General features: G+C 72.1%; 55 protein-coding genes and 1 riboswitch (1 of these 56 running past the window's edge). Of the genes, 45 read left to right on the forward strand and 10 right to left on the reverse strand.

Annotation, left to right across the window (positions count from 1 at the left end; all coding sequences use genetic code 11):
- Nucleotides 1-238 precede the first annotated feature (238 nt).
- From AB0I38_RS33880 to AB0I38_RS33945, 14 genes are all read left to right on the forward strand, one after another.
- Nucleotides 239-2539 (forward strand): primosomal protein N', encoded by a 2301-nt coding sequence (locus tag AB0I38_RS33880; protein WP_358490106.1) that lies wholly within the window; start codon nt 239-241, stop codon nt 2537-2539.
- Between the two features lie 49 nt (nt 2540-2588).
- Nucleotides 2589-4097 carry a hypothetical protein gene (locus AB0I38_RS33885; protein WP_358490108.1) on the forward strand — a complete coding sequence of 503 codons (1509 nt, stop codon included), beginning with the start codon at nt 2589-2591 and terminating at the stop codon, nt 4095-4097.
- A 37-nt stretch (nt 4098-4134) separates the two neighbouring features.
- Complete coding sequence (locus AB0I38_RS33890) at nt 4135-5469, forward strand: hypothetical protein (RefSeq protein WP_358490110.1); 1335 nt, start codon at nt 4135-4137, stop codon at nt 5467-5469.
- A 27-nt stretch (nt 5470-5496) separates the two neighbouring features.
- Nucleotides 5497-6045 carry a peptide deformylase gene (gene def, locus AB0I38_RS33895; RefSeq protein WP_358490113.1) on the forward strand — a complete coding sequence of 183 codons (549 nt, stop codon included), beginning with the start codon at nt 5497-5499 and terminating at the stop codon, nt 6043-6045.
- 2 nt (nt 6046-6047) lie between these two features.
- Entirely contained in the window at nt 6048-6977 is a 930-nt protein-coding gene (gene fmt / locus AB0I38_RS33900) for a methionyl-tRNA formyltransferase (RefSeq protein ID WP_358490115.1), read from the forward strand.
- The gene (locus tag AB0I38_RS33905; protein WP_358490117.1) at nt 6974-8413 is read left to right on the forward strand and encodes an RsmB/NOP family class I SAM-dependent RNA methyltransferase; all 1440 of its coding nucleotides are present in this window, start codon (nt 6974-6976) and stop codon (nt 8411-8413) included. Before fmt ends, AB0I38_RS33905 begins: the two co-directional genes overlap by 4 nt.
- Nucleotides 8414-8501: 88 nt before the next feature.
- Nucleotides 8502-9158 (forward strand): ribulose-phosphate 3-epimerase, encoded by a 657-nt coding sequence (gene rpe, locus AB0I38_RS33910; RefSeq protein WP_358490120.1) that lies wholly within the window; start codon nt 8502-8504, stop codon nt 9156-9158.
- 188 nt (nt 9159-9346) lie between these two features.
- Nucleotides 9347-10108 (forward strand): oxygenase MpaB family protein, encoded by a 762-nt coding sequence (locus tag AB0I38_RS33915; protein WP_358490123.1) that lies wholly within the window; start codon nt 9347-9349, stop codon nt 10106-10108.
- An 84-nt stretch (nt 10109-10192) separates the two neighbouring features.
- Nucleotides 10193-10323, forward strand: a riboswitch (FMN riboswitch).
- Between the two features lie 101 nt (nt 10324-10424).
- The gene (gene ribD, locus AB0I38_RS33920; protein ID WP_358490126.1) at nt 10425-11519 is read left to right on the forward strand and encodes a bifunctional diaminohydroxyphosphoribosylaminopyrimidine deaminase/5-amino-6-(5-phosphoribosylamino)uracil reductase RibD; all 1095 of its coding nucleotides are present in this window, start codon (nt 10425-10427) and stop codon (nt 11517-11519) included.
- The gene (locus tag AB0I38_RS33925) at nt 11519-12109 is read left to right on the forward strand and encodes a riboflavin synthase (RefSeq protein WP_358490129.1); all 591 of its coding nucleotides are present in this window, start codon (nt 11519-11521) and stop codon (nt 12107-12109) included. Before ribD ends, AB0I38_RS33925 begins: the two co-directional genes overlap by 1 nt.
- Nucleotides 12106-12774: a nicotinamide mononucleotide transporter family protein gene (locus AB0I38_RS33930; RefSeq protein WP_358490134.1), complete on the forward strand. Its 669-nt coding sequence runs from the start codon at nt 12106-12108 to the stop codon at nt 12772-12774. The genes AB0I38_RS33925 and AB0I38_RS33930 overlap by 4 nt, the downstream gene beginning before the upstream one ends.
- A complete protein-coding gene (locus AB0I38_RS33935) occupies nt 12771-13988 on the forward strand; it encodes a bifunctional 3,4-dihydroxy-2-butanone-4-phosphate synthase/GTP cyclohydrolase II (protein ID WP_358490137.1) in 1218 nt (405 codons plus the stop codon). Before AB0I38_RS33930 ends, AB0I38_RS33935 begins: the two co-directional genes overlap by 4 nt.
- On the forward strand, nt 13985-14455 hold the full coding sequence (ribH, locus tag AB0I38_RS33940; RefSeq protein WP_358490139.1) for a 6,7-dimethyl-8-ribityllumazine synthase: 471 nt from the start codon (nt 13985-13987) through the stop codon (nt 14453-14455). The genes AB0I38_RS33935 and ribH overlap by 4 nt, the downstream gene beginning before the upstream one ends.
- Before the next feature lie 19 nt (nt 14456-14474).
- Nucleotides 14475-14927 (forward strand): PH domain-containing protein, encoded by a 453-nt coding sequence (locus AB0I38_RS33945; protein ID WP_358490143.1) that lies wholly within the window; start codon nt 14475-14477, stop codon nt 14925-14927.
- On the opposite strand, the gene AB0I38_RS33950 is transcribed toward AB0I38_RS33945, so the two are convergent.
- A complete protein-coding gene (locus AB0I38_RS33950) occupies nt 14924-15829 on the reverse strand; it encodes a hypothetical protein (RefSeq protein ID WP_358490146.1) in 906 nt (301 codons plus the stop codon). The genes AB0I38_RS33945 and AB0I38_RS33950 overlap by 4 nt on opposite strands.
- A gap of 93 nt (nt 15830-15922) precedes the next feature.
- Here AB0I38_RS33950 and AB0I38_RS33955 point away from each other — a divergent pair, with 93 nt between their 5' ends.
- The 4 genes from AB0I38_RS33955 to AB0I38_RS33970 are packed head-to-tail and all read left to right on the forward strand — an operon-like array spanning nt 15923 to nt 19554.
- The gene (locus AB0I38_RS33955; RefSeq protein WP_358490149.1) at nt 15923-16837 is read left to right on the forward strand and encodes an AAA family ATPase; all 915 of its coding nucleotides are present in this window, start codon (nt 15923-15925) and stop codon (nt 16835-16837) included.
- On the forward strand, nt 16830-17897 hold the full coding sequence (locus AB0I38_RS33960; RefSeq protein ID WP_358490150.1) for a vWA domain-containing protein: 1068 nt from the start codon (nt 16830-16832) through the stop codon (nt 17895-17897). The genes AB0I38_RS33955 and AB0I38_RS33960 overlap by 8 nt, the downstream gene beginning before the upstream one ends.
- Nucleotides 17890-18978 carry an XdhC/CoxI family protein gene (locus tag AB0I38_RS33965; RefSeq protein ID WP_358490154.1) on the forward strand — a complete coding sequence of 363 codons (1089 nt, stop codon included), beginning with the start codon at nt 17890-17892 and terminating at the stop codon, nt 18976-18978. Before AB0I38_RS33960 ends, AB0I38_RS33965 begins: the two co-directional genes overlap by 8 nt.
- Nucleotides 18979-18987: 9 nt before the next feature.
- Nucleotides 18988-19554, forward strand: coding sequence for a nucleotidyltransferase family protein (locus AB0I38_RS33970; protein WP_358490157.1), 567 nt, complete (start codon nt 18988-18990; stop codon nt 19552-19554).
- On the opposite strand, the gene AB0I38_RS33975 is transcribed toward AB0I38_RS33970, so the two are convergent.
- Nucleotides 19540-20427: an endonuclease/exonuclease/phosphatase family protein gene (locus AB0I38_RS33975; protein ID WP_358490159.1), complete on the reverse strand. Its 888-nt coding sequence runs from the start codon at nt 20425-20427 to the stop codon at nt 19540-19542. The two genes, AB0I38_RS33970 and AB0I38_RS33975, sit on opposite strands and share 15 nt — an antisense overlap.
- Nucleotides 20428-20519: 92 nt before the next feature.
- Between AB0I38_RS33975 and AB0I38_RS33980 the strand changes: the two genes are divergently transcribed.
- Entirely contained in the window at nt 20520-21560 is a 1041-nt protein-coding gene (locus tag AB0I38_RS33980) for an LLM class F420-dependent oxidoreductase (protein ID WP_189126670.1), read from the forward strand.
- Nucleotides 21561-21647: 87 nt separating this feature from the next.
- On the opposite strand, the gene AB0I38_RS33985 is transcribed toward AB0I38_RS33980, so the two are convergent.
- Nucleotides 21648-22028 carry a putative quinol monooxygenase gene (locus tag AB0I38_RS33985; protein ID WP_358490164.1) on the reverse strand — a complete coding sequence of 127 codons (381 nt, stop codon included), beginning with the start codon at nt 22026-22028 and terminating at the stop codon, nt 21648-21650.
- Nucleotides 22029-22062: 34 nt separating this feature from the next.
- Nucleotides 22063-22524: a hypothetical protein gene (locus tag AB0I38_RS33990; RefSeq protein WP_358490165.1), complete on the reverse strand. Its 462-nt coding sequence runs from the start codon at nt 22522-22524 to the stop codon at nt 22063-22065.
- Nucleotides 22525-22641: 117 nt separating this feature from the next.
- Here AB0I38_RS33990 and AB0I38_RS33995 point away from each other — a divergent pair, with 117 nt between their 5' ends.
- Genes AB0I38_RS33995 through nusB form a run of 5 tightly spaced genes read left to right on the forward strand, consistent with a single transcriptional unit; the run spans nt 22642 to nt 26939 of the window.
- The gene (locus AB0I38_RS33995) at nt 22642-23241 is read left to right on the forward strand and encodes a TetR/AcrR family transcriptional regulator (RefSeq protein ID WP_358490167.1); all 600 of its coding nucleotides are present in this window, start codon (nt 22642-22644) and stop codon (nt 23239-23241) included.
- A 58-nt stretch (nt 23242-23299) separates the two neighbouring features.
- A complete protein-coding gene (locus AB0I38_RS34000) occupies nt 23300-24862 on the forward strand; it encodes a serine/threonine-protein kinase (protein ID WP_358490171.1) in 1563 nt (520 codons plus the stop codon).
- A 44-nt stretch (nt 24863-24906) separates the two neighbouring features.
- Nucleotides 24907-25941 carry a M24 family metallopeptidase gene (locus AB0I38_RS34005; protein WP_358490173.1) on the forward strand — a complete coding sequence of 345 codons (1035 nt, stop codon included), beginning with the start codon at nt 24907-24909 and terminating at the stop codon, nt 25939-25941.
- 25 nt (nt 25942-25966) lie between these two features.
- The gene (efp, locus tag AB0I38_RS34010) at nt 25967-26527 is read left to right on the forward strand and encodes an elongation factor P (RefSeq protein WP_358490176.1); all 561 of its coding nucleotides are present in this window, start codon (nt 25967-25969) and stop codon (nt 26525-26527) included.
- A 1-nt stretch (nt 26528) separates the two neighbouring features.
- On the forward strand, nt 26529-26939 hold the full coding sequence (gene nusB / locus AB0I38_RS34015; protein WP_358490179.1) for a transcription antitermination factor NusB: 411 nt from the start codon (nt 26529-26531) through the stop codon (nt 26937-26939).
- 9 nt (nt 26940-26948) lie between these two features.
- On the opposite strand, the gene AB0I38_RS34020 is transcribed toward nusB, so the two are convergent.
- A complete protein-coding gene (locus AB0I38_RS34020) occupies nt 26949-27806 on the reverse strand; it encodes an LLM class F420-dependent oxidoreductase (protein WP_358490183.1) in 858 nt (285 codons plus the stop codon).
- Nucleotides 27807-28074: 268 nt separating this feature from the next.
- Between AB0I38_RS34020 and AB0I38_RS34025 the strand changes: the two genes are divergently transcribed.
- From AB0I38_RS34025 to AB0I38_RS34035, 3 genes are all read left to right on the forward strand, one after another.
- A complete protein-coding gene (locus AB0I38_RS34025) occupies nt 28075-28794 on the forward strand; it encodes a methyltransferase domain-containing protein (RefSeq protein ID WP_358490185.1) in 720 nt (239 codons plus the stop codon).
- Between the two features lie 77 nt (nt 28795-28871).
- Nucleotides 28872-30113 carry a DNA polymerase IV gene (gene dinB, locus AB0I38_RS34030; protein WP_358490190.1) on the forward strand — a complete coding sequence of 414 codons (1242 nt, stop codon included), beginning with the start codon at nt 28872-28874 and terminating at the stop codon, nt 30111-30113.
- A 232-nt stretch (nt 30114-30345) separates the two neighbouring features.
- On the forward strand, nt 30346-30744 hold the full coding sequence (locus AB0I38_RS34035) for a DUF3040 domain-containing protein (RefSeq protein WP_358490193.1): 399 nt from the start codon (nt 30346-30348) through the stop codon (nt 30742-30744).
- Between the two features lie 65 nt (nt 30745-30809).
- Here AB0I38_RS34035 and AB0I38_RS34040 read toward each other — a convergent pair whose 3' ends face one another.
- The 3 genes from AB0I38_RS34040 to AB0I38_RS34050 are packed head-to-tail and all read right to left on the reverse strand — an operon-like array spanning nt 30810 to nt 35478.
- Nucleotides 30810-33227 carry a DUF3488 and transglutaminase-like domain-containing protein gene (locus AB0I38_RS34040; protein WP_358490196.1) on the reverse strand — a complete coding sequence of 806 codons (2418 nt, stop codon included), beginning with the start codon at nt 33225-33227 and terminating at the stop codon, nt 30810-30812.
- The gene (locus AB0I38_RS34045; protein WP_358490198.1) at nt 33224-34486 is read right to left on the reverse strand and encodes a DUF58 domain-containing protein; all 1263 of its coding nucleotides are present in this window, start codon (nt 34484-34486) and stop codon (nt 33224-33226) included. Before AB0I38_RS34045 ends, AB0I38_RS34040 begins: the two co-directional genes overlap by 4 nt.
- Nucleotides 34483-35478, reverse strand: a complete 996-nt coding sequence (locus tag AB0I38_RS34050; protein ID WP_436838801.1) for an AAA family ATPase — start codon at nt 35476-35478, stop codon at nt 34483-34485. The genes AB0I38_RS34045 and AB0I38_RS34050 overlap by 4 nt, the downstream gene beginning before the upstream one ends.
- 454 nt (nt 35479-35932) lie before the next feature.
- On the opposite strand from AB0I38_RS34050, the gene mraZ reads away from it, so the two are divergent.
- From mraZ to AB0I38_RS34135, 17 genes are all read left to right on the forward strand, one after another.
- Nucleotides 35933-36364 carry a division/cell wall cluster transcriptional repressor MraZ gene (mraZ, locus tag AB0I38_RS34055; protein ID WP_358490203.1) on the forward strand — a complete coding sequence of 144 codons (432 nt, stop codon included), beginning with the start codon at nt 35933-35935 and terminating at the stop codon, nt 36362-36364.
- Between the two features lie 256 nt (nt 36365-36620).
- The gene (gene rsmH, locus AB0I38_RS34060; RefSeq protein WP_436838802.1) at nt 36621-37553 is read left to right on the forward strand and encodes a 16S rRNA (cytosine(1402)-N(4))-methyltransferase RsmH; all 933 of its coding nucleotides are present in this window, start codon (nt 36621-36623) and stop codon (nt 37551-37553) included.
- The gene (locus tag AB0I38_RS34065) at nt 37537-38034 is read left to right on the forward strand and encodes a hypothetical protein (RefSeq protein WP_358490209.1); all 498 of its coding nucleotides are present in this window, start codon (nt 37537-37539) and stop codon (nt 38032-38034) included. Before rsmH ends, AB0I38_RS34065 begins: the two co-directional genes overlap by 17 nt.
- Nucleotides 38031-40358 (forward strand): penicillin-binding transpeptidase domain-containing protein, encoded by a 2328-nt coding sequence (locus AB0I38_RS34070; RefSeq protein WP_358490212.1) that lies wholly within the window; start codon nt 38031-38033, stop codon nt 40356-40358. The genes AB0I38_RS34065 and AB0I38_RS34070 overlap by 4 nt, the downstream gene beginning before the upstream one ends.
- A gap of 40 nt (nt 40359-40398) precedes the next feature.
- On the forward strand, nt 40399-41931 hold the full coding sequence (locus tag AB0I38_RS34075; protein WP_358490215.1) for a UDP-N-acetylmuramoyl-L-alanyl-D-glutamate--2,6-diaminopimelate ligase: 1533 nt from the start codon (nt 40399-40401) through the stop codon (nt 41929-41931).
- Nucleotides 41928-43349 (forward strand): UDP-N-acetylmuramoyl-tripeptide--D-alanyl-D-alanine ligase, encoded by a 1422-nt coding sequence (locus tag AB0I38_RS34080; protein ID WP_358490219.1) that lies wholly within the window; start codon nt 41928-41930, stop codon nt 43347-43349. Before AB0I38_RS34075 ends, AB0I38_RS34080 begins: the two co-directional genes overlap by 4 nt.
- A complete protein-coding gene (gene mraY, locus AB0I38_RS34085) occupies nt 43346-44404 on the forward strand; it encodes a phospho-N-acetylmuramoyl-pentapeptide-transferase (RefSeq protein ID WP_358490222.1) in 1059 nt (352 codons plus the stop codon). Before AB0I38_RS34080 ends, mraY begins: the two co-directional genes overlap by 4 nt.
- Nucleotides 44401-45765, forward strand: coding sequence for a UDP-N-acetylmuramoyl-L-alanine--D-glutamate ligase (gene murD, locus AB0I38_RS34090; protein ID WP_358490226.1), 1365 nt, complete (start codon nt 44401-44403; stop codon nt 45763-45765). The genes mraY and murD overlap by 4 nt, the downstream gene beginning before the upstream one ends.
- Nucleotides 45762-47048: a putative lipid II flippase FtsW gene (ftsW, locus tag AB0I38_RS34095; RefSeq protein ID WP_436838803.1), complete on the forward strand. Its 1287-nt coding sequence runs from the start codon at nt 45762-45764 to the stop codon at nt 47046-47048. The genes murD and ftsW overlap by 4 nt, the downstream gene beginning before the upstream one ends.
- Before the next feature lie 11 nt (nt 47049-47059).
- A complete protein-coding gene (gene murG / locus AB0I38_RS34100) occupies nt 47060-48136 on the forward strand; it encodes an undecaprenyldiphospho-muramoylpentapeptide beta-N-acetylglucosaminyltransferase (RefSeq protein WP_358490229.1) in 1077 nt (358 codons plus the stop codon).
- Nucleotides 48133-49533 (forward strand): UDP-N-acetylmuramate--L-alanine ligase, encoded by a 1401-nt coding sequence (gene murC / locus AB0I38_RS34105; protein ID WP_358490231.1) that lies wholly within the window; start codon nt 48133-48135, stop codon nt 49531-49533. The genes murG and murC overlap by 4 nt, the downstream gene beginning before the upstream one ends.
- A gap of 103 nt (nt 49534-49636) precedes the next feature.
- Nucleotides 49637-50299 (forward strand): cell division protein FtsQ/DivIB, encoded by a 663-nt coding sequence (locus AB0I38_RS34110; protein ID WP_358490234.1) that lies wholly within the window; start codon nt 49637-49639, stop codon nt 50297-50299.
- A 416-nt stretch (nt 50300-50715) separates the two neighbouring features.
- A complete protein-coding gene (ftsZ, locus tag AB0I38_RS34115; RefSeq protein ID WP_358490238.1) occupies nt 50716-52059 on the forward strand; it encodes a cell division protein FtsZ in 1344 nt (447 codons plus the stop codon).
- A gap of 193 nt (nt 52060-52252) precedes the next feature.
- The gene (locus tag AB0I38_RS34120) at nt 52253-52945 is read left to right on the forward strand and encodes a YggS family pyridoxal phosphate-dependent enzyme (RefSeq protein ID WP_358490241.1); all 693 of its coding nucleotides are present in this window, start codon (nt 52253-52255) and stop codon (nt 52943-52945) included.
- 139 nt (nt 52946-53084) lie between these two features.
- On the forward strand, nt 53085-53585 hold the full coding sequence (locus AB0I38_RS34125) for a cell division protein SepF (RefSeq protein ID WP_358490244.1): 501 nt from the start codon (nt 53085-53087) through the stop codon (nt 53583-53585).
- A gap of 80 nt (nt 53586-53665) precedes the next feature.
- On the forward strand, nt 53666-53956 hold the full coding sequence (locus AB0I38_RS34130) for a YggT family protein (protein ID WP_358490246.1): 291 nt from the start codon (nt 53666-53668) through the stop codon (nt 53954-53956).
- 108 nt (nt 53957-54064) lie between these two features.
- Nucleotides 54065-54934 carry a DivIVA domain-containing protein gene (locus tag AB0I38_RS34135; protein WP_358490250.1) on the forward strand — a complete coding sequence of 290 codons (870 nt, stop codon included), beginning with the start codon at nt 54065-54067 and terminating at the stop codon, nt 54932-54934.
- Between the two features lie 190 nt (nt 54935-55124).
- On the opposite strand, the gene AB0I38_RS34140 is transcribed toward AB0I38_RS34135, so the two are convergent.
- Both AB0I38_RS34140 and AB0I38_RS34145 read right to left on the reverse strand, forming a co-directional pair.
- A complete protein-coding gene (locus tag AB0I38_RS34140) occupies nt 55125-55352 on the reverse strand; it encodes a hypothetical protein (RefSeq protein WP_358490253.1) in 228 nt (75 codons plus the stop codon).
- A 972-nt stretch (nt 55353-56324) separates the two neighbouring features.
- Nucleotides 56325-56708: a hypothetical protein gene (locus tag AB0I38_RS34145; protein ID WP_358490256.1), complete on the reverse strand. Its 384-nt coding sequence runs from the start codon at nt 56706-56708 to the stop codon at nt 56325-56327.
- 13 nt (nt 56709-56721) lie between these two features.
- Between AB0I38_RS34145 and AB0I38_RS34150 the strand changes: the two genes are divergently transcribed.
- Nucleotides 56722-56933, forward strand: the 5' portion of a protein-coding gene (locus AB0I38_RS34150; protein WP_358490259.1) for a hypothetical protein. Its footprint extends 277 nt past the window's final position; only the first 212 of its 489 coding nucleotides appear in the window; it begins with the start codon at nt 56722-56724; its stop codon lies beyond the right edge, outside the window.

The following is a 56933-nucleotide window of genomic DNA, read 5'->3' on the forward strand; positions in this document are numbered from 1 at the left end:
CGAGACCGCCGCCTACGGCCACTTCGGCCGCGAGGGCTTCTCCTGGGAGTCCACCGACCGCGCCGAGTCCCTCCGGACCGCCGCCGGCCTCTGACCTCGTTCCACCGACTGCCGCGTCCCGCCGGGGCGCGGCAGTCGTCGCGTTCACGGGGCACCGGGTCCGTGGGGATCCGGTACGGCCCGGGCCGGGGTTCGCACCGTGGACGTCCGAGGTCCCGGGGTCTGGTAGACGTAGGGCGTGACCCACTCCGACGACGCCCTCCTGCCGCTCGACGCCGTGCGGCCCGCGGCGGCGGCGCCGTCGAAGGGAGCCCCCGTTCCGGCGCCCTCCCTGCCGGTGGCCAGGGTCGCGGTGGACAACCCGCTGTCCCACCTCGACCGGCCGTTCGACTACCTGGTGCCCGCCTCGCTGCACGAGACGGCACAGCCTGGGGTGCGGGTCCGGGTGCGGTTCGCCGGGAAGCTGGTCGACGGGTTCCTGCTGGAGCGGGCCGAGGAGAGCGAGCACACCGGGAAACTGGCCTCCCTGGAGCGGGTGGTATCTCCCGAGCGGGTGCTGACCCCCGAGATCGCGGGCCTCGCCCGCGCGGTCGCCGACCGCTACGCGGGCACCCTGGCCGACGTGCTGCGCCTCGCCGTGCCGCCCCGCCACGCCAAGGCGGAGGCGGGGACGTCCGAGGCACGGCCTCGCCCTGCCGTGACCGAGGCGGAGACGGCGGGGGCACGTTCTCGCCCTGCCGTGACCGGGGTGGGGACGTCCGAGGCACGGCCTCGCGCTGCCGTGACCGAGGCGGAGACTCCCGCGGCCGAGGCGGCGGCCCCCGGGCCGACCTCATCCGCCCTCCCTCCCGAGGACCCCCGGCCGGCCGTCGATCCCCATGGCCCCGTGGCCGGTGCCCGGTCGTCCGATGAGACGGCCGGCGAAGAGTCCGGCGAGTGGGCGGCGTACTCGATGGGGGGTTCGTTCCTGGAGGCGTTGCGGGAGGGAAGGTCGCCGCGGGCGGTCTGGCAGGCGCTGCCCGGCGCGACGGGATGGGCCGGCGCGGTGGCCCGCGCTGTGCGGGCCACGCTGGACGGCGGACGAGGGGCGCTCGTCGTCGTCCCCGACGGCAAGGACGTGGCGCTGGCCGAGGCCGCGTTCGCCGGCCTGCTGGAGCCGCGGACCTACGTCGCGCTCACCGCGGACCTCGGTCCCGCCGAGCGCTACCGCCGGTGGCTGCGGGTGCTCAGGGGGCAGGTGCGCGGGGTCGTGGGCACGCGGGCCGCGATGTTCGCCCCCGTGCCCGAGCTCGGGCTGGTCGCCATCTGGGACGACGGAGACGACCTGCACGCCGAGCGGCTGGCCCCCTACCCTCATGCCCGCGAGGTGCTCGCGCTCCGGGCCCACCGCACCGGGGCGGCCATGCTGATCGGCGGCTACTCCCGCACCGCGGAGGCCACCCAGCTCGTCGCCACCGGCTGGGCCAGGCCGATCGTCGCCGCCCGGCAGACGATCAGGAGTCTGGCCCCCCGCGTGAAGCCGGCGGGAGAGGACGCCGAGCTGGCCAAGGACCAGGCGGCCAGGGCGGCGCGGCTGCCCAGCGTGGCCTGGCGGGCGCTGCGCCAGGGGCTGGAGAGCGGGCCCGTGCTGGTGCACGTGCCCCGGCGCGGCTACCTGCCGGCCGTGGCCTGCCAACGTTGCCGCACCCCCGCGCGGTGCGCTCTGCCGCCCACGCGCGCCGGCGGGCGGCCGGGAGAGAACGGCACGCTCGACGTGTCCGGGACCGAGCCGCACTGCCACGGCCCGCTGGCCCTCAGGAGCGGCCACGCGGCCCCCTACTGCCGCTGGTGCGGCCGGGTGGACGCCGGCTGGCGGTGCTCCCACTGCGGCGGCCCGAGGCTGCGGGCCATGGTGATCGGCGCCCGGCGCACGGCCGAGGAGCTCGGCCGCGCCTTCCCGTCGGTGCCGGTGCGGACCTCCGGGCGCGACGGCGTGCTGGCCACCGTCTCCGCCGCCCGCGCGCTGGTGGTCGCCACGCCCGGCGCCGAGCCGGTGGCCGAGGGCGGCTACGCGGCGGCCGTGCTGCTCGACGCGTGGGCGCTGCTCGGCCGGGCCGACCTGAGGGCCGGCGAGGAGGCGCTGCGCCGCTGGATGAACGCCGCCGCCCTGCTGCGGCCCGGGGCCGAGCTGGTGGTGCTCGGCGACGCCGCGCTGCCCGCCGTACAGGCGCTGCTGCGGTGGGATCCGATCACGCACGCCGAGCGCGAGCTGGCCGACCGCGCCGAGCTGGGCTTCCCGCCCGCGGTGCGGATGGCGACGCTCACCGGCGCGGCCGCCGCCGTCAGGCAGATGCTCGACGAGGTACGCCTGCCCGCCGAGGCGCAGGTGCTCGGCCCGGTGCCGATCGACGAGGCCGGCAGGGAGCGTGCCATGATCCGCGTCCCCCGGGGCGGGGGAGCCGGTCTGGCCACGGCGTTGAAGGGTGCCAGTGGTGTGCGTGCGGCGCGTAAGGCGCCGGATGTCGTGAGGGTGAGTGTCGACCCTCTCGACCTGATTTAGGCCGTATCCCCGATTCGCTCATCTGTAAGTCAGCCGTTAGCGTGCCCCTGTGTCGATCGAATGGGTGAACCGAGCCATCGACCACCTGCGTGCCTGGGGCCGCACGCGGGGCGTCGACGTGGACGCGGACGAGGTCCGCCTGCTCTGCGACTACGCCAGCGACTATCTCGACGTCGACAAACTCGGCGACTTCACCCCTGACACCTTCGACGAGCTGCTGCTGTCCATCTACCCCCGCAAGGTCATCGCACCGCCCGAGAGCGCCTCCGAGACCGTGGCGGCCGCCCGCACACTGGTCGACTACCTGCGCGACGCCGGCGAGGTGAGCGAGGAGACGGCGGCCGCGATGCGCGACCGGATCGCCGACATCGCGCCCAGGATGCCCGAGGCGCTCGCCGACCCGGCCAACTTCGGCATGGCCAAGAGCCTGTTCAGCGCGATCGGGCCCGAGTCGCTGGAGCAGTCGATCGCCGTTCCCTCGGGGGAGCCGCCCGATCTCGGGGAGGCGCCCTGCGACTGCCCGGGGTGCTCCCCGCTCCCCGCCGTACGACTGCCGCCGCCCGGCGACCTGCTGGCCGGCCTGGCGGACATCCCGCTGTGGGCGGAGATCCACGGTCCGGGCCCGCACCAGGGCCTGGCCGAAGACCTGCGCCGGAGCACCGGCGGCGAGCCGCTGCGGAGGTGGGCGGAGATCGTCGCCCACCTCGTCGAGCGGGACACCGGCGGCGCCGTCACCGGCCGCGCCGAGCTCGACGCCGAGCTCTACGACCTGTTCGACATGCTCTACCGGCTGCAGGCGCCGGTGCCCGTCACCGTGATCGGCGACTACCTCGAAGAGCTCACCGAGGACGGTCCGGTCGACGTGCCGGGCATGCTCGGCCGGCTGGCCTGGTGCGGCCTGGTCGAGCAGGAGGGCGGCTCGGCCGGGCTGACCCCGCTCGCCGCCTGGGCCCTGCGCGAGCACTACCTGATGCTCGGCCTCGACGCGCCGCAGGCCGGCGACCTGGCCGACGCCGACGCGACCGGCCTGATCGAAGGGCTGCTCGAGGGGGTGCCGACCGAGCTGGCCGAGAGCGACATCACCCGCTGGCTCGACCGCAGGGCGTCCGGCGCGGCGGCGGCCGAGCTGCTCGCCGCGGCCGTGGGCGCCCCGGCCGTGGCCCGTGGCATCGCGGTCACCATCGTCGACCGGCTGGGCGCCGAGGCCGAGGCCGAGGTGCGCGCCTGCCTCGACGACCACGAGCTGCGGCCGCACGCCATCCACTGGCTCGCCAGCCGCGGCCTGCCGGCCCCCGCGCTCACCCAGGAGGAGCTGCTCTGGGTCAGCATCGACATGCTCGCGCTGGCGATGCCGTCGGCAGAGGAGGACCCCGACGTGTTCGGCGAGAACATGGCCGCCTCCGGTCCGCCCGCCCACCTCATCGAGGAGATGTGGCGCGTCGACCACCCCGACGTCGTCGACGTCCTGGAGCTCCTGGGGCGTTCGCTGTCCGACGGCACGGTGGCCAAGGCCGCGCGCAAGGCCGCCTTCAAAGCCCGCTCGCGGGGCATCCGATGAGTACACCCCTGTGACTCCTGTGCAGTAAGTTTCGTGGGTGGCAAACAACGTCTTCAACCTCGCCGAGCTGCGCAAGCTGATCGATGAGCAGGCCGCCGTGCCGACACGGCCGCCGCAGGAGACAGCCGTGGAACGCGAGGCGCTCACCTTCCCGCCGGTCATGCTCGCCCCCGACGAGGAGCTGGCCCGGCTGGTCCCCGCCGTTCCGCTGGTCGCCGACGCCATCCGGCTGGCCACCTGGACCGGCAGCCGCCCGGTGACTCCCGAGGGGCTGCTGTCCGTGCCCGACGCCGCGGCCGCCGCCGAGGCGCTCGGCGTGCCGGCCGCCCGGATCCGGCTCATCTGGATCGTGGCCGTCAACACCGGCCTGCTGCGGATCACGCGGGGCCAGGCCATGCGCGGCCCGCTGCCCACGCGGATGACGGCCGAGGCCACGCTGGAGTTCTGGGACGGCGTCGTCATGGACGTGCTCGACCGCGCCGACGAGGGGCTGACCGGTTCGGCCGTGGTCGACGACCACCTCGCTGAGATGCTGGCCACCATCTACTCCGTGCGCTCCGGTGTCGCGGTCGCCAACCTGGCCAGGGGCATTCTGCAGTCCCACGAGGTGGCCTGCGAGCCCGGGGCGGTCCCGATGCGCAGGCTGGCCGCGTCGCTGCCCGCCGAGCTGCTGGAGGCGCTGTCCCTGCTGGCCTACTGCGGGCTGGTCGAGCAGACCGCCGCCGGGCGCACCGCGCTCACATCGCTCGGCGTCTGGGCCATCCGCCGCGACCTGCTGCGTGAGGGGCACGACGCGCCCACCGCGGCCGAGGTCGAGGTGTTCGCCGACCTGTCGGCCGCCGAGCTGGTCGAAGCCCTGGTGAAGGGCACCGCCACGCAGAGCGCCGTCGCCGGGTGGCTGGAGCGCCGCGCGCCCGAGGAGGCCGCCCGCGACCTGATCGAGATCGCGGCCACCGGCGGCGCCGGCCGGCGCGGCGCGGTCGGCGCCATTCTGGAGGAGCTGGGCCCCGAGGCCGAGGCGCCCGTCCGCCGGGCGCTGGAGCTGCCGCTGACGCGCCGCTACGCCGCCTCCTGGCTGCACATCCGCGACCTCGACGCCCCGGCGCTCAGCCCCGACGACCACACCTGGATCGCCGTCGACGCGCTGGCCGCCCTCATGCACCTGTCGGGCCACGCCGCGGGCAGGCTGGACACGCCTGAGCCCCGCGAGGACCTGATCCGGCTCGTCGGCGAGATGCCCGCCGCGGGCCACCCCGACACGCTCGCCGTGCTCGACATGCTCGCCACCGCCCACGACGACCCCGCCGTGGTCAAGGCCGCCCGGAAAGCGGCGATGAAGGCCCGATCCCTGGCGCACACTAAACTGGGCTGATCCCGCCGACGAAACGGAGTGACCCCTTTGGCGATCCAGTCGATCCGGCTGTTCGGAGACCCGGTGCTGCGCACCCCGGCGGCCCCGGTCGTCGACTTCGACAAGGAGCTCCGGAAGCTGGTCAAAGACCTGACCGACACGATGATGGACGCTCCGGGCGCCGGCCTCGCCGCGCCGCAGATCGGTGTCGGCCTGCGGGTGTTCACCTACTACATCGACGAGCGGCTCGGTCACCTGATCAACCCCGACCTCGACCTGTCCGCCGACCTCGACGAGGAGGGCGAGGAGGGCTGCCTGTCCTTCCCCGGCCTGTCGTTCCCGACGCCGCGCGCCATCCGGGCCGTGGCCAAGGGGCTCGACATGCACGGCGAGCCCGTCACGATCGAGGGCAGCGACCTGATGGCGCGCTGCCTCCAGCACGAGACCGACCATCTCGACGGCATCCTGTTCATCGACCGGATGGATCCCAAGCAGCGCAAGCTCGCGATGAAGGCCGTCCGCGAGGCGGAGTGGAGCGGCCTGGCCGCGCCCACGGTCAAGTTCTCCCCGCACGCCACCGGCGGAAGGGCGCTCTGACCATGCGTCTCGTCTTCGCGGGCACACCCGAGACGGCTCTGCCGTCGCTGCGCGCCCTGATCGACTCGCCGCGCCACGAGGTGGTCGCGGTGGTCACCCGTCCCGACGCCCAGTCCGGCCGGGGCCGCAAGGTTCATCCGTCACCCGTCGCCGAGCTGGCCGAGGAGGCGGGCATCGAGGTGCTGCGCCCGGCGAAGGCCGGCGATCCCGGGTTCCTGGAGCGGCTGGCGGAGCTGCGCCCCGACTGCTGTCCCGTCGTCGCCTACGGCGCGCTGCTGCCGCAGCCGGCGCTCGACGTGCCCCGCTTCGGCTGGATCAACCTGCACTTCTCGATCCTGCCCGCGTGGCGGGGCGCCGCCCCCGTCCAGCACGCGATCCTGCACGGCGACGAGATCACCGGCGCCTCGACGTTCCAGATCGTCAAGGAGCTCGACGCCGGGCCCGTCTACGGCGTGGTCACCGAGGCGATCAGGCCCGGCGACACCAGCGGTGAGCTGCTCGACCGGCTGTCCGTGTCCGGAGCCGAGCTGCTCGCCGCCACCCTCGACGGGGTCGAGGACGGCAAGCTGGAGGCCCGGCCGCAGCCGCTCGACGGGGTCAGCCTCGCGCCCAAGATCAACGTGGCCGACGCCCAGGTCGACTGGTCCGGGCCGGCCATGCGCGTCGACCGGCTCGTCCGCGCCTGCACGCCCGGCCCCGGAGCGTGGAGCGTGTTCCGCGGGCATCGGGTCAAGCTCGGTCCCGTCCGGCTCGTGCCCGACGCCGAGCGGCTCGGGCCGGGCGAGGTGGCCGCCACCAAGCACTCCGTACTGGTCGGCACGGCCACGCACCCCGTCGAGCTGGGCGAGGTCCAGCCGGAGGGCAAGCGGCTGATGAGCGCGGGCGAATGGGCTCGCGGAGCGCGGGTCGACAATGGCGAAAGGTTCGCATGACGCACCGCACGGACCGTAAGCCGGCCGGTGGCCGGGGCGGTCGGAGTCCGCGCAGGCCGGCTCGTGACCAGGCGCGCAACGCGGCGTTCGACGTCCTGCGGGCCGTCGACGAGCGAGACGCCTACGCCAACCTGCTGATGCCCCGCCTGCTGCGCGAGCGGGGGCTGAAGGGGCGCGACGCGGCGCTGGCGACCGAGCTCGCCTACGGCACCCTGCGCGGCCTGGGCGGCTACGACGCGATCATCAAGGTGTGCGGCGACCGGGAGCCCGATCCCGCCGTGCGCGACGCCCTGCGCCTCGGAGCCCATCAGCTGCTCAAGATGCGCGTCCCGCCGCACGCCGCCGTCGGCACCACCGTCGATCTCGTACGGCTGCGCATCGGCGCGGGCGCCGCCAAGTTCGTCAACGCGGTGCTCCGCAAGATCGCGTCCCGCTCGCTCGACGAGTGGATGGCGATCGTCGCCCCCGATCCGGCCGACGACCTGTCGGGTCATCTCGCGATCGTCCACAGTCATCCCCGCTGGATCGTCAGCGCCTTCCGCGACGCCCTGGGCGCCGCCGCCGACGAGACCGCCGCGCTGCTCGAGGCCGACAACGCGCGCCCCCTGGTCACGCTGGTGGCCCGGCCGGGCCGCAGCTCGGTGTCCGAGCTCGGGAGCGCCGAGCCCGGCCGCCTGTCCCCCTACGCCGCCTACCTGCCGGAGGGCGACCCCGGCAGGATCACCGCGGTCGCCGAGACCCGGGCCGCCGTGCAGGACGAAGCCAGTCAGCTGGTGGCCCTCGCGCTGACCCGGGTGCCGCTCGACCGGCGCGACGAGGTGTGGCTCGACATGTGCGCCGGTCCCGGTGGCAAGGCCGGCCTGCTCGACGCCATCGCCACCCACGGCGACCTCGCCGGGCTCGACGACGGCGTGCCGGGCGCGGGCGAGGCGTTCGCGGGCGGGGCGCGGCTGCTCGCCGCCGACGTGCAACACCACCGGTCCCGGCTGGTGTGGCAGACCACCAGGGACGCCGTCGTGGTCACCGCCGACGCCACCGCGCCCGCGTGGCGGCCCGGCTCCTTCGACCGGGTCATGCTCGACGCCCCCTGCACCGGGCTGGGCGCGCTGCGCCGGCGGCCCGAGGCGCGCTGGCGGCGTGATCCCTCGGGGGTCGCCGAGCTCGGCAGGCTGCAGCGGCGGCTGCTCGACTCCGCGCTCGACGCCACCCGCCCCGGCGGGGTGGTCGCCTACGTCACGTGTTCGCCGCACCTGGCCGAGACCAGGGTCGTGGTGGGAGACGTGATCGGCCGCCGAGACGACGTGCGCCAGCTCGACGCGCGCGACTACCTGCCCGGGATCGAGGGCCTCGGCGACGGGCCGCACGTTCAGTTCTGGCCCCACCGGCACGGCACCGACGGGATGTTCCTCGCGCTGCTGCGCAGGCTTCCCGCCTGACGACGCCCCAGCCGGGGCTCGATCGTGACCTCCTCGGACCGGATCCGGGCCGAGGAGGCGGCGAACCGTTCAATAGACTCCGTACATCATGGCCGTACAGATCTCACCCAGCATCCTGTCCGCCGACTTCGCCCGGCTCGCCGACGAAGCCGCAGCGGTGTCCAACGCCGACTGGCTGCACGTCGACGTCATGGACAACCACTTCGTGCCCAACCTCACGCTCGGGCTCCCCGTCGTCGAGGCGTTGCTCAAGGCGACGTCGATCCCGCTCGACTGCCACCTGATGATCGAGGACCCCGACCGATGGGCGCCGTCCTACGCCGAGGCGGGGGCGGGCAGCGTGACCATCCACGCCGAGGCGTCCAAGGCTCCGGTGCGCACCCTGCGCCAGATCCGCTCGCTCGGCGCCCGGGCGGCCCTCGCCCTCAACCCGGGCACCGCCGTCGAGCCGTACGAAGGGCTGCTGGGCGAGATCGACATGCTCCTGCTGATGACGGTCGAGCCAGGGTTCGGCGGCCAGAAGTTCCTCGACATGGTGCTGCCCAAGATCCGCACCGCCCGCGCGCTCGTCGAGCGGCACGGCGGCGAGATCTGGATCCAGGTGGACGGCGGTGTCACCAGTGACACCATCGAGCGTTGCGCCGAGGCGGGCGCCGACGTCTTCGTGGCCGGCAGCGCTGTCTACGGCAGCGCCGACCGTGCCGCCGCCGTCGAGACGCTCCGCGCCAAGGCCGCGAAGGCCTAGCGGTTCACCCCGGGAGCGCGCACGCCCCGGGGGGCGCGGCAGTGGCTCATCCAGGGTTGAAACGTCCGAGATCCCGAAAATAGGCATAACCAGGACAGGCTGTGACATGAACCAGCCATGTAAAGGGTAATTGCTTACTTATGACGGACCATGGGCTGTTCGGACCCGGATCGGTGACGTGGCGGGTCATGGGGGAGCCGATCCTGCTGGTCGGTGGCTTCCGGGCGCTGCTGATGCAGGGCCTGCACCCGCGCGCGATGCGCGGCGTGCTGCAGAACTCCGCGCTGATGGACCCGGGCGAGTCCTGGTCGCGCTTCGCGCGGACCACCGAGTTCGTCCGCGTGCGGACGTACGGCACGTGCGAGGAGGTGGAGCGGGCGGGCAGGCGCGTGCGCAAGATCCACGCCACACTGACCGCCCACGACCCCGACACCGGCCTGGATTTCCGCCTCGACGACCCCGAGGCGCTGCGCTGGGTCCACGTGGGCGAGGTCGATTCCTATCTGTCGGTGGCCCGCAGGGGCGGAGTGCGGCTGACCGACGCCGAGGCGGACCGGTTCGTCGCGGAGTGGCGGCGGGCGGCCGAGGTGGTCGGCCTGTCCCCGGACGACGTTCCCGGCTCGGTGGGGGAGATGCGCGACTACATCCGGGCCGAACGGCCCGGCCTGCGGTTCGTTCCCGAGGCGGCCCATCCGCTGCGGCAGTCCTTCAACGCGCCGCTCCCGCTGATGCTCACCCCGCTCAAGCCCGCGGTGCCCGCCCTCACCCTGCTCGCCTTCGCCACCCTGCCCCGCTGGGCCAGAAGGCTGTACGGCCTGCCGGCCACTCCCATCGGCGACCTGTGGGCGACGGCCACGCTGCGCACCCTGCACATGGGGCTCGGCCTCGTTCCGTCTCAGGTGCGCTACTCGCCGGTGGCGCGACGGGCCCGCCGCATGACGGCCGCCTAGCGACCGTGGCCAAGCGTTCGCTCATCCCGAGGGTGGGGGCGGTCGCACGTGCCGTGCGCGGCATGGCAGACTGATGGGCAGAGCTAGCGTGCTCCGGGGTCGGTGAAATTCCGAACCGGCGGTTACAGTCCGCGACCCGGCCGATGCCATCGGCCGGTTGACCTGGTGAAATTCCAGGACCGACGGTCAAAGTCCGGATGGGAGGAAGCACGCGGGTGTCCGGTGTCAGGCCGGGCGCCCACTGGTGCGTACACGCATCGCCATATCCCCCGGGGCCCGCCGTAGCTAGGAGCTACTGGCGAGTAGGAGGCCCGGGGTGGAGACACCCGCTCAGGACGCCGCGCACATGGCGCGTGCCGTCGAGCTGGCCGCGCGCGGGCGCGGCGGCACCAGCCCCAACCCCGTCGTCGGCTGCGTGATCCTCGACGCCGGCCACGACGTCGCCGGCGAGGGCTTCCACGCCAGGGCCGGTGGCCCGCACGCCGAGGTCGTGGCGCTGCGGCAGGCGGGCGAGCGGGCGCGGGGCGGCACCGCCTACGTGACGCTCGAACCCTGCGACCACACCGGCCGCACCGGCCCGTGCAGCCTGGCGCTGCTCACCGCCGGCGTCGCCCGCGTGGTGATCGCCGTCGCCGATCCCAACCCCGAGGCCGCCGGAGGCGCCGCCCGCCTGCGGGCCCACGGCGTGGCCGTCGAGACGGGGGTGCTCGCCGAGGAGGCCGAACGGGTCAACGCCGAGTGGCTGACCTTCGCCCGGCTGCGCCGCCCGCACGTGACGTGGAAGTACGCCGCCACCCTCGACGGCAGGTCGGCCGCCGCCGACGGCACCAGCCAGTGGATCACCTCGCCCGAGGCCCGCGCCGACGTCCACCGGCTGCGCGCACGGTGCGACGCCATCGTGGCCGGCATCGGCACCGTGCTCGCCGACGACCCCCGTCTCACGGCTCGCGCCCCCGACCTTCCCGAGCGGCCGATCCTGCGCGTCGTGGTCGACTCGGCCGCCCGCACGCCGCCCGCCGCCCGGGTGCTGGACGGGGCCGCCCCGACGCTGGTCGCGATCGCCGACGGCACTCGTACGGACCTCAAGGCCGACCTGCTGCGCCTGCCCCGCCACGACGACGGACTGGACCTGCGCCGGCTGCTGGCCGAGCTGGCCGCGCGCGACGTCGTCAGCGTGTTCCTCGAAGGCGGGCCGACCCTGGCCGGCTCCTTCCTCCGGCAGGGCCTGGTCGACCGCGTCGTCGCCTACGTCGCCCCGGCGCTCCTCGGCTCCGGCGCCGCGGCCCTCGGCGACGCCGGCGTGCACACCATCGCAGGCGCCCACCGCTTCGCCTTTGACGACATCTCCGCGATCGGACCCGACCTCCGGCTGATCGCCCGGCCCGTACCAGCACCCCGCAGGGAGAAGTGATGTTCACCGGAATCATCGAAGAAAAGGGCCAGGTCGTGGCCGTCGAGCCGACCGGCGACTCGGCCCGGTTGTCCGTCCGTGGCCCGATCGTCACCTCCGACGCCGCCCACGGAGACTCGATCGCGGTCAACGGCGTCTGCCTCACCGTCGTGGCCGTCGACGACGGCGTGTTCACCGTCGACGTGATCAAGGAGTCGCTCGACCGCAGCTCCCTCGGCGGGCTGAAGGAGGGCTCGGCCGTCAACCTGGAGCGGGCCGTGCGGGCCGACCAGCGGCTCGGCGGCCACATCGTGCAGGGCCACGTCGACGGCACCGCCGTGCTGCGGTCGCGTGAGCCCGGCGAGAGCTGGGACAACCTGAGGTTCTCGCTGTCCGGCGAGCTCAGCAGGTACGTGGCGGAGAAGGGCTCGATCGCCATCGACGGAATCAGCCTGACGGTCACGACCGTTGACGACGAGAGTTTCGGCGTGAGTCTCATCCCGACCACGCTGAAGCTGACCACCATGGGCGAGCTCCAGGTGGGCGATCTGGTGAACATCGAGGTCGACGTGATCGCGAAGTACGTGGAGAGGCTGGTGGTCAGGCAGTGAACTGGGCCGACGCCGGATTCGAGCTGTTCGGCGCCCGCGTGCTCTGGACCGACCTGGTCGGCAACGTCGCCGCCCTGGCGACCGTCCTGCTGGCCATGCGCAAGTCCATCTGGACCTGGCCGGTGCAGTTCACCGGCGCGGTGCTGCTGTTCATCGCCTCGATCAACGCGCACATCACCGGCAACGCGCTCAAGCAGGCACTGTTCGGGGTGCTGGCCGTCTACGGCTGGTGGGCCTGGCGGCGCGGCACCCAGGGCGGCGGGCAGCTCTCGGTGCGGCCCGCGTCGCCGCGTGAGCGCGCCGTGCTGGTCGCCGTCATGCTGGCCGGCACGGCGGTCGTCGGCGTGCTGTTCTTCTACACCGGCCTGTCGTGGGGCGCGCACGTGCCGCTGCCGGAGGGCGCGTTCCTGGTGGCCGCCGACGCCTACATCTTCGTCGGCAGTGCCGTCGCCACCTGGGCGCAGGGCAGGGCGCTGGTCGACTTCTGGATCGTCTGGGTCGCCGTCGACCTGGTCGGGGTGCCGCTGGCGTTCAGCTCGGGGCTGGTCGTCTCCGGCACCGTCTACGGAGTGTTCTTCGTTCTCGTGATCGTGGGGTTTGTGAAATGGCTGAGGGAATACCGGTCGGAACAAGACAGCCCGGGACAACTGGCGGTGGCGTCGTGACCGACATCACCTTCGACCCCGTCGAGCGGGCTGTCAGCGACATCCGCGAGGGCAAGCCCGTCGTGGTGGTCGACGACGAGAACCGCGAGAACGAGGGCGACATCATCTTCGCCGCCGGCAAGGCCACGCCGGAGCTGCTGACGTTCACGATCAGGCACACCAGCGGCGTCATCTGCGTGCCCATGGAGGGCAAGGAGCTCGACCGGCTGGGCCTGCCCCTCATGGTCTTCCAGAACAGGGAGCGCATGCGGACCGCCTACACGATCAGCGTCGACGCGCGCGACGGCGTGACCACCGGCATCTCCGCGGCCGACCGCGCCAAGACGATCCGGGCGCTGGCCGACTCCGCCACCGAGCCCTACGAGCTGGTACGACCCGGCCACATCTTCCCGCTGCGCTACCACGAGGGCGGCGTGCTGGCCCGGCGCGGCCACACCGAGGCGGCCGTCGACCTGGCCAGACTGGCCGGGCTGTCGCCCGCGGGCGTGCTGGCCGAGGTCGTCAACGACGACGGCACCATGGCCCGGCTGCCCGAGCTGCGGGCGTTCGCCGACGAGCACGGCCTGGCGCTCATCTCCATCGAGCAGCTCGTCGACCACCGGCGCCGGACCGAGAGCATGGTCACCCGGGTCGCCGAGACCAGCCTGCCCAACGCGTACGGGATGTGGAAGACGTACGGCTACGCCAGCGCGCTCGACGGCGGCGAGCACGTGGCGCTGGTCTTCGGCGACCTCGGCGACGGCGAGAACGTCCTCGTCCGCGCCCACTCCGAGTGCCTGACCGGCGACGTGTTCGGCTCGCTGCGCTGCGACTGCGGCGTGCAGCTCGGCCACGCGATGTCCGCGATCGCCGAGGAGGGCCGCGGCGTGGTGGTCTACCTGCGCGGCCATGAGGGCAGGGGCATCGGCCTGCTGGCCAAGCTCCGGGCCTACAACCTGCAGGACAACGGCAGCGACACCGTCGACGCCAACCTTGAGCTGGGGCTGCCGATCGACGCCCGCGAGTTCTCCAACGCCGCGCAGATCCTGGCCGACCTCGGCGTCAAGTCGGTGCGCCTGCTCACCAACAACCCGGCCAAGCTCAAGGGCATGGACGGCTACGGCATCAAGGTGCTGGGGCGCGAGCCCATGCCGGTCGCGATGAACCCGCACAACGAGCGCTACCTCAAGGCCAAGCGCGACCGCCTCGGCCACGACATCTCGGAGGCTTCATGAGCGGCGAGGGACGCCCGGAGACGCGCGCGGTGCCCGGGGCCGCCGGACTGGTGGTCGGCGTGGTGGCCGCGGGCTGGCACGCCAAGATCACCGACCAGCTGGTGGCGCGTGCCGTCCAGGCCTGCGACGACAGCGGGGCCACGGTGACCGTGGTACGGGTGCCGGGGTCGCTGGAGATCCCGGTCATCGCCCAGGCGCTGGCCCGCCGCTGCGACGCGGTGGTGGCGCTGGGCGCCGTCATCCGGGGCGAGACGGCGCACTTCGACTACGTCTGTGACTCGGTGACGGCCGGGCTGACCCGGATCTCGCTCGACGAGGAGACCCCGGTCGGCAATGGCGTGCTCACCTGCGAGACGCTCGATCAGGCGCTGGACCGCTCCGGGCTGCCCGGCAGCAAGGAGGACAAGGGCTACGAATCGGCGGTCGCGGCGCTCGAGACCGCCCTCCTCCTTCGGGGCCTACGCTGACCTGCGATAGATTTCCCTCGTGGCCGCGCCTGTGACTCCTCCGCCTCTGCCCGTCACCTGGCGTCCGCACCGCACGAGAGTCGTCGCGTACGGCTTCGCCGTGCTGCTCGTGCTGGGCGCCACGGTGATGGCGATCTTCATCGCCGAGCCGTTCATGCTGATCGACCGGGTCGCCCTGGTGTTGTTCGGCTGTGCGGTGGCCTTCGTCCTGCACCTACTCGGGCGGGTGCGGGTCGAGGCCGACGACAAGGGCGTGACGATCGTCAACGCTCTGCGCACCCACCGCTACACCTGGCCAGAGGTCATCGACATCACGCTGCTCGTCGGCGACCCCTGGCCGCGCATCGACTTCTCCGACGGTCGCACGATCGGCGCGATGGGCATCCAGGGCTCCGAAAAGGCCCGCGCCCGCCGATCCACGGCCGAGCTCGCGGCGCTGATCCGCGAGCGCGGTGAGGCGAGACGCGATTAGTCGTCGCCGAAGACCTCGTCGAGGCTTGACGCGGTGGCGGCGCGCGACCCCCAGCGGAGAAGCAGGTCGGTGTCGGTGCAGGACTCGACGGCTTCGCGACGGGCCTGCGCGATCTCCAGGCCGCGCGCTTCGAGGACGGTGAGCAGCAACCTGGCCTCCCCACGTGCCTCCCCACGTGCCTCCCCACGTGCCTCTCCACGTGCCTCCCCACGTGCCTCGGCCTCGAGTTCGATGGGGCGGGTGAACCGGTCGGAAAGCCGGGGCTTTGTCTGGACCATGATCTCCTCCAACTCGGCGCGAAGCTCGTCCGAGAGCTGTCCGCGCAGGTAATCGTAGTAAACGAGGCTCCGCTCGTCATCGAAAGTGGCCAGGGTGGTCGCCACCGCCACCACCGTTTTGAAGTCGTCCTGATGGGCGATGGCGCTGAGTGTCGCGATCTCGGGGGAGGCCAGGATGTCCTCCCGTTCGCGGAGGACGGGCAGCTCGTCCGGGCCGACCACGACGGGGCAGAGGATCAGGCAGCTTTCGGCGGGGCTGATCGGTTCCCGGTAGCGATCGGCCGTCGCCCTGTCGGCGCAGACCACGACCAGCATGACCCCGCACTCGTGTCTGCCCATGAGTCCGCCCACGTAGGCGACCCAGGACCAGATCTTGCGTTTGCTGAAGCGCCGCTGCACTTCCACGATCACGAAGCGCTTGCGGCCGTCGGGACCCTTGACGGAGACGACCGAGTCGGCGGCGTACTCCGTGGGCAGGCGTTCGTTCAATTCGACCGACTCCAGACAGGCGTCGTGGTAGCCGTCGACGTTGCCCCGGAGACCCCATGCCAGCAGTTCCAGCGCGAAGCCGGGGCGGCGGCAGATCATCTCCAGGGGCATCTCATGCTGAAGGCTGGGGGGCATGGGCCTTCCTTTCGGTGTGTGGTGGCGACATTACTCTTTGTGTTCAGAGAATTGTGAGCGATTCTCACGCGCGGTAGCGCGTAACCTGAGAGCGTGCTGCGGCGGACAATCACGGCGACGGACATCGAATCGCCCGAAAAGCTCATCGAGTTGCTCGACCGGCACGCCTACCTGGCGGACGAGGGGCTGGCCACGGCCGCGTTCCTCGCGCTCAGGATGGGCAGGCCGCTCTTTCTCGAAGGGGAGGCGGGAGTCGGCAAGACCGAGCTCGCCAAGACACTCGCGCAGTTGCTGGACGCGCCCCTGATCCGGCTGCAGTGCTACGAGGGCCTCGACGCCGCCCAGGCGCTGTACGACTGGGACTTCGCGCGCCAGCTGCTCCATCTGAAGGCCGCCGAGGCCGCAGGCGTCACCGACGTGGGCCGCCTTGAGGGCGAGATCTACGACCGGCGGTTCCTGATCGCCCGGCCGCTGCTCAAGGCCATCGAGACGCAGCCGAGCGTGCTGCTCGTCGACGAGGTCGACCGGGCCGACGACGAGTTCGAGGCGTTCCTCCTGGAGGTGTTGTCCGACTTCACCATCTCCATCCCGGAACTCGGCACCATCACGGCCGGGACCCCGCCGGTGGTCGTGGTGACCTCCAACCGGACGCGCGAGGTGCACGACGCGCTCAAGCGCCGCTGCCTCTACCACTGGCTGGAACATCCGAGCTTCGATCGCGAGGTGGCGATCCTGCTGCGCCGCCTGCCGGAGTGCACCGAGACGCTGGCCGCTCAGGTGGCGCGGGCGGCCGAGCGGCTGCGGCAGGCCGACCTGATCAAGCCGCCCGGAGTGGCGGAGACGCTGGACTGGACCGAGGCGCTGCTCACGCTCGGCGCGCGGGAGCTCGACCCCGGGCGGGCGGCGGCCAGCCTGGGCGCCGCGCTCAAGTACCGCGAGGATGTCGAGACTGTCCTGGCCGGCGGGCTGCTCGGCGGCGGGGACGGGCAACGGACGGGTCATGGATGAGCTGGCGGCCACCGTCACCGGCTTCGCGACCACACTGCGCGCCGCCGGCGTCGGCGCCGACCACGAACGCGCCCAGAACCTGCTGAAGGCCCTCGGCCACCTCGACGTGACCAGCCCGGCCGAGTTCTACTGGGCCGGGCGGCTCACGCTCTGCGCCACTCCCGACGACCTGCCCAGGTACGACCGGTGCTTCGAGGCCTACTTCGGCGGCCGGAAGGTGACGGCCGGCCCGGCGAGCACCACGACGGTCACCCGGCACATCGCGACCGGCGACGGCGAGCAGGACGACGAGGGCACCGCCGCGCCCGCGACGGCCAGCCGGACCGAGCTCCTCAGACACCGCGACGTGGCCAGGCTGACCGAGAGTGAGCGGGCCGAGGTGCACCGGATGCTGTCGATGCTGAAGAGCGGGCGCGCCCGTCGCCGTTCCCGGCGGTTCGAGGCGTCGCACCGGGGCGAGATGGACCAGCGACGCACCATTCGCGAGGCGCTGCGCAAGGGCGAGGTGGCCCGGCTGCTGCGCCGGGCGCACACCACCCGGCCGCGCAGCGTCGTGCTGTTCGTCGATGTCAGCGGCTCGATGGCGTCCTACTCCGAGACGCTGCTGCGCTACGCGCATGCTCTGGTCAGGAGCGAGCCACGAGCCACCAGGGTCTACTCGGTCGGCACCCGGCTCACCTCGATCACGGCCGAGTTGCGCCACCGCGACCCGGGCACGGCGCTGAACGAGGTGTCGAGGACCATCCCCGACTGGAGCGGCGGGACCAGGCTGGGCGAGGAGCTCAGGGAGTACCTGAGCCGCTACAGCGCGAGAGGGGCGATCGTGGTGATCGCCTCGGACGGCTGGGAGCGGGGCGACCCCGAGTTGCTGGGAACCCAGCTCGCCAGGCTTTCCCGGCAGGCCTATCGGGTGATATGGGTCAATCCACACAAGGGGTATGAGGACTACCAACCGCTGACCGGAGGGATGCGGGCCGCCCTCCCGTACCTCGACGACCTGGTGGCCGGGCACAGCCTGGCCGCCTACGCGGAACTGAGTGAAAGGCTCGCCCATGCGTGACGTGCTGCCGGAGATCATGCACTGGTGGAACTCAGGGCTCACATTCGGACTCGCCACGGTGGTGAACACGTTCAGCAGCGCGCCCCGGCCACCGGGCGCGGCGATGGCGGTGCACGGCGACGAGGTCGTCGGCAGCGTGTCCGGCGGGTGCGTCGAGGGCGCGGTGTACGAGCTGGCCTCCGAGACCGGCGTGCCGGTCCTGCAGAGGTACGGCGTGACGGACGACGACGCCTTCTCCGTCGGCCTGACCTGCGGCGGCATCATCGACATCCTGGTCGAACCCGTCTCCAGGGAGACCTTTCCCGAACTGGGCGAGATCTCCGAGTCGCTGGCCGCGCACGAGCCCGTCGCCATCGCGACCGTCGTCTCCGGTCCCGGGCGGGTCGGCGCCCGGCGCGTCATCTGGCCCGGCCGCTCCTCCGGGACACTCGGCCTGGAGCGCCTGGACGAGGCCGTCGACGACGACGCGCGCGGCATGCTGGCTCAGGGCCTGACCGGCATCCGGCACTACGGCGGGCAGGGCGAGCGGCGGCTGGACGACCTGGCCGTGTTCGTGCACTCCTTCGCGCCGCCGCCGCGCATGCTGGTGTTCGGGGCGATCGACTTCGCCGCGGCCATGGCCCGGGTGGGCAAGTTCCTGGGCTACCACGTGACCGTCTGCGACGCCCGGCCGATCTTCGCCACGGCCAGGCGCTTCCCCGAGGCGGACGAGGTCGTGGTGAAGTGGCCGCACGACTACCTGGCCTCGGTACGGGTCGACGAGCGCACGGTGATCTGCGTTCTGACCCACGACCCCAAGTTCGACGTGCCGCTGCTGGAGGTGGCGCTGCGCACCGACGCGGGCTACGTGGGCGCGATGGGCTCGCGTCGCACCCACGACGACCGGCTGGTACGGCTGCGCGAGGCCGGCATGACCGAGGCCGAGCTGGCCCGGCTGCGCTCGCCCATCGGCCTCGACCTCGGCGCCCGCACCCCGGAGGAGACCGCCGTCTCGATCGCCGCCGAGCTGATCCAGCTGAGGTGGGGCGGCTCGGGCAAGCCGCTCACCGAGACCAGGGGCCGCATCCATCACGACGGGTAGGAGCCGATCATGAACTCACCCCGCGTGGCGGGGCTGCTGCTGGCCGCCGGCCAGGGATCGCGGCTCGGCATGCCCAAGGCGCTGGTCACGTACGAGGGGGAACGGCTGGTCGACCGCGGCGTGCGGCTGCTGGAGGAGGGCGGCTGCCATCCGGTGGTGGTCGTGCTGGGCGCGGCCACCGTGCAGGTCCGGGGCGCGGTGACCGTGCGCAACCCCGGCTGGGCCTCCGGCATGGGCTCCTCACTGCGTGTGGGGCTGGCCGCGCTGCCCGAGGAGGCGCCGGCCGTGGTGGTGGCGCTGGTCGACCAGCCGTTCATCCGGCCGGAGGCGGTGCGCAGGCTGATCGAGGCCGGCGCCGAGGTGGCCGTGGCCACCTACGGCGGGCGACGGCGCAACCCGGTGCTGATCGCGCGCCGCCACTTCGCGCGGGTCGCCGAGCTGGCGGTGGGCGACGTGGGCGCGCGGCCGTTCCTGAAGGCGCACCCCGAGCTGGTCACGGAGGTGCCCTGCGACGGCCTCGGCGACCCGGCCGACATCGACACGCCTGAGGACCTGGACCTGCTAGAAGCGGAATGAGGCGAGCGCCGCCCGGTGGTCGCTGCCCGTCGCCGCGGCCACGCCCGCCTTGGTGGCGGTGATCCCCTTGTAGAGGATGTGGTCGGGCCTGGTGATCGGGAACGACGACGGCCAGGTGAAGCCGAACCCGTCGCCGGCCTCCTGCTGGGCGTCGGACAGCGGGGGAGTCAGCCCGCTCATGCCGCGGTCGGTGGTCGCGGTGTTGAGGTCGCCGAGCAGCAGGATCCGCTTGCTGAAGTCGGCGTCGACGAGCTCGCGGGCGGCGGCCAGGGAGACGTCGCGCGAGGTGGTGTGCCCGGGCCGGGCCGAGGCCAGGTGCATCACGTAGACGGTGACCTTGCCCTTCGGGGTGGTCACCACGGCCCGCAGCGCGCGCGGCCAGCCGAGGCCGACGTCGACCGGCCACGAGTCGCTGATCGGGTAGCGGCTCCACAGGCCGACCGTGCTGACCGTGTAGCGATGCCGGAACATCTTGTTGAGCTGCTTGGCCGCCGGGCCGCCCACGGTGAGCTCCTGCGCCGCCAGCAGGTCGAGGTCCTTGGCGATGGAGCGCACCGCCTCGCCCGAGGCGCTGTTGGTCACGCCCACGTTCACGGTGCCGACCGCCAGGTCGCTGGGCCCGCCGGGCGGGGTGCGCAGCAGCGCCGAGCCGAACATGACCCCCCACACCACTCCCGGCACCAGCGCGGCCGCCGTCGCGGCCTTGGACCGCGCCGCGAGCGCCGCCAGGACCAGGAGCGGCACGGCCACGCCCAGCCACGGCAGCAGGCTCTCCATCACCGGGGTGAACCCGCCCAGCACCGGGATCAGGCGGTGTCCCGCCATGGCCACGGCCACCACGACGGACACGACGATGACGACCCGCTTCAGCATCTGGCCCACGCTAGTGGCTCGCTGCCCGACGCGCTGACGCGCTAACCTGTTGCCGACGCAACGGAACATCATTCGGTTCACGGGAGCCCGGCATGCGCATCGGTATGGCACTCAACTACTCGGGCGGCTTCAAGGAGTCGGTCGCCGAGCTGGCCGACTACGAGAAGGCCGGACTCGACATCGTCTTCGTGGCCGAGGCCTACAGTTTCGACGCGGTCAGCCAGATGGGTTACATCGCGGCGAAGACCGAGCGGCTGGAGATCGCCTCCGGCATCCTGCCGATCTACTCCCGCACGCCGACGCTGCTCGCCATGACCGCCGCCGGGCTCGACTACGTCTCCGACGGGCGCTTCACGCTGGGCATCGGCGCCTCGGGGCCGCAGGTGATCGAGGGCTTCCACGGCGTGCCGTACAACGCCCCGCTGGGCCGCACCCGCGAGGTCATCGAGATCTGCCGCAAGGTGTGGCGGCGCGAGCGGGTGGAACACGCCGGCAAGCACTACACGCTGCCGCTGCCGCCCGGGCAGGGCACCGGCCTGGGCAAGCCCCTGAAGATCATCAACCACCCGGTACGCCCCCGCATCCCGATCGTGGTCGCGGCCATCGGCCCGAAGAACGTCGAGCTGACCGCCGAGCTGGCCGAGGGCTGGGAGCCGATCTTCTACGTGCCGGAGAAGGCGGCCGACGTGTGGGGCTCCTCGCTGGCCGCCGGCAAGGCGAAGCGGGCGCCCGAGCTGGGCGAGCTCGACGTGATCGCCCAGGCGTCCCTGGCCATCGGCGACGACGTGTCGGACCTGCTGGAGTTCGGGCGGCCGATGGCTGCCCTGTACATCGGCGGCATGGGCGCCAAGGGCCGCAACTTCTACAACGACCTCGCCCGGCGCTACGGCTACGAGAAGGAGGCGGAGCAGATTCAGGAGCTCTACCTCGACGGCAAGAAGCAGGAGGCCGCGGCGCTGGTGCCGAGCGAGCTGCTGGAGAAGATGTCGCTGGTCGGCAGCGAGGGCTTCGTCCGCGACCGGGTGCAGGCCATGAAGGAGTCGGGGGTGACGACGCTGAACGTCGCGCCGTTCGGCCGGACCCACGAGGAGCGGCTGAAGCTGATCGAGACGATCAAGGAGCTCGCCTCCTGACCCGCCGCCCGCCGTAGGAGGGAGACTCGCCGACCCTGCCCGTGAAGGGCCGGGCGGAAGCCCTGTGCTCCGCCCGGCCCTTCTCGCTCAGGCGACGCCGTCGAACCCGGCCACCGGGCGGGGCATCACCGTGACCGGCACGCCGGCCTCCTCGTTGGCGCGCAGCGCCTCGCCGAGGACGGGCCCCGGCGTGCCCAGCACGGTGATGGCGATCGTCTCCACGCTCAGCGCGGCCTGGCCGATCCACTCGTGGGCCACCTTCAGGTGGTGGTCCATCGCGCCGGCATCGGGGTAGAGGTGGATCTGGGTGAGTTCGGTGCCGTCCTCGCTGGTGAAGGCGTGGTAGCCGAGGGCGTCGGGCTCGTGTGACCGCACGAACGCGGCATACTCACGGGCGAGCGCGGGCAGGTCCGCGACCTTGCCCTCCTGGGCGCGGTGACGGGAGACGAAGATGAACGCTTCGGACATGACAGCTCCTTGATCGGTCGGTCGGTGAGGAGACTCAGGCAGGGGCCGGGGACGCCTGGCGGCGGGCCCTCAGCAGGCGCGTGAGCAGCGCGGCGGTGGCGGCGGCGGGGACGACGTGGAGCACTCCGGTGCCCTGGAAGACGAGGTCGAACGGCTCCGCCGCCGGATATCCCCCGTCCACGATCGGCGCGATGACGTGGGTGACCAGGCCCTCGATCGTCCCGAACAGCAGCACGAAGCCCACCAGTGCTCCCGTCCAGAAGATCCACCAGCTCACCGTGCGGAGCGGGCCGGAGGCCCGCCCGCTGACGGCGAGGGCGAGGGCGGTGACGGCGAACAGGGCGAGGGCGATGACGACCGCCGCGTACCGGCCGGGCGTGCCGAAGTGGACGGCCCCGTACACGTGATGGACCGTCGTGGTGACGACCTGGGCGGCGCAGGCCAGCAGAACCCCCGTCTCGGTGGATCTCACCCGCTTGGGCGCGTCGGCGAACATGTGCTCTCCTTGTGATGAATATCGTGAACCATAGTTCACAGTATTCATGAACATGCGTTCACAGTAAAGGGCGGGATGATGGCCGCCCGTACGAGAGAGTCCGGAGGGACTGACGTGGTGCCTCGCCGCACGCCGCAGGCGACACAGGAGCTACGGGCCGCGCTGATCCAGCACGCGCAACGGCTCGTCGAGCGCGAAGGGGCCCAGGCCCTGACCATGCGGGCACTCGCCGCCGAGGCGGGCTGCGCGGTGGGGCTGCCCTACAAGATCTTCGCCAACCGCGAGGAGCTGGTCGCCGAGTTGGTCGGCCTGCAGCTCGGGCGGCTTCGGGCCGCGTTCGACGCCTGGGTGGCCGAGGCCGGCACCGGGACCGTGGCCGGCAACCTGGCCCGCTACGCGCGCATCCTGCTCGAAAGCGACATGACCACCCTGACGCTCGCGGGTGAGATCGACGACGAGGCGCTGACGGCCGTCGTCGACCACAAGGTGCGGGAGTCGGGGCTGCCGCTCTCGTTCGAGTCGGCCGTGACCGACTATCTGCTGGCGGAGCAGCGCCTTGGCCGCGTCTCAGCCGACGTCGACGCCCGCGCCTACGGCTTCCTCGTCACCGGCGCGATCCACAACCTCGTCGTGGCCGGCGAGGCCTATCCCCGGCCGGGCCGCGACGAGCTGGATCGCATGCTGGCCGCCGTAGCTCGCCATCTGGGCACCGGCTGAGCGTCCTGGGGCTCTAGGGTGGGTCGGAAATGCCGTTACTCAAGTTATTGGCGGGGATATGTCCGACGAGGCGCCGTCCTTGGTCGCCGGCCGATACCGGCTGGACGAGCTCATCGGCAGCGGGCCGATGGGGGAGGTGTGGCGCGCCTACGACACGCGTGCCGACTGGACCGTGGCCGTCAAGCTGCTGGGACCCCAGGCCGCGGGCGCGGCCACACACGAGGCGCTCCAGCGGCACGCCCAGGCCGTGGCCAAGGTCATCCACCCCAACGTGGCCATGGTGCTCGACGTCGGCGATCGCGACGGGGCGCCCTTCCTCGTGCTGGAGTTCCTCACCGGGGAGAGTCTGGGGGAGGAGCTGGCCGCGCGGGGGCCGCTACGGATCGTGGACGTCTGCGACCTCGTCGGGCAGGCCGCGGCCGGGCTCGACGCGGCGCACCGGGCAGGGGTGGTGCACGGGCAGGTGGGGCCGGACAGCTTCCGGCGGGCCGGCAGCGGGGTGCTGAAGGTGGTCGGGTTCGGGCTGGCCGACCAGCCGCCCGCCCCGGACGCCGTCCGCTATCGCGCTCCCGAGCTGGCGGACGGGCGCGCCGCGAGCGCCTCCACCGACCTGTACGCGCTCGGCTACGTCTGCTACGAACTGCTGTGCGGCCGTTCCCCCTTCGAAAGCGCCGCGGGAAAGCCCGCCGGTCCCCACGCCCCCGGCACGCCCACCGCCCCCGGCACGCCCACCGCCCCCGGCACGCCCACCGCCCCCGGCACGCCCACCGCCCCCGGCACGCCCACCGCCCCCGGCACGCCCACCGGGCAGGGCGCGGCTGGTGAGCCGGGCCGGCCGGTGCCGCCGAGCCGCCACCGGCCCGAGGTCCCCGCCGAGCTGGACCGGCTGGTGCTGGCCATGCTGTCCAGAGACCCGGCCGGCCGCCCGGCGGGAGGGGAGGCCGTGCGCCGGGCGCTGGCCGCCATCGCCAGGCCGCGCCCCCAGGCCGCGCCCGCGCCCCCGCCTCCGCCGGGTATGGCCGCCACCTTCCCCACCGGCGCCCCCCGCGCCGGCGACACGGCGATCTTCGAGGCGCTCCCCGGCGAGGAGCGCGCGTCGAACAGGAAGCTGTTCGTCCAGCTCGGCGTGGCCGTCGCGGCCATCGTGGCCGTCACCGTGGGCATGATGGCGTGGGGCGGGTCCAGCCGCACGCCGGTCTCCGCGCCGGCCACCAGCCCGCCCGCCACGACCGCCCCCTCCGCCGTGCCTTCCACGACCGCCCCATCCGAGCCGGCGCCGACCGCCACACCCGGCGAGGTGGTCACGCTACGGGAGACGGGCGGGCCCAATCCCAAGGCCACCCTGCGCGACACCGTGCCGCCGGGCGGCTGGCCGAAGTGGCTGAGCGAGTTCGATGAGGCCGTGACGGCCCAGGAGGCCATCGGCGGCATCGAGCCCAGGGCCGCGCGCAAGGCTCACGACAAGATCAGGAAGTCCGCCCGGAAGTTCGCGGAAGGCCGCGAGGAGTCCGGCCGCAACGAGCTCCGCGACATCGTGCGCGATCTGGCCAGGGCCCAGGAGAAGGGCGACGTCGACACGGCCGGCCCGCTGCCCGACTTCCTGGGCGACTGGCGCCTTTAGCTCCCCGGCGGCGGCCACCGGCCCTGGCCCCGTACATTGGCGCCATGACCCACTATTCCGGGCGCCGGGCCCGGCTGGCCGAGCTGCTGCCCGCTCACGACGTCGAGGCCCTCCTCGTCACGTCGGCCGTCAACGTGCGTTACCTCACAGGACTGTCGAGCTCCAACGCGGCCGTCCTGGTCAGGGTGGACGGCTCGGCGCTGCTCGCGACCGACAACCGCTACATCGACAAGACCGGCGGCCTGGACGTGCCCGCCGTCGAGGCGTCCGACGTGGCGGCCAGGCTGGCCGCGCCGGGCGTCGGCATCGAGGCCGCCAGCATGAGCGTGGCGACGTTCAATCGCCTGGGAGGCGGCCTGGTGCCGCTCGAACCCCTCGTCGAACGGCTGCGCGCGGTCAAGGACGAGGACGAGCTGGAGCTGCTCCGTACGGCCTGCGCGATCAGCGACCAGGCGTTCGCCGACGTCTGCGGCGCCATCAGGCCGGGCGTGACCGAACGCGACGTCGCCCGCCTGCTCGAAGCCCGCATGATCGAGCTCGGCGCCGACCGGCCCGCCTTCGACACCATCGTCGCGGCGGGCGAGAACGGCGCCGTCCCGCACCACGCCCCCACCGGCAGGCAGGTGCGCGCCGGCGACCTGGTCACCATCGACTTCGGCGCCAACTACCACGGCTACCACGCCGACATGACCCGTACCGTCTCGATAGGCGAGCCCGCGGCCTGGCAGCGCGAGATCTACGAGCTCGTCGCCGAGGCCCAGCGGTGCGGCCGGGAGGCGCTCGCGCCAGGGGCGGAGGCCTGGGCGGTGGACGCCGCCGCCCGTTCCGTGATCAAGGAGGCGGGTCACGGCGACCACTTCCGGCACGGTCTCGGGCACGGCGTCGGGCTGGCGATCCACGAGGAGCCGTTCCTGGGCCCTTCACGGACCGGTAGACTTGAAGACCGAGTTCCGATCACCGTCGAGCCAGGGATCTACCTCCCCGGTCGGGGCGGCGTTCGCATCGAGGACACCCTCGTGACACGTGAGGGCGGGCCGGAACTCCTCACGAAGACGTCCAAGGAGCTGCTCGCGCTGTAGAGCGGCCACACGCGGGAGAGAACGAGTGGCGACGACCAACGACCTCAAGAACGGCATGGTGCTGAAGCTCGACGGCGGGGAGCTCTGGGCCGTTGTGGAGTTCCAGCACGTCAAGCCGGGCAAGGGCGGCGCGTTCGTGCGCACCAAGCTCAAGAACGTCCTCTCGGGCAAGGTCGTCGACAAGACGTTCAACGCCGGGGTGAAGGTCGACGTGGCCAACGTCGACAAGCGCGAGATGCAGTACTCGTACAAGGACGGCGACGACTTCGTGTTCATGGACACCGAGACCTACGACATGGTCAACGTGCCCGCCGGCACCGTCGGCGACGCGGCCAACTACATGCTGGAGAACACTCTGGCCACGATCGCGTTCAACGAGGGCTCCGCGCTCTACGTCGACCTGCCCGCCGCGGTCGAGCTGACCATCTCCAACACCGAGCCCGGCCTGCAGGGCGACCGCTCCACCGGCGGCACCAAGCCCGCCACGCTCGAGACCGGCGCCGAGATCAAGGTGCCGCTGTTCATCACCACCGGCGAGAAGGTCAAGGTCGACACCCGTAGCGGCGACTATCTCGGCCGGGCCTGAGGTGTCGGCACGCGGCAAAGCACGCAGGCGGGCGCTCGACATCCTCTTCGAGTCCGAGCTCCGCGGCGAAGACCCCCTGAACATCCTGGCCGAGCGGGTCGAACGCCAGGACCCCCCGGTCAACGAATACACCTCGGCTCTCGTTGAGGGCGTCGTGCGGCACGGCGCCCGCATCGACGAGCTGATCACCACCTACTCCGAGAGCTGGACCCTCGACCGCATGCCCGCCGTCGACCGCAACCTGCTGCGCGGCGGCACCTACGAGCTGCTGTGGATGCCCGACGTGCCCGAGGGCGTGGTCATCAGCGAGTGGGTGCACCTGGCCTCCGAGCTGTCGACCGACGAGTCCCCCCAGTTCGTCAACGGGCTGCTGGCCCGGTTCAAGCAGCTCAAGCCCAGCCTCACGCTCTGACGCCGGTCCTCAGCGGAGCAGCTCGGCGAGCCGCCGCCAGTCCTCACGCGGCGGCCGGGCCGGGCCGTGCCGGCTGATGCTCTGCAGCACCACGTGGTCGGCTCCGGCCGCCTGGAAGGCCTCGATGCGGGCCCGGATCCGCGCGTCGTCGCCCCAGGCGAAGAGCTCGTCGACCAGCCGGTCGCTGCCGCCGTCGGCCAGATCGTCCTCCGCGAAACCGCCGCGCAGCCAGTTGTCGGCGTAGTTGGTCAGCCGCAGGTACGGCTGCAGCGCCCCCCGGGCCAGGGCGCGGGCCCGGTCCGGGTCGGTCTTCAGCACGATGCCCAGCTCAGGAGCGAGGAGCGGTCCCTCACCGAGGATCTGGCGGGCCGCCGCCACCTGCTCGACGGTGACCAGGTAGGGAAAGGCGCCCGCCGACCGGTCGCGCGCCAGCCTCAGCATCCGGGGCCCCAGCGCGGCCAGCACCCGGCGCTCGCGCGGCACCGGCGCCGGCGCGGAGTCCAGGGCGTCGAGATAGTCGGTCATGGCGGTGTACGGGCGCTGGTAGCCCTCGATGAACTCGGGGTGACTGACCCCCAGGCCCAGCAGGAAGCGGCCGGGGTAGGTGGCCTCCAGCTCGGCGTAGCGCTCGGCGGTGCGGGCGGCGTCGTAGTGCCAGATGCCCTGGATGCCGGTGGCCACGACGATCCTGGACGTGGCCGCCACCAGGCCGGCCGCCTCCTCGATGGTGCTGTTGCCCGCCCACACCGCGCTGAAGCCGAGCTCCTCCAGCTCCGCGACGGCCTCGGCCCGCACGTCCGGACCCTGGCGAGACGGCGCGGCGAAGACGCCGTACCTTCCGATCTTCGGGGTCGTGCTGCCGTTCATCGCGGAGACCTCCAACTGGCCAGGGCTCGACAGGGTTCGACGACATGATGGACGAGGGGTGTGCCCCGCGGCGGGCGCCGTCACGATACTCGCGACAACCTTGGCCTCGGCAACATCGCTCCCATACCCGGCCGCCGCCCTCGTGAGCGCTTCGACCTGGCAGGCATGCGGAGCCCGCGCAGAGCGTAGGCTGGGGCGGGTTCCGTTCGAGGACGATGAGGGAGGCGAGCCCACGTTGCGTGCTGAAGGCGTCACGAGGACCCCGGCGGTGCGGACCGCCGTCGTCTGGGACGCGCTGCGAGCCGAGCTGGCCGCTCTGGCCGAGGCGACCGGGCGTGACCGGCTCGACATCGTCGACGCGGGCGGCGGCACCGGAGGGTTCGCCGTTCCGCTGGCCGAGCTGGGCCACACGGTCACCGTGGTCGACCCGAGCCCCGACTCGCTGGCCGCGCTGGAGCGCCGGGCCAAGGAGAAGGGCGTGGGCGTGCGCGCGCTGCAGGGCGACGCGGCCGATCTGGGCGAGCTGCTCGACCGCGACAGCGCCGACCTGGTGCTCTGCCACAGCGTGCTCGAATACGTCGAGGACCCGATCGGCGCGCTGACCGCCGTCGCGGGGCTGCTGCGCGGCGGCGGCGCGGTGAGCGTGCTGACCGCCAACCCGGTGGCGAGCGCGATCCACCGGGCCCTGGCCGGCCACTTCGACGAGGCCAGGGCCGTGCTGGCCGATCCCCGTGGCAGCTGGGGCGACCGTGACCCCACGCCGCGCCGCTACACCTCGCGCACCCTCTCCGAGCTGCTGGCCGCGACCGGGTTCGTGGCGGTCGAGATCCACGGCGTGCGCGTCTTCGCCGACCTGGTGCCGAGCCGCCTGGTCGACGGCGAGCCCGGCGCGGCCGACGCGCTCGTGGCCCTCGAACAGGCGGCCTCCACCCACCCCGTGCTCCGCGATGTGGCCACCCAGCTCCACGCCCTCGGGCATCGGAGCTGAGCGGCGCGAGGGAGAGTTCATGCCGGTCCGCTCCGCCACCCGAGTCATAGAACGTCTGTTCGGATAGACTCGAAGGCGTGTCCCGCAAGCAGATCACAGGGATCGGCCCCGCACCGCAGACCGGGGCCGACGACACCGGTTGCCCGATCCTGCACGTCGACATGGACGCCTTCTTCGCCAGCGTCGAGCTGCTCGACCGGCCCGAGTTGCGGGGGAGCCCGGTGATCGTGGGCTCGCCCGCCGGGCGCGGCGTGGTGCTCAGCGCCACCTACGAGGCCAGGGCCTTCGGCGTGCACTCGGCGATGCCGATGAGCAGGGCCCGCAGGATGTGCCCCAAGGCGACGGTCATCCCGCCCAGCCACGGCAAATACTCCGAGGTCTCCCGGGGCGTCATGGAGGTCTTCCACTCGATCACGCCGCTGGTCGAGCCGATCGCCTCCGACGAGGCGTTCCTCGACGTGGGCGGCGCGCGGCGCAGGCTGGGCTCGCCGGCCGAGATCGCCGAGCTGATCCGGGCGCAGGTGCTGGAGCGCTACGGCATCACCTGCTCGGTGGGGGTGGCGGGCAGCAAGTTCGTCGCGAAACTCGCCTCCAAGCAGTGCAAGCCCGACGGGATGCTCGTGGTGCCGGCCGGCGAGGTGGTCGCGTTCCTGCATCCGCTGCCCGTGTCGGCGCTGTGGGGGGTCGGCGAGCGCACCGAGCAGACGCTCGTGCGCCTCGGCATCCGCACCGTCGGAGATCTGGCCAGGGTGCCGCCGGGCACCCTGCAGCGCGAGCTGGGCCAGGCGGCGGGCGGTCATCTGGCCGCGCTGGCCTGGGGGCGTGACGAGCGGCCCGTCACCGCTCACGTGCCCGACAAGAGCATCGGCAACGAGGAGACGTTCGCGACCGATGTCGACGATCCCGAGACGATCAGGCGGGAATTGCTGCGTCTGTCCGAACGCGTGGCCGCCAGGATGCGTAAAAGCGGCCACATGGGCAGGACGGTGAGTGTGAAGTTGCGCCGAGCCGACTTCTCCACGATCACTCGGTCCCGCACTCTCAGGGAGCCGACCGACGTCGCCCAGGAGATCTACACGACCGCCTGCGAGCTTTTTGAGGCGGCCGGGCTTGAGCGGGTGCGCCTGCGTCTCGTCGGCGTCCGGATGGAAAACCTGCGTCCGGCCGACTCCGCGTCACGGCAGCTCACTCTCGGTGAGCGTGAGACCGGATGGCGTGAGGCTGAGCGCGCCATGGACCGGGCGATTCGCAGATTCGGGCCCGATGCGGTGCTCCCGGCATCGCTTGTTCGCGGGAGACTTGATGAAATGGAGACATGACGCCGATGTCGCGGGGGGAGACATGTGGGGAGGCTTGGGGGGAGTGGTGCGCCGATGACCCTGATGACCCACAATGGAGCTATGACGTCACCTCCGGTTTGGTCTGCGTTGGACGTTTGCTTTCGCCTACGTCTACAGCCTCGTATTCTGGGGATAACCGACCGCGAGGTTCGGACACCCCGTGTCGTCCGTTGCCGTCTTCCCCGTCCAGGGGCCGTCCTTGGGAGGCGCCGTGCCGCTCTCTGAGCACGAGCAGCGCTTGCTCGACCAGATCGAGCAGGCCCTCTACGCCGAGGATCCGAAGTGGGCCAACACCGTAAGGATCAGTGACCCACGCAGCCATTACAAGCGTCGCCTGGTCAAGGCCTCCATCGGCTTCGCTCTCGGCGTCATCCTGCTGATGGTCGGCGTGGTGATCAACTTGATTCCGCTCGGCGTCGGCGGTTTCGTGGTCATGCTCGCCGCGTGTCTGTGGGGCCTGTCCAGCTGGAAACGTATGAATGGGTTCGGTGACACCGCCGCAGCCCCCGGCGGTGCGCCCGTTGCGGGCAAACCGGCCCGGCGGGCCAACCGCGGCAGTTTCATGGAGCGCATGGAAGAACGCTGGCGCCGCCGCCACGACGAGCATTGACCCCCGAAGCCCTGACTTTCCTGCGGTCGTTCCACTGAGGAACGACCGCACGAACGATCAGACCGTCACGATCCCCTTTGCGCTGCCGTCCGGCGCAGCCGGATGTTCTCCAGCCGGTCAAACCCGTCCAGCAGGCCCTCGCCCAGCCTCCGCAGCCTCCGCAGCGTCGACGGGGGCAGCAGCACCGCCCGCACCCGCCTCCCGCGCGACACCGTCGCGGCCAGCGCCTGCCGTACGTTGCGCAGATCCTGCCGCATGGGCCCGATCTCGCCCGGGGCACGGGCGTACAACACCCGCTCCACCGCCGAGGCGATCGCCGCGATGGACGCCGCCGAGCCCGCGTCGAACTCGTACTGCTCGGTCAGCCGCCGCGCGAGCGCGCGCGGGGTCTCACTGGTCTGGCGGGCCATCCCGTAGTCGTACAGCACGTCGTCCAGCTCCGCCCAGACGGCCGCGACCGACGGATGGCGGCCCGCCATCACCCGGCTGGTCACCTCGTCGGAGGGCTCGGCCACCTTCCAGCCGAGTGCCCGGATCCGCCTGTTCCTGGTGACCAGCCTGCTCAGGGCCGGCACCAGCAGGAGGACCAGCAGCGCGCCGGCGCCGATGCCCAGCTTGCCCGCCAGCGGCATCGAGTCGTCCGGCGGCAGCCCGCCGGTCGCCAGGGTGGCCTCCCGGTCGAGCTCGCGGAGGTTCTGCCGGGCCTGCGGGTCGGCCGGCTCCTCCTCGCCGGCGCTGGTCGCGCCGGGCGTCGGAACGGAACTCTCATCGGTGGAGGTGGGCGGCGGCAGCGTGTAGTCGGGAACCCGGGCACTGCCCTGGCCCAGCGATCCGGTCGGCGTGGGCTCGAACGGCAGCCAGCCGACCCCCTCGAAGTAGAGCTCCGGCCAGGAGTGGGAGTCGTTCGTCCCGACCATCCACCGGTCGCCGACCTTCGTGCCGCCGGTGTAGCCGATCGCCACCCGGGCCGGGATGCCGGCGATCCGGGCCAGCACCGCCATCGACGCGGCGAACTGCTCGCAGTAGCCCGCCCGGTGACGCAGCAGGAAGTCCCGCAGCGCCGATTTGTCGTGCCCCTGGGTCTTCAGGCTGTAGGTGAAGTCGCCGGTCCTGGTGAAGAACTCCTGCAGCTTCACCGCGGCCTCGTAGCTGGTCGAGGCGTCCGCGGTGACCCGCAGCGCCAGGTCCCTGATCTGCGGCGACAGATCCTCCGGCACGCTCAGGTAGCGCGGATCGATCGCGGACCTCGTCTGCGGCAGCCCGCCCAGCAACTGGGGGGTCGGCGCGGGCTCGCTCGTGGCCACCTGGTAATCCAGCCCGGCGGCCTCGTCGCGGGTCGAGAAGACCATGAGGGTGCCGACGTCCGCGCGCCAGTCGCCGGCGATCCGGATCTGCCTCGGCGGGTACGGCAGCGGCAGGAACGACAGCTTGGCGATCTCCTCGCTGATCTGGACGTCGGTCACCACGTTGGTGAGCTTGACGTCCTGGCCCAGGCCCGGCGGTGGCGGCAGCGGGCCGTTGTCCGTCCGGTTGTCCGGCGCGCCCTTGGGCTGCGTCATGCCGAACTGATCGCCGTCGAAGGTGTCGAGCGAGTAGATCCTGAGGTAGCGGGGCTTGTCGTCGTCGTTGGTGTAGGACAGCACGATCCGCCGCTCGGGCAGTTCGAGCTGGCCCTTCAGGTTCGCGATCGGGTTGGGGATGCTGATCGAGTTGCCGGTGCCGGATCCGGAGCCGCCCACCCCGAAGGTGAAGAACGACACCGGCTCCATCGCGGGCAGCGCGGCGGGGACGAGCACGGCCAGCGCGATCGCGGCGAACCCGATCCGCTTGCCCGACAGCCGCAGCCCCCGCGTGTCGGCCAGGTTTCTCGCTTTGTCGGGGGCGACCGACCGGGAACGCCGCACCAGCACGGCCCGGCCCCACTGGCCCACCCGCTCGCGGCCGTCGGCGATCAGCAGGCTGGTGAAGCCGAGCGCGGCGACGATGAACGCGGGCCAGCTGATCGGCTCGGTCAGGATCGTGGCCGGGACCGTGGCCAGCGCCAGCAGTGGCAGCCCGGCCAGCGCCGCCCGCCGCAGCCGGGTGGCGAACAGGTCGACGATGATCGCGATGAGGCCCACGCCGCCGGTGGTGAGCAGCGCGATGCCCTCGTTGGCCGGCACCGGCGCGGCGAAGCGCTGGATGTCCGTCCAGCCGGTGGCCAGCAGGCGGGCCAGCTCCAGCACCGACTCCTTGGTCGGTACGACCAGCGCCCACGCCTCCTCGGAGGAGAACGAGGCGGTCAGGTAGATCCACAGCGCGATCAGGCTCGCCAGGGGCGCCGCCCACGCGGGCAGCGACAGGCGCCCGCTCAGCAGGCTGGCGACCAGCACCGCGAACACCGCGCCCAGCGCACCCCAGAACCACGCGCCGCCCTCGAAGAGCGGGTAGAGCAGGATCGCCGAGGAGAACGTGGCCACCCCGGCCGCGATCGACAACCTCATGCCGCACCTCCGGGCGAGCTGAGCGCGTACCTGCCGCGATTGGCGGCGTCCTGCCAGACGGAGGCGATCGAGGTGCCCGCCGGCATCCGCACGATGCGCCAGCCGTATCCGGCCAGCACGCCCTGCACCGCCTGGTGCTCCTCGGAGGCGCCGGGGTCGGCGCCGTCCCAGGTGGGCACGTCGAGCAGCACCGCCACCCCGGTCATGCCGGTGTGCCGGATCCTCGCCAGTTCCCGGGCCTCCTCCGGTTCGAGCGAGCCGAGCACGGCCACGACCAGCCCGTCGCCGCCGCCCTGCCGCAGCGCGGTCATCGCCGTCTCCAGCGAGCGGGCGGGGCTCTGCCGTACCACGGCCAGGGTGTCGAGCAGCGACCGGCTCAGTCCGGTGTCCGTCAGGTGCTCGGCGCCCTGGTCGGTCACCAGCCGCAGGCCCAGGCCCTCATGGGCGAGGTGCACGCCGATCGAGGCCGCGGCCGAGACCGCCACCTCGAAGGAGGAGCGCGGGCCCTCGCCGCGGTGGGCGTGCCTGCGGGTGTCGAGCAGAAGCGCGCCGCGGCTCTGCCACTGCTGCTCCTCCCGGCGTACCATCAGCTCGCCATGGCGGGCGGTGGAGCGCCAGTGCACCCGGCGCAGGTCGTCGCCCTGCCGGTATTCGCGCGGGGCCACGTCGTCGTCGCCCGCCGCGGCCACGCTCCGGGTGCGGCTGTCGCCGCCGCCGGTCCACTCGCCGGACAGCCGTACGTGCGGTAACGCCACCACCTGCGGCGTCACCACCAGCGTGTCGCTGATCGTGAACGAGCGGGTCAGCTCCACCAGCCCGAACGGGTCGGCGATGCGGATCGACAGCGGGCCGATCGTGTAACGGCCGCGCAGGTCGGAGCGGACCCGGTAGTCGATCTCGCGGATGCCCCGCGGCTCCACCCGGTCCAGTACGAACCGGGGCCGCACTCCCAGCGCGTACGGCACGGTGTCCTCGATCAGCAGCAGCCCGGTCGGCAACCGGGTGACGTTCTCCAGGCGCAGGGTCACGGTGGCGTCGCCGCCCGCCTCGGCCCTGGCCGGGTCCAGGCGCCTGGCGCAGCTCAGCCGGTACCGGGTGCGGGCCACGACCATCGCGGCCAGCAGTGGCAGCGCCGTCACCAGGACGCCGATCCGGAACAGGTCGTTCTCGCCGAGCAGGATCGCCATCACCGAGGCCGCGATGCCCGAGGCCAGGAACGACCGGCCCCGGGAGGTGAGCGCCTGAAGTCCGGCTCTCACGAGGCTCGCGTCTCCGGCACCGGCACGCGTCTGACGAGGTCGGTCACCACCTGCTCCGGGAGGCGGCGCTGGCCCTGCGCCTCGACGCTGGGCAGCAGCCGGTGCGCCAGCACGGGCACGGCCAGGTCCTGCAGGTCGTCGGGGATGACGTAGTCGCGGCCGGTCAGCGCGGCGTGCGCCCTGGCCGCGCGGACCAGCTGCAGCGTCGAGCGGGGGGAGGCGCCCAGCCGCAGGTCGGGGGAGTGGCGGGTGGCGACGACCAGGTCGATGGCGTACTTCTTGACGGCCTGCGAGACGTAGACGCCGCGTACGGCCTCGATCAGGGCGCGCACCTCGGCGGTCGTGGCGACGGGCTCGAGCTTGTCCAGCGGGGAGGTGCCGCCGTGCACGTCGAGCATCTCCAGCTCCGCCGACGGCTCGGGGTAGCCCATGGCGACCCTGGCGGTGAAGCGGTCGCGCTGCGCCTCGGGCAGGGGATAGGTCCCCTCCATCTCGATGGGGTTCTGGGTGGCGATCACCATGAACGGCGCGTCCAGCCGGTAGGTCACCCCGTCGACCGTGACCTGGTGCTCCTCCATGCACTCCAGCAGCGCCGACTGCGTCTTGGGGGAGGCGCGGTTGATCTCGTCGCCGACCACGATGTTGGCGAACACGGGCCCCGGCTTGAACTCGAACTCGCGGGTCTGCTGGTTGTAGGCGCTGACCCCGGTGATGTCGCTGGGCAGCAGGTCGGGGGTGAACTGCACGCGCCGCACCGGACAGTCGATGGATCGTGCCAGCGCCTTGGCCAGCATGGTCTTGCCGACTCCGGGCACGTCCTCGATGAGCAGGTGCCCTTCGGCGAGCAGAACCGTCAGGGTGAGGCGGACGGCGTCGCTCTTGCCTTCGACCACGGACTCGATCGCCTGCCGGATCCGGTGGGCGGTGGAGACCAACTCGTCGAGTTGCTGAGGGACGTCATGGGTAACTGCCACCAGGCCTCCATGAGACATGCGACGGCTGCCCCGCACGAGGGTGTGCCGTTGCGGGAGCCATGCCTTTCTTTTCCATTGTCTGTACGACCCTACGACGCTGGGGGTTCATGAGCGACATTTGTGGATTTTCAGCGAACTCCACAGATGTCGGGATCTTGTCCCGATAGTGCGGCGAATCTGGTGACATCCGGCATGTGATCCGCCCCACTTTCCTCCACGCCGGGGCCCCGCCCGCCCCGCATCGCCCAATTTCACGGCGCTGTCAACCCTCGACACGCCCATGAGGGTTGGCGCGCCCTCCGCCGCCCCCCACCGGACCCCATCGCGCTGACCTGGAGAAACGCGAGACGCCGAGGCTATCCAGAGAGTTAGAATCAGTTGACGGTGGGGAGAAGTGGAGTATGGTGGTGCGCAGTGGAGGGCCTGGTGCGCCAGCGCTGAGCACTTCACTGAGGCACGGGAGGTGGGGCCGATGTTCCTCGGCACCCATCAGCCGCGTCTCGACGACAAGGGACGGCTGTTCCTGCCGGCTAAGTACCGTGAGGAGCTGGCGGAGGGTCTTGTGATCACCAAAGGCCAGGAGCGATGCCTCTACATCTTTCCCGTGGAGGAGTTCCAGCGCATTACCGAGGCTCTCAGCACCGCCCCGGTCACCGCCAAGGCGGTGCGCGACTACAGCCGCGTCTTCTTCGCCAGCGCGTCCGACGAGACTCCTGACAAGCAGGGGCGCATCACGATCCCGCAGAGCCTGCGCCAGTACGCAGGCCTGCAGCGCGACTGCGTGGTGATCGGGGCCAACACCCGGTTGGAGATCTGGGACTCCCAAGCCTGGGACACCTATCTCAACGCTCAGGAGCAGGCGTTCGCCGATCTGTCGGAGGAGGTGCTGCCAGGGATCTTGTAGTGAACACGGTCGATCCGTCGGAGATGTCGTTCGGCGAGGTCTCCACCCGCAACCACTGCCGGCCAGCTGATGCACCTTCCCCGGTGTCAGATGGCGGGCATCCACGAAGAGGGTGCGGATGGGGACCTGGCCGGACGGCGCCGGGTTGGGACCCAGGAAGAGCCGATCGATCGCCGGCCGCGTCATCCGCGAGCAGGACGCGAGAGGGGGGTTGGAGATGTACGAAAACGCAGGCACGGGCGGTCACGTTCCGGTCATGCTCGACCGCGTAATGGAGCTGCTGGCGTCGGCGCTCACCGGCGCGCGGCCTGTCGTCGTCGATGCCAACCTCGGGCTCGGTGGCCACTCGGAGGCCCTGCTCGCCGCCATACCGTCACTTCACGTGATCGGCATCGACCGCGACCCTTTCGCGGTCGACTTCGCCACGCGCCGGCTCGCTCCCTACGCGAGCCGCACCACCCTGCTCCACGCCTCCTCCGACGAGCTGGCGAGCCTGCTCGCCCGCGAGGGCCACGCCACGGTCGACGGTGTGCTGTTCGACCTGGGCGTCTCCTCGCCCCAGCTGGACGAGGCCGAGCGGGGTTTCGCCTATTCCTATGACGCTCCCCTCGACATGCGGATGGACACCGAGCAGGAGCTCACAGCGGAGAAGGTGGTCAATACCTACTCCGCTGCGGAGCTAATTCGCATCCTCCGCGATTACGGAGAGGAACGGTTCGCACCGCGTGTCGCGGGCCTAATCATCAAGGAAAGGGCCAAGGACGCCATAACGTCGACTAAGCGGCTCGCGGAGATCGTTCGTCAGGCGATTCCCGCCGCTACTCGGCGCACTGGGGGCAACCCCGCCAAGAGGACTTTCCAGGCGCTGCGCATCGAGGTCAACGCGGAGCTGGCCGCCCTGGAGGCGGCACTTCCCGCGGCCCTCGACGCGCTCGCGCTCGGTGGGCGAGTCGTCGTGCTCTCCTACCACTCCCTGGAGGACCGGCTGACCAAGCAGGTCCTCACGGCGCGAACCAAGGACACCAGCCCGCCCGGGCTGCCCGTCCCCCTACCGGCACACCAGCCGAGGTTCCGCCTGCTGACGAGGGGAGCCGAGCTCCCGAGCGAAGAGGAGGTAGCCCGCAACCCGCGGGCGGCCTCGGCCCGGCTAAGGGCGGCAGAGAGGATCCGTGTTGACGACCAGGACTGAGCAGGAGACCAGGCGGGGCGCGCCCGCCCGCGGCGCCGTGCCCACGACTGGGCCGGGGACCCGGCGCAGGCCCGGTGTGCCACAGCAGTCCAAGCCCATCCCGCGGCCACGCCCGGCGGCCGACGCGCCCGTGCCCGAGGCGCGCCCGGCCCGGTCCGCGGCCGGCCGGCAGCCCTCGCGGCGGCGCCAGCGCGCCCCGTTCGTGCTGCTGGTCCTCGGCCTGCTCTGTGGCGGCCTGGTGAGCCTGCTGCTGCTCAACACCGTGCTCGCCCAAGACTCGATCACCGCCACCACGCTCCGCGAGGAGATCTCCACCGCGCGCCTGCAGAACGAGGAGGTGGCGCAGCGGATCCAGAAGCTCACGCAGCCCGGCGCCATCGCCGAAGAGGCCGAGGAGCAGAATCTCGGCCGCGCCTGGAAGAACGTCAACCCGCTGACCGGCGCCACCGACGACGCTGACCGGGTGGGCCAGGCACGGTGAGGGAGACAGGCGGCAGGGGGCAGGGTCCCGGCCGCGGCGCCGGCTCTCAGGGAGGGCCCGGCGCCGCTCGCCGTACGCCGGGTGGTCCCGGCCGGACCGGCCGCCAGGGCGGTGGGTCGGCCCGCTCAGAGGGTGCGGGCCGGCCGCCGTCTGACAGCCCGCACGACCCGAGGAAGCGGCCCGACCCCTTCGACCTCCCCTTCGGCGCCGGCCCGGCCGACCGCAACCGGCCGCCCCAGGATCCCGCCGACGGCCGGCGTCCCCGGTCCGACGACCCGCGCAGAGGGGCCCGCGACGGCTCCGACCGCGCCAGGGACCGCACTCCCCAGGGCCGCGACGACCGCCCTCAGGCACGCCCGGACCCCTCACCATCCCGCACCCGTGACGGCCGCTCCCGCCCGGACGACGACGGCCCCCGGGGCCGGTCGCGTGCCCGGCAGGAGACCGACGGCGCGCGGAGCCGTGCTCAGGAGGGCTCCAGCGGGTCGCGCGGGCGTGTCCCGGGCCCGGGGCGCATGCCCTGGCGCGGCGACGGCCCGCCGCGCCCGCCGCGCCGCCCGCCCGCGCCGCCGCGCCCGCCCAGGCCGCCGCTCATCCTGCGGCTGGGCAGCCCGCGCCGGAGGATCAACATCGGCCTGATCGGCATGACGTTCATCCTGTCGATCTTCGCCGGCCGGCTGATCCAGATGCAGGGCCTCGACTCCAAGGTCTACGAGGCCGCCGCGGCCCGCCAGCGGGTGCACACCGAGGACATCCCGGCCAAGCGCGGCACGATCACCGACGTCAACGGGCATCCCCTGGCCGTCACCCTGGAGGCCAGGGAGATCGCCATCGACCCCACCAAGGTGCCGCCCGCCGCCCGGGCCACCGTCGCCTCCGTCATCGCGTCCCGCCTCGGGAAGCCGGTGGAGGAGATCGCCACCAAGCTGGCCCGCACCGACACCCGATACCAGCTGCTGGCCCGCGACGTCGCCCCGGTCACCGCCGACGCCCTGCTGAAGGCGCGCGTGCCCACCTTGACCGCGAAGAAGACCTACCGCCGTGACTATCCCGCGGGCGACCTGGCGGGCAGCCTCATCGGCTTCGTCGGCGACGAGGAGAAGGGCCTGGCCGGTCTTGAGGGGGCCAACAACTCCCTGCTGGCCGGGCGCGACGGCAAGCAGCGTGTCGAGACGGGCCGTGACCAGCAGCGCATCCCGATGACCAGCAGCCAGCGCACCGCCCCTGTCGACGGGCGCGACCTGCGGCTGACCATCGACCGCGACATCCAGTGGGCGGCCCAGGAGGCCATCGCCGAGCAGACCAAGGAGTCGGGCGCGAGCAGCGGGACCGTCATCGTCATGGACGTGCGCACCGCCCAGGTCATCGCCATGGCCAACTCGCCCGAGCTCGACCTCAACAACTGGCGCGCGGCCTCCTCGATCCAGTACATCAACAAGGCCGTGGCCGAGGTGTTCGAGCCCGGCAGCACCAACAAGGTGATCACCGCGGCCGCCGCCCTGGAGGCGGGCAAGGTGAGCCCCGACACGGTCTTCCAGGTCAAGGACAACATCAAGTGCGCCGACCGGGTGCTGCACGACGCTCACCCGCACCCCCCGGAGTCCATGACCTTCCGCGAGGCCATGGCTCAGTCCAGCAACGTCGCCACGATCATGGCGGCCCGCGAGGTCGGCAGCGAGCGCCTCTACCGGATGCTCAAGGCGTTCGGCTTCGGCGCGAAGCCGGGCGGCGGCGTGCCGGGCGAGGAGGCGGGCCTGCTGCCCGACTACCGCAAGTGGTCGGGCAGCCAGAGCTGCACGGTCGCCTACGGCCAGGGCGTCTCGGTGACCGCGCTGCAGATGGCCAGCGTCTACCAGACGATCGCCAACGGCGGCGTCAAGATCGAGCCGCAGATCGTCGCCGGCAGCACCGACGCGTCGGGCAGGTTCGTGGCCGCACCGCCCGGAAAGCAGACCAGGGTGGTGAGCGAGAAGACCGCCAAGGAGATCACGGCGATGCTCGAGCTCGCGGTGAGCGCCGAGGGCACCGGTGAGCTGGCGGCGATCCCCGGCTACCGGGTGGCGGGCAAGACCGGCACCGCCGACCGCTACGATCAGCAGCTCGGCCGTTACGACGGCTACACGGCCTCCTTCGTGGGTTTCAGCCCCGCCGACGCGCCCCGGCTGGTGGTGCTCTCGGTGTTGCAGAACCCGAAGAACGGTCACTTCGGCGGGCAGCTGGCGGCCCCCGTGTTCAAGGATGTGATGACGTTCGCCATCAAGAGCAAGAAGATTCCTCCGACGGGCTCAGCCGCGCCTTCGGTGCGGACGCGCGCGGGACAGTGACCAGGAAAGGTACGCTGCCGCCGTGCGTCCCCCGTCGTCTATGCGTCCAACGACCAGTCCGCCCCGCCCGCTGACCGGGCTGGCGGCCCTGCTCGACGCCGATTCCGGCTCGTCGAGATCGCCCCACGCCGCGCTGACCGGCGTCACCATCGACTCCCGCCAGGTCAGGCGCGGAGACCTCTACGTCGCGCTGCGCGGCGGCCAGGTCCACGGCGCCCGCTTCTCCGCGCAGGCCATGGCCGCCGGCGCGGTCGCCGTCCTGACCGACCCCGAGGGCCGCGCCGAGGCCGTCGAGACCGGGCTGCCCGTGCTGGTCGTGCCTGATCCGCGCGCCGTGCTCGGCCAGGTCGCCTCCTGGGTCTACGGCCGGCCGGCCCAGGAGATCCAGGTGCTCGGCGTGACCGGCACCAGCGGCAAGTCCACCACCACGTTCCTGATCGAGGCCGGGCTGCGCGCCGCGGGCCACGTCACGGGGCTGGTCGGCGGCGTCGAGATCCACGCGGGCGAGGTCCGCTTCGAGCCCCGGCTGACCACCCCGGAGGCATCCGATCTGCACGGCCTGTTCGCCCTGATGCGCGAGCAGGGCGTCACCGCCGCCGCCATGGAGGTCTCCAGCCACGCGCTCGCGCTCGGCCGGGTCGACGGCGTCTTCTACGACGTGGCCCTGTTCACCAACCTGTCGCAGGACCACCTCGACTTCCACAAGGACTTCGACGACTACTTCGCGACCAAGGTGAGGCTGTTCCAGCCCGAGCTGTGCCGCACCGGCGTGACCAACCTCGACGACCCGCACGGCCGCGAGCTGCTGGGCCGGGCCAAGGTGCCGATGACCACCTTCTCCGCGCTGGGCGACCCCGGCGCCGCGTGGCGGGCGGTCGACACCCGGCTCGGCGCCGACGGCAGCACGTTCCGGGTGCTCGGCCCCGGCGGCGTCGAGGCCGACGCGCAGATCGCGCTGCCCGGCCCGTTCAACGTCGCCAACGCGCTCGGCGCGATCGTCACGCTGGTCGAGGCGGGAGTGCCGCTGCAGACGGCGGTCCACGGCGTCGGCACCCTCACCGGGGTGCCCGGCCGCATGGAGCGGGTCACGGACGCCGGCGACGAGTTCCAGGCCGTCGTCGACTACTCTCACAAACCGGGAGCGGTCGAGTCGGTGCTGCGCTCGCTGCGCGAGGTGACGGCCGGCACTCTCACGGTCGTGCTGGGCTGCGGCGGCGACCGGGACACCGGCAAGCGCCCGCTCATGGGCGAGGCGGCCGCCCGGCTGGCGGATGTGGCGATTTTCACGAGCGACAATCCTCGCTCGGAGGATCCTCTGGACATCCTGGCCGCGATGATGGAGGGAGCGCTCCGCGTTCCCCGGCAGGACCGCGCTCATGTGATCATTGAGCCCGACCGCGCGGACGCGATCGGCCTGGCGATCGGCCGGGCCGGGCGGGGCGACGTGATCGTCGTGGCAGGCAAGGGTCACGAGCAGGGCCAGTACGTTTCAGGCGAGGTGATCCCCTTCGACGATCGCGAAGTGGTCGCCGCAGCGATCGACGCACGCAAGGAAAGCAGGAAGCACGCATGATCCCGTTGCCTCTGGCCAGGATCGCCGAGATGACCTCGGGCGCCCTGTCAGGCATGGCCGACCCTCGCGCGGTGGTGCGCGGCCCCGTCGTGATCGACTCGCGTGACGTGCGACCGGGCTCGCTGTTCGTCGCGTTCAAGGGCGCGCGGGTCGACGGCCACGACTACGCGGCCCAGGCGGTCCGTGCGGGCGCCGTCGCGGTGCTGGCCTCCCGGCCGGTCGACGCGCCCGCGGTGATCGTGCCCGACACCGCCGCCGCGCTGGCCGCGCTCGCCACCGCGCAGGCCGCGTCGCTGCCCGAGGCGACGGTGATCGGCGTGACCGGCTCGGCCGGCAAGACCACCACCAAGGACCTGCTGGCCAGGCTGACCGCGCGGATCGGGCCGACCATCGCGCCGGTCGGCTCGTACAACAACGAGATCGGCCACCCGCTGACGGTGCTGAAGGCCGACCTCGACACCCGCTACATGGTGCTGGAGCTGAGCGCCCGCAACATCGGCCACATCAAGGAGCTGACCCGCATCGCGCCGCCCCGCATCGGGGTCGTGCTCAACGTCGGCACCGCCCACCTCGGCGTGTTCGGCGGCAAGGAGGCCATCGCCCGGGCGAAGGGCGAGCTGGTCGAGGCGCTGCCGCAGACCGGCGTCGCGGTGCTCAACGCCGACGACCCCCTGGTGCGTGAGATGGCCTCCCGCACCCGCGCGCGCGTCACGCTGTTCGGGCGCGGCCCCGAGGCGGCCATCCGCGCCGAGGCCGTCACCATCGACCAGCGCGGGCGCGCCTCCTTCACGCTCCGCACCCCGTCGGGCGCCGCGTCCGTCAACCTCAAGCTGTACGGCGAGCACGCCGTGGAGAACTCACTGGCCGCCGCCGCGGCGGCCTACGAGCTGGGCCTGCCCGTCGCCGTCATCGCCGAGGAGCTGTCGGAGGCCACTCCGCGCAGCCGGTGGCGGATGGAGGTCACCGACCGGCCCGACGGCGTCACCGTCATCAACGACGCCTACAACGCCAACCCCGACTCGATGCGGGCCGCGTTCCAGGCGCTCGGCGTGCTCGGGGCGGGCCGTCGCCGGTTCGCCGTCATCGCCGCCCTGCGCGAGCTGGGTGACGACAGCCCCGAGCTCAACGCCGAGCTGGGCCGCCTGGCGGGCGGCGCGGGCCTGTCGGGTCTGATCGTCGCGGGCCCCGACGCGACCCCGGTGCTCGAGGGCGCCTTCGGAGCCGCGCGGGCGGCCCGGTCCAACGGCGGGCCGGTGGCCGAGGGCGACCTGCCGATCGCGCACGTCGAGGACGCGCGGGCGGCGGCGGCCGAGCTCTCGGGCTGGTTGCGCCCGGGTGACGTGGTGCTGATCAAGGGGCCCAGGGCGATGGGCCTGGAGACGACGGCCGAGCTGCTGCTCGGGGGTGCCCCCCAGTGACCAACATCATCATCGCCGGTGCGGTCGGGTTGATCCTGTCGATGCTCGGGACACCTCTGGCCATCCGGCTGTTCTCCCGGCGGGGTTACGGCCAGGAGATCCGCGAGGAGGGCCCGTCGGGCCACTACGACAAGCGCGGCACCCCCACCATGGGCGGCACGGTGATCGTGCTGGCCTCGCTGCTCGCCTACGGCGGTTCCCACCTCGCGACGCTGACGCCGCCGACGGTCTCGGGACTGCTCGTGCTGTTCCTGATGACGGGGCTCGGCGCGGTCGGCTTCCTCGACGACTTCATCAAGATCTACAAGCAGCGCAGTCTCGGCCTGCGCAGTGGCGCCAAGGCGCTCGGCCAGCTCGTCGTCGGCGCGATCTTCGCGGTGCTGGTGACCCGGCAGGCCAACGTCTACGGCATCACCCCGGCCGAGACCCGGCTGTCGTTCCTGCGCGACTTCGGGCCGTCGATCGGCATCGTGGGCTTCACCATCTGGGTGCTCGTGATGATCGTCGGCTTCTCCAACGCGGTCAATCTCACCGACGGCCTCGACGGCCTGGCCAGCGGCGCGACCGGCGTGGTGCTGGCCGCCTACGTGCTGATCGGCAACTGGCAGCTCCGCAACAACTGCATCGACCAGCTCGGCCCCAACTGCTACTGGGTGCGAGATCCGCTCGACCTGGCCGTGGTGGCCGCCGCGGTGCTCGGGGCGTTGATCGGGTTCCTGTGGTGGAACGCCCCTCCGGCCAGGATCTTCATGGGCGACACCGGCTCGCTGGCGCTCGGCGGCGTCCTGGCGGGCCTGGCCATCGCCACCCGTACCCAGCTGCTGCTGATCATCCTCGCCGGGCTCTGCGTGATCATCACGCTGTCGGTGATCATCCAGGTCGGCTTCTTCAAGATGACCGGTAAACGGGTGTTCAGGATGGCGCCGTTGCAGCACCACTTCGAGCTGAAGGGCTGGGCGGAGACCACGATCGTGGTCCGCTTCTGGCTGATCGCCATGCTGTGCGCCGCCCTCGGTCTCGGCCTGTTCTACGTCGAGTGGATGCCCAAGGCATGAGCCTCACCTGCGTCGCCGGGCTCGGCGTCTCCGGGACCGCGGTGGCGAGGGTGCTGGCCGCGCGGGGCGAGCCGGTCGTGGTGGTCGAGGCCGAGGAGGGCGAGCGGCAGCGCGTCGTCGCGGCCGAGCTCGCCCGGCGCGGCGTCGAGGTCCGCTTCGGCCCGATGGAGCTGCCCGAGGGCGTCACCCGCCTGGTCACCACCGGCTGGGCCCCGCACCACCCGCTGATCGCCGCCGCCCTGGAGACGGGCGTCGAGGTGGTGGGCGAGGTCGAGCTGGCCTGGCGGCAGCGGCCCGCCCACGCGGCCCCCTGGCTGGCGCTCACCGGCACCAACGGCAAGACCACCGTGGTCCGCATGCTCACCTCGATCCTGCTGGCCGCCGGCCGGGAGGCGGTCGCCGTGGGCAACGTGGGCGTGCCCGTCGTCGAGGCCGTGGGCGAGCCGTACGACGTGCTGGCGGTGGAGCTGTCGAGCTTCCAGCTCCATTGGTCGAGCAGCCTGGCCCCGCACGCCGCCGCGATCCTGAACGTCGCGCCCGACCACCTCGACTGGCACGGCTCGATGGAGGCCTACGCCGCGGCCAAGGCCCGGATCTTCGAGCGCGCGGGCACCGTGGTCTACAACGCCGACGACCCCGAGGCGGCGCGGCTGGCCGGGCCGCATCCCGGAGCCGTCGGCTTCACCCTGCTCGTGCCCCGGCCCGGCCAGCTCGGCGTGGTCGAGGACCTGCTGGTCGACCGGGCGTTCGTCGACGACCCGGTCGAGGAGGCCGAGGAGCTCGCCACGCTGGGCGACGTGCACCCGTTCGCGCCGCACAACGTGGCCAACGCCCTGGCCGCCGCCGCGCTGGCCCGCACCGTGGGCGTGCCGGCCGGGGCCGTACGCCAGGGGTTGCGCGACTTCGTGCCCGACCCGCACCGCATGTCCCTCGTCGACCGGGTCGGTGAGGTCGACTACGTCGACGACTCCAAGGCCACCAATCCGCACGCCGCCGCCGCCGCGCTGTCGGCCTACCCCTCGATCGTGTGGATCGCGGGCGGTCAGCTCAAGGGCGCCGACGTCGACGAGCTGGTGCGCCGGGCCGCCCCCCGGCTGCGCGGCGCGGTGCTGCTGGGCGTCGACCGCGACCGGATCGCCGAAGCTCTCGCGCGACACGCCGCGAATATCCCCGTCGTGGACATCTCGGGCCAAGACACTGGGGTGATGAACCACGTCGTCTCCGAAGCCGCCCGGCTGGCCTCGCCGGGTGACACCGTGCTGCTCTCCCCGGCGGGCGCGTCGCTCGACATGTTCGCCAACTACCCGGCGCGGGGGGAGGCCTTCGCGAGAGCCGTACGCGAACTGAAGGCCGCGACGTGAGCGCGACGACCGAGGAGACGCCGCGGCGGAGCGCGGTCGAGGGGCCGGGCGGATGGCTGCGAGAGCAGCGCCGCGCGCTGAGAGAGCTGCTGGGCAAGCCGCTGACCACCTACTACCTCATCATCGGGTGCAGCGCGCTGCTGCTGGCGCTCGGGCTGATGATGGTGCTGTCCGCCTCCAGCATCGAGGCGTTGGAGAAGACCGGCAGCCCGTTCTCGTGGTTCATCAAGCAGTCGCTGTCGACGGCCATCGGCGTGCCCATCATGTGGGCGTGCTCCCGGCTGCCGCACCGGTTCTTCCGCTGGGCCGGCTACCCGCTGATGGCGCTGTCGATCATCGCGCTGGTCATGGTGCTGTTCATCGGCTCGTCCGAGCTGGGCGCGCAGCGGTGGATCTACGTGGGGCCGTTCACGATCCAGCCGTCGGAGCCCGCCAAGCTCGGGCTCGCGCTCTGGGGGGCCGACCTGCTGGCCCGCAGGGCACGGAAGGGGCGGATCGAGTGGCGGCAGCTGCTGATCCCGCTCATGCCCGGCACCGCGATCCTGGCCGTCATGGTCATGCTCGGCCGCGACCTCGGCACCACCCTGGTGCTCCTCATGATCTTCTTGGCGTTGCTGTGGGTGGTGGGCGCGCCGGTCAAGCTGTTCGGCGGCATCCTGGCGCTCGCCGTGCTGGCCGCGGTCATCATGATCAGGGTCGAGCCGTACCGGATGGCCCGCATCAGCGCGTTCCTCGACCCCTGGGCCGACGCGCAGGGCGCCGGATACCAGGCCGTACAGGGGCAGATCGCGATGGGCTCCGGCGGCTGGTTCGGGCTCGGACTGGGCAGCAGCAGGGCGAAGTGGAGCTGGCTGCCGCACGGCGAGAGCGACTTCATCTTCGCCATCCTCGGCGAGGAGCTGGGGCTGATGGGCACGCTCGTCGTGGTCGCGCTGTTCGGCCTGCTCGGCTACGCCGGGCTGCGGGTCGCCGGCCGGGTCAACGACCCCTTCATCCGGCTCGCCTCCGCCGCCAGCGTGGCCTGGATCGTCGGCCAGGGGATGGTCAACATCGGAGCCGTGCTCGGCGTGCTGCCCATCACCGGCATCCCGCTGCCGCTGGTGTCCTACGGCGGCTCGGCGCTGCTGCCCACGCTGGCCGCGCTGGGCATGCTGCTGTCGTTCGCCAAACGTGAGCCCGGGGCGCGTGAAGCTCTGGCCGCGCGTGGCCCCGGACCGGTCGTACGGGCCCTAAGCTGGCTTGGCCTGGGGGACATGAACAAAAAAGGCCGAGCGAGACGTTAGAGGGAGTCGACATGAGGGTGGTCCTCGCCGGTGGCGGGACGGCCGGGCACATCGAGCCCGCACTCGCCCTTGCTGACGCGCTGCGCCGGCTTGACCCGGACATCGGCATCACCTGCGTCGGCACCGAGCGCGGGCTCGAGACCCGGCTCATCCCACCCAGGGGCTACGAGCTGGAGCTGGTGCCCGCGGTGCCGCTGCCCAGGGCGATGACGCCGCGGCTGCTGACCGTGCCGGGGCGGCTGGCGGGCGCGGTCAACGCGGTGGCCGCGATCCTCGACCGGGTGTCGGCCGACATCCTCGTCGGGTTCGGCGGCTACGTGGCGACCCCCGCCTACCTCGCGGCCAAGCGCCGCGGCCTGCCGATCGTCGTCCACGAGGCCAACCCGCGCCCGGGCCTGGCCAACCGGCTGGGCGCGCGGCTCACCGAGCACGTCTTCACCGGCTTCCCCGACGCCGCGCTGGCCAGGTCGACCTACATCGGCACCCCGCTGCGGCGTGAGATCGTCGCGCTCGACCGGTTGTCCATGGGCGACAAGGCTCGTTCCTGGTTCGGGCTGGAGAACGACCGGCCGACGCTGCTCGTGTTCGGCGGCTCCCAGGGGGCGAGGTCGATCAACGAGGCCGCGCTCGCCGCCGCGCCCGCCCTTCGGGCGGCGGGCGTGCAGGTGCTCCACGTGATCGGCCCCAAGAACACCGTCGAACGGGAGCCGCCGCCCGGCGATCCGCAGTACGTCCTTCTGCCCTATATCGACCGGATGGACCTCGCCTACGCGGCCGCCGACCTGGCACTGTGCCGCGGCGGCGCGCTCACCTGCGCCGAGCTGACCGCGGTGGGCCTGCCCGCCGCCTACGTGCCACTGCCGCACGGCAACGGCGAGCAGCGCGTCAACTCCGAGCGCATCGCCGTGGGCGGCGGTGGTCTCATGGTCGACGATTCCGACTTGTCACCCGATTGGATCATTCAGAACGTGCTGCCCATCCTGCGCGACCCCGAGCGGGTCGCCGTCATGTCCGAAGCCGCCGCCCAGCTGGGGCGCAAGGACGCCGATGTCATGCTCGCGCGGAAAGTGTTGGAGATAGCTCGATGAGCCTGGTCAAGCTGGTGGATCCCGTCGCCGCGGGCGATCTCGGACACGTGCACTTCATCGGCATCGGCGGCGCCGGCATGTCAGGCATCGCCCGCATCCTGCTCAAACGCGGTGTGCGGGTGTCCGGCAGCGACTCCCGCAGCTCCGACCAGGTCGTCGAGCTGCGCGAGCTGGGCGCGACCGTGCACATCGGCCACGCGGCCTCGCACATCAGGAACGTCGACACCGTGGTGGTCTCCACCGCGATCCGTGACTCCAACCCCGAGCTGGGTGAGGCGCTCAAGCAAGGGCTGCGGGTCATCCCGCGGGCCGCCGCGCTCGCCTCCGTGATGGCCGGGCGCACCGCCATCGCCATCGCGGGCACCCACGGCAAGACCACCACCACCTCGATGCTGACCGTGGCGCTGCAGAAGTGCGGCGCCGACCCGTCCTACTGCGTCGGCGGCCAGCTCGTCACCACCGGGCTCGGCGCCGACGAGGGCTCCGGCCAGGTGTTCGTCGCCGAGGCCGACGAGAGCGACGGCTCGTTCCTCATGCTGGCGCCCGACATCGCCGTGGTGACCAACGTGGAGGCCGACCACCTCGACAACTACGGCGACCCGCTGGCGGTGCACGCGGGCTTCGCGCGGTTCGCCGACCGGGTGGGGTCGCTGCTCATCGTCTGCGCCGACGACCCGGGCGCGGTGGAGCTCGCCGAGCACGCGCGGGCCCGGGGCCTGCGCGTGCGCACCTACGGCGAGACGGGCGAGGTCCGGGTGAGCGGCGTGCGGCCCGACGGGTTCGGCACCCTGTTCAGCATCGAGGGCCGGGGCGACGTCCGGTTGCCCGTGCCCGGGGCTCACAACGCGCTCAACGCCACCGCGGTGATCGCCGTGGCCGAGGAGCTGGGGCTGCCGTTCGAGGAGATCAGAGACGGGCTGGCGACCTTCACGGGGGCCAAGCGGCGCTTCGAGGCCAAGGGCGAGGCGGGCGGCGTGGCCGTGTTCGACAGCTACGCCCACCACCCGACCGAGCTGGCCGCCGACCTGCGGGCCGCGCGCGACGTGGTGGCCTCCTACTCGGGCACCGGCCGGGTCATCGCGATCTTCCAGCCGCACCTCTACTCACGCACCAGGTTCTTCGCCGACGAGTTCGGCTCCGCGCTGGGCCTGGCCGACGTGGCCATCGTGCTCGACGTCTACGGCGCCCGCGAGGATCCCGAGCCGGGGGTGTCGGGCGCTCTGGTGGCGGGCCGGGTTCAACTGCCGGCCGAGCGGGTCGCCTACGCGCCCGACCGCGCCGCGGTGCCCGCGCTGGCGGCCTCCCACGCCCGGGCGGGCGACATCGTGCTGACCATGGGCGCGGGTGACGTGACCGAGCTCGGCCCGCAGATCCTGGCCGAGCTGTCCGCCCGCTGACCCGTCCGGTGCGCGACGTGTTCGCCGCCTTTGGGCGCGCCTCGGCAGCCACGGGGCGGTCGCGGCGTAGGTTCGGGGCCACGGCTACGGATCCAGGGGAGAGATGAAGGCGCGGACCGCGTTCCTGGTGCTGCTCACCGCCGGCGTGGTGGGCAGCGCCGCCTGGCTGGTGTTCTGGTCGCCGGTGCTCGGCGTCCGCTCGATCGAGATCGTGGGAAATCTCACAGTGCCCTCCGATCAGATCGAACGGCAGGCCGGAGTGGCCAAGCTGCACCCGCTGGCCACGGTCGACCTCGACGAGGTCGAGAGCCGCGTGATGGCGATCCGGCAGCTGGCCACGGCGAAGATCGACAGGGTCTGGCCCGGCACGCTCAAGATCGAGGTGATCGAGCGAGAGCCGGTCGCCGCCCTCTACGTCGGGGGCAAGGCCGCGGTCGTCGACGGGCACGGCGTGGTCATCGAGGTCAGGGACATGGCCCCGCCCCTGCTGCCCGTGCTCAAGGTCGAACGGCCGGCCGCCGGCGATCCGGCGACGATGGCGGCACTCCAGGTCATCCGCGGCCTGCCCGGCTCCCTGGCGGGCAAGGTGCGGCAGGTGCGGGCCACGTCGGCCGAGGACGTGTCGTTCGATCTGTCCGACGGCCGCACCGTCATCTGGGGCGGCTCCGACAGGGGCGACGACAAGGCGCGCATCCTGACCACCTTGCTGCGGCGCGAGGCCGACGTCTTCGATGTGAGTTCGCCGGACGTGGTGACCCTGAAATGAGCGCGCCCGGCCGATGCGCCGGCCGCGGCGGTGATCCGGCACCGGCGGTGGGGCGTCTATGGGACATGACTCACATTCCGCCGGGCACCGCGGTTTTTCGGTGTCACGGCCCGGCGAATTCGGCGCGCGGGGGTCGCCGAGCCTGTCCACGGGTGGGGCCGCGGCGTGAGAGCCTGTAGCGCAGGAGTGCCCGGACCTGGCGTGACGGCAGAGCGAATCGGACAGCCCGCGACACGCCGGACGCGCTTGCGGCGCGGTTAGTTGACCCACCCAGAGCGTAACTCCTACTGTCCGTATCAATCCTCAGGTTGACATAAATCTGAATCTCAACTTGAGGTTGAGAGTTAACGAAGTGAGAGAACGCGGAGTCGATCCGCACCGAAATGGCAAGTCAACGAGCGGAAAGGCCCCTCGTCGTGGCAGCACCGCAGAACTACCTCGCGGTCATCAAGGTCGTCGGCATCGGCGGCGGCGGAGTCAACGCCGTCAACCGGATGATCGAAGAGGGACTCAAGGGCGTCGAGTTCATCGCGATAAACACCGACGCCCAGGCGCTGCTGATGAGTGACGCCGACGTCAAACTCGACGTGGGCCGCGAGCTCACGCGCGGACTGGGCGCTGGCGCCAACCCTGATGTGGGGCGCAAGGCGGCCGAAGACCACCGCGAGGAGATCGAGGAGGTCCTCAAGGGGGCCGACATGGTCTTCGTCACAGCCGGCGAGGGCGGTGGCACCGGCACCGGTGGCGCGCCCGTCGTGGCCAACATCGCCCGGTCGCTCGGCGCGCTGACGATAGGAGTCGTCACCCGGCCGTTCAGCTTCGAGGGCCGCCGCAGGGCCTCGCAGGCCGAGGCCGGCATCGAGACGCTGCGCGACGAGGTCGACACCCTCATCGTGATCCCCAACGATCGCCTGCTGTCGATCTCCGACCGGCAGGTCAGCGTCCTCGACGCGTTCAAGGCGGCCGACCAGGTGCTGCTGTCGGGTGTGCAGGGCATCACCGACCTGATCACCACGCCCGGCCTGATCAACCTCGACTTCGCCGACGTCAAGTCGGTCATGTCCGGCGCCGGCTCGGCGCTGATGGGCATCGGCCACGCGCGCGGCGACGACCGCTCGGTCGCGGCCGCGGAGATGGCCGTCTCCAGCCCGCTGCTCGAGGCCAGCATCGACGGCGCGCACGGCGTGCTGCTGTCGATCGCCGGTGGCTCCGACCTCGGCCTGTTCGAGATCAACGAGGCGGCCCAGCTCGTCTCGATGGCCGCGGCGCCCGACGCCAACATCATCTTCGGCACGGTCATCGACGACGCCCTGGGCGACGAGGTGCGGGTCACCGTCATCGCCGCGGGCTTCGACGACGTGCCGCCGCCGGTGGAGAAGCCGCTGCCGCGGCCGCAGAGCCGTCCGGCCGCGGCGGCCTCGGCGCCGCCCGTGACGCCGCCACGCGCCGCGACGCCCACCGTCAAGGCCGAGCCGGCGCCGCGCCACGATCCGCGTCCCGAGCCCCGCCCCGAGGTCAGGCCCGACCCTCGCCCGGAGCCCCGGCCTGAGCCGGTGCGCCCCATGGAGAGCGCTCCCGGGCCCGCCGCGGCGCCCGAGCCGGTCGCCGAGGAGCCGCCCGTCTCGATCCCGCGGCCCACGCCCGAGCCCGCCAATCCGCCCACCCCCATCACCTCCCGCATGTCGGAGCCCGGCAAACGTCGTCCGGTGGTCTTCGAGGAGCAGGAGGAGGAGTTGGACGTCCCCGACTTCCTCAAGTGACCCACCCGGCACCTCGCCGCTCCGCCCCCCTTCTGGTACGGCGGAGCGGCGTCGCCGTGTGTGGGGTCACTGCGTCCCCCGGGGCCCATGGGCTCGCCGAGCCGTCCGTGCAGAACAATCATGTGCGGTCCGCGGGCGCGCGGTGCCGTCGTACCGAACAATGGGGTAAGCGCATACAAAAGGGAGAAGCGTGATGAGGCGGGATGAGATCGCGGCCGGGCTGGCCGAGGTCGAACAGCGGATCGGGGAGGCGTGCCAGGCGGCGGGACGCGACCGCGGCGAGGTCACGCTGATCGCGGTCACCAAGACGCGCCCCGTCGAGGACGTGCGGATCCTGTGCGAGCTGGGTGTGCGCGACGTCGGCGAGAACCGCGACCAGGAGGCCGCGCCCAAGGCGCGCGAGCTCGCCGGGCTGCCGCTGACCTGGCATTTCGTCGGGCAACTGCAGAGCAACAAGGTGCGTTCGGTGATCGGCTACGCCGACGTGATCCACTCGGTCGACCGGCTCAGGCTGGCCGCGGCCGTCAGCAAGGAGGCCGGCCGCCAGGGGCGCGAGATCGGCTGCCTGGTGCAGGTCTCACTCGACGACGACCCCGGCAGGGGTGGCGCCATGCCGGGCGACGTGCTCGACCTCGCCGACCAGATCGCCGCCTACGACAACGTCTGGCTGGGCGGGGTCATGGCGGTGGCCCCGCTGGGCGAGGAGCCGGCCAAGGCGTTCGCCCGGCTGCAGGAAGTGGCCCTCGCCGTACAGGAGCGGCACCCGCGTGCCACGATGATTTCGGCGGGCATGAGCGAGGACCTCGCCGAGGCGGTCGCCTACGGCGCGACACACCTGCGGGTCGGTACGGCGTTGCTCGGCCGTCGCAAGCCCTTCGTCAGGTAATGTCCCGTCAAGTGGGCCTTCAGGCCCGCCTACCCAGTAGAGGTCGATCAGCGGTGAGCTTCAAGGGGGTACGCCTACCGCCTCGGGCCCGGCGACTGGCCCGAGCGAGTGCGACCATGAGCAGGAGGACGACGTAGCGATGGCCGGCGCGATGCGCAAGATGGCGGTCTACCTCGGTCTCGTGGAGGACGACCGTTACGAGAGGTACGAAAGCTACCCCGACGAGTACGCCTACGACGACGACTCCCCGCGTGCCGGCGAGGAACGGCCCGTGGCGGTCCAGGACCGCGACGACGACGCCGACCCCGGGGCCTCCGCGCCCAGGCCCACGACGACCGTCCTGGAGCGCCGCACGACCGATCTGGCCCGCATCACCACGCTGCACCCCCGCACGTACAACGAGGCGAGGACGATCGGCGAGCACTTCCGCGACGGCACGCCGGTGATCATGAACTTGACCGAGATGGTCGACAGTGACGCCAAGCGGCTCGTTGATTTCGCGGCAGGTCTCGTCTTTGGCCTACACGGCAGCATCGAACGTGTTACCAACAAGGTGTTCCTGTTGTCCCCAGCCAATGTCGAGGTGACCGCCGAGGACAAGGCCCGAATCGCGGAGCGCGGGTTCTTCAACCAGAGTTAGAGTCTCTGTATGTCTATCGCACCCAGCCTGGTCTCGCCGAGGCCCGGAGGGCACATGAGAAGTGGAGGCACGGCGAGACCGTGGGGATCGTAAGTCAGATCTTGGTCATCATCCTGGCGCTCTACCTGGTGCTGCTCATCGGCAGGATGATCTTTGAGACGGTCCAGGCGTTCGCCCGCCAATGGCGGCCCTCGGGGGTCGTCCTGGTGCTTGCCGAAGTCACATATACCGCAACAGACCCACCCCTCAAGTTCCTCCGCCGTTTCATTCCTCCGCTCCGGTTGGGTACGGTGGCCTTTGACCTAAGCTTCACAGTGCTCTTCATCGTCGTCCTGATCTTGCTGCAAATCGCGCAATCGCTGGGCGGGTGACGGGGGCTGGCGGGGCACCGGTCGAGATCCAACTCGTGTCCGCGCTGAAGTGATTCGGGTTCTACCGTCCCTCCGGACAGACTCCAAGCGCGCCAAGGAGAGCCAAAGATGCCGCTGACGCCCGCTGATGTGCGGAACAAGCAATTCAGTACGACCCGGCTTCGGCCGGGCTACGACGAGGAAGAGGTCGACGCCTTCCTCGACGAAGTCGAGGCTGAGCTTGACCGCCTGATCCAAGAGAACGAGGAGCTTCGCGCCAAACTGGGCGAGTGCCTGCGTGGGAAGGTTCCGGGTGGCATGAACATGCCCATGGCCTCCGCGCCGGTCCAGGAAGGGCCGAAGCCCGAGATGATGATGATGCCGCCGCAGCCGGAGCCCATGAAGGCGCCCGAGCCGCAGCAGCAGCCGATGCCCGTGGCCATGAACATGCCTCCCGTCGAGGACAACATGGACACCGCGGCCCGCGTGCTGGCGCTTGCCCAGCAGACCGCCGACCAGGCGATCTCCGACGCCCGCCGTGAGGCCGACGAGACCGTCACCCGTGCCCGCCGCGAGGCCGACGAGATCCTCACCAAGGCCCGCCGTCAGGCCGAGCAGGTCATCGGCGACGCCCGGGCCCGCGCCGAGACGCTTGAGCGCGACGCGCAGGAGCGCCACCGCCAGGCCATGGGCTCCCTCGTCCAGACGCGTGACGAGCTCGAGCGCAAGGTCGAGGAGCTGCGTAGCTTCGAGCGCGAATACCGCAGCCGTCTCAAGCTCTACCTGGAGAATCAGCTCGCCGAGCTCAACGTCTCCGCCGAGGGCAGCGGTGGCTTTCCGGTGATGCCGGGCGGGCCCGCGGGTGTGGCTCCGGCCATGTCGCACGCGGTGTCCCAGGGAGGGCAGCCGCCTCTTCCCAGTGGTCCCAACCCGTTCGGTGGCGAGGCTCCGCAGGGCGCTTTCCCCGGTGGCGACGGTCCCCACAACGACCGCCGGTAAAGTAGCGGGTCAATAAGACCCGTCACTCGAAAGAGCCCTCTGTGATCCTTATCAGTGCTGGTTTGGTGCTCGCGGCGGTCGTGTTACTGATCGCGGGCTTCGTACTGGCCAAGGTCTATCTGATCATGTGGTCCATCGTGGCCAGCGTGCTGTCCGCGTTGTTCCTCGTGATCGGTGTGTTCCTGCGGCGTCATGAGTTGTTCCCTGGTGGTGGGCAGGCCGCCGAGCCGGTCAGGCCGCCGGTGGGCCTCGTACCGCCCGGGGTTTCGCACGCCCAGACCGGCCCGATGGGGGCGCCGTCGGCCGCGCGTCCGCAGCTGACGCAGCAGACGGTGACCATGCCCGCGCCCATCGCCCGCCGCCCTGCGGCGAGGGGGGTCTCCCCGGACTCGATCGTCCTGGTGATTCCCGGGCGCAAGCGTTACCACGTTCCAGGCTGCCGCCAGTTGGCCGGACGAGGTCACGAGGAGCTCACGTACGAAGAGGCACGGGAGGAAGGGTTCACCCCCTGCACCACGTGCCTGCCCGACGCGGCGCTCGGCGGACGACAGGTGCCGCCCGAGGCCGACCCGGCCGTGTCCACGGAGAGCCGGGCTCACGCTTCTGAGCCCGCCCCCTCTGGGCCCGCCCGTTCCGAGTCCGCCCGTTCCGAGTCCGTCGGCTCGGATCCCGCCCGTCCCGGGCTTGTCCATGAATCGCGTGCCCCCGGCGCTCCGAGCACGGACAGGCAACCGATGGCCCGGCCGAAGCCCGATTCCCGGGCTTCCACCCCCAGCCCGGAACCCAACCCCGCCGCCTCCCACGAAGACCGGTCGGCCGGGTGGTTCGGGCGTCCGGCGGATCCCGTGCAGGGCTCGTCCTCCGGTGGCCCCGCCAAACGACCTCCCTCTCTCGGGGCCAAGCCCGGCGAGGAAGACTCCGGCCAGACGACTTCCGCGGCTTTCCGCCAGGGTCCTCGCGACTCCCGAGCGGATGCCGCCGCATCCTCCTCCCGCGCTGACCGCTCCGCCCCCACAGGGAGCCCTGAGCGTTCGTCACGCGAGCAGGGACGTCCTGAGCGTCCATCATCTGAGCAGGGGCGTCCTGAGCGTCCGTCACGCGAGCAGGGGCGTGCTGAGCGGGTGTCGCCCGAATCGGGCCGATCCGAACGTTCGGGGCAGCCTGCTCGCGCCTCCGCAGCCGCGTCCGAGGCTGACTTGACCGACCAGGGCCCCGCGACTCGGCCCCAGCGGGCGGTGTCCGCCACAGGAGAGCCGATCGAGTCCGCGCCCGCGCGTCCGGGAGGGGCCGGGGGTGGTTCCCCCGCGGAGTCGCCACGGTCCTCGTCTTCCGGTGGTTCCACTGCCGGTGGCCAGGGCAAGTCACAACGCCCGGGAGCGTCGCCGGAGGGTCAGGGAACCCCGGGGCAGCGTTCCGGAGCCGGTGCTCCGGGCGAGTCCCAGCGGTCCGCGTCGTCGCCCGACCGGGACGAGTCGTCGCCCGACCGGGACGAGTCGGCGGGCACCGGGTCCGAGCCCGAGCCCGAGGAGACCGCCCGCTTCCCTTCGCGGCCGGTCCGTGCGGCCGAGGTGTCGCGCGAGGCTGGGGCCGGGGGATCGCGGCCGTCTGGTGGGTCGGCCGCCGGGCGTGCTGGGACCGATGGCTCGCGGACTTCTGGTGCTACGGGCGCTGAGCAGCGTTCGGAGGAGAGGGTGGTGCCGGCGCGTCCGGCGTCGGCGGCCGAGTCCGCTGCCAGGCCGCGGGGCCCGCTGCCGACCGGCGCTACCTCGAGCACGCCGGCCGCACCCTTGACACGACCGGCCTCGGGGTCCGAACGTAAGGGCGGATCCGGCGGCGAGGACACGTCGGGCAAGGGGACCACCGGCAAAGAAACTGTCGGTGAAGAGGCGGTCGGCAAGACCGCGGCGTTCTCCGGCGCGGATAAGGGCCCGGCCGTCGCAGGAGCCAAGGGTGCGGCCGCTGGGGGAGCCCAGGACGCCAAGGGGTCTGAGGGCACTGA

The sequence above is a fragment of the Nonomuraea cavernae genome, assembly GCF_040655715.1.
Taxonomy (GTDB): Bacteria; Actinomycetota; Actinomycetes; order Streptosporangiales; family Streptosporangiaceae; genus Nonomuraea; species Nonomuraea cavernae_A.

Coding starts and splice junctions, on each gene's coding strand:
- fmt (WP_358490115.1), top strand. CDS start 6,048: ATGCGTCTCGTCTTCGCGGGCACACCCGAGACGGCTCTGCCGTCGCTG.
- AB0I38_RS33905 (WP_358490117.1), top strand. CDS start 6,974: ATGACGCACCGCACGGACCGTAAGCCGGCCGGTGGCCGGGGCGGTCGG.
- rpe (WP_358490120.1), top strand. CDS start 8,502: ATGGCCGTACAGATCTCACCCAGCATCCTGTCCGCCGACTTCGCCCGG.
- AB0I38_RS33915 (WP_358490123.1), top strand. CDS start 9,347: ATGGGGGAGCCGATCCTGCTGGTCGGTGGCTTCCGGGCGCTGCTGATG.
- AB0I38_RS33925 (WP_358490129.1), top strand. CDS start 11,519: ATGTTCACCGGAATCATCGAAGAAAAGGGCCAGGTCGTGGCCGTCGAG.
- ribH (WP_358490139.1), top strand. CDS start 13,985: ATGAGCGGCGAGGGACGCCCGGAGACGCGCGCGGTGCCCGGGGCCGCC.
- AB0I38_RS33950 (WP_358490146.1), bottom strand. CDS start 15,829: ATGCCCCCCAGCCTTCAGCATGAGATGCCCCTGGAGATGATCTGCCGC.
- AB0I38_RS33960 (WP_358490150.1), top strand. CDS start 16,830: ATGGATGAGCTGGCGGCCACCGTCACCGGCTTCGCGACCACACTGCGC.
- AB0I38_RS33965 (WP_358490154.1), top strand. CDS start 17,890: ATGCGTGACGTGCTGCCGGAGATCATGCACTGGTGGAACTCAGGGCTC.
- AB0I38_RS33970 (WP_358490157.1), top strand. CDS start 18,988: ATGAACTCACCCCGCGTGGCGGGGCTGCTGCTGGCCGCCGGCCAGGGA.
- AB0I38_RS33975 (WP_358490159.1), bottom strand. CDS start 20,427: ATGCTGAAGCGGGTCGTCATCGTCGTGTCCGTCGTGGTGGCCGTGGCC.
- AB0I38_RS33980 (WP_189126670.1), top strand. CDS start 20,520: ATGCGCATCGGTATGGCACTCAACTACTCGGGCGGCTTCAAGGAGTCG.
- AB0I38_RS33985 (WP_358490164.1), bottom strand. CDS start 22,028: ATGTCCGAAGCGTTCATCTTCGTCTCCCGTCACCGCGCCCAGGAGGGC.
- AB0I38_RS33990 (WP_358490165.1), bottom strand. CDS start 22,524: ATGTTCGCCGACGCGCCCAAGCGGGTGAGATCCACCGAGACGGGGGTT.
- AB0I38_RS34000 (WP_358490171.1), top strand. CDS start 23,300: ATGTCCGACGAGGCGCCGTCCTTGGTCGCCGGCCGATACCGGCTGGAC.
- AB0I38_RS34005 (WP_358490173.1), top strand. CDS start 24,907: ATGACCCACTATTCCGGGCGCCGGGCCCGGCTGGCCGAGCTGCTGCCC.
- AB0I38_RS34020 (WP_358490183.1), bottom strand. CDS start 27,806: ATGAACGGCAGCACGACCCCGAAGATCGGAAGGTACGGCGTCTTCGCC.
- AB0I38_RS34040 (WP_358490196.1), bottom strand. CDS start 33,227: ATGAGGTTGTCGATCGCGGCCGGGGTGGCCACGTTCTCCTCGGCGATC.
- AB0I38_RS34050 (WP_436838801.1), bottom strand. CDS start 35,478: ATGTCTCATGGAGGCCTGGTGGCAGTTACCCATGACGTCCCTCAGCAA.
- mraZ (WP_358490203.1), top strand. CDS start 35,933: ATGTTCCTCGGCACCCATCAGCCGCGTCTCGACGACAAGGGACGGCTG.
- rsmH (WP_436838802.1), top strand. CDS start 36,621: ATGCTCGACCGCGTAATGGAGCTGCTGGCGTCGGCGCTCACCGGCGCG.
- AB0I38_RS34075 (WP_358490215.1), top strand. CDS start 40,399: ATGCGTCCAACGACCAGTCCGCCCCGCCCGCTGACCGGGCTGGCGGCC.
- AB0I38_RS34080 (WP_358490219.1), top strand. CDS start 41,928: ATGATCCCGTTGCCTCTGGCCAGGATCGCCGAGATGACCTCGGGCGCC.
- murD (WP_358490226.1), top strand. CDS start 44,401: ATGAGCCTCACCTGCGTCGCCGGGCTCGGCGTCTCCGGGACCGCGGTG.
- murG (WP_358490229.1), top strand. CDS start 47,060: ATGAGGGTGGTCCTCGCCGGTGGCGGGACGGCCGGGCACATCGAGCCC.
- murC (WP_358490231.1), top strand. CDS start 48,133: ATGAGCCTGGTCAAGCTGGTGGATCCCGTCGCCGCGGGCGATCTCGGA.
- AB0I38_RS34110 (WP_358490234.1), top strand. CDS start 49,637: ATGAAGGCGCGGACCGCGTTCCTGGTGCTGCTCACCGCCGGCGTGGTG.
- AB0I38_RS34120 (WP_358490241.1), top strand. CDS start 52,253: ATGAGGCGGGATGAGATCGCGGCCGGGCTGGCCGAGGTCGAACAGCGG.
- AB0I38_RS34125 (WP_358490244.1), top strand. CDS start 53,085: ATGGCCGGCGCGATGCGCAAGATGGCGGTCTACCTCGGTCTCGTGGAG.
- AB0I38_RS34135 (WP_358490250.1), top strand. CDS start 54,065: ATGCCGCTGACGCCCGCTGATGTGCGGAACAAGCAATTCAGTACGACC.